This window comes from Gilliamella sp. G0441, from assembly GCF_050589305.1.
Classification (GTDB): domain Bacteria; phylum Pseudomonadota; class Gammaproteobacteria; order Enterobacterales; family Orbaceae; genus Gilliamella.
Genome location: NZ_JBNRJF010000001.1, coordinates 403,700 through 461,370 on the forward strand (window position 1 = coordinate 403,700; position 57,671 = coordinate 461,370).

At 34.1% G+C, this 57,671-nt stretch carries 58 protein-coding genes, 1 tRNA gene, 1 other RNA gene and 1 riboswitch; of the genes, 25 read left to right on the plus strand and 35 right to left on the minus strand.

Features of this window, described 5'->3' with window-relative positions:
- Positions 1-26: 26 nt before the first annotated feature.
- Positions 27-167, minus strand: a complete 141-nt coding sequence (locus ACKJXD_RS01730; protein WP_220215513.1) for a hypothetical protein — start codon at positions 165-167, stop codon at positions 27-29.
- Positions 168-810: 643 nt separating this feature from the next.
- Here ACKJXD_RS01730 and ACKJXD_RS01735 point away from each other — a divergent pair.
- Positions 811-1,086, plus strand: coding sequence for a hypothetical protein (locus ACKJXD_RS01735; RefSeq protein ID WP_220215514.1), 276 nt, complete (start codon positions 811-813; stop codon positions 1,084-1,086).
- A 96-nt stretch (positions 1,087-1,182) separates the two neighbouring features.
- Here the strand turns inward: ACKJXD_RS01735 and ACKJXD_RS01740 are convergent.
- From ACKJXD_RS01740 to ACKJXD_RS01765, 6 genes are all read right to left on the minus strand, one after another.
- Positions 1,183-1,270: transfer RNA gene (locus ACKJXD_RS01740), tRNA-Ser, on the minus strand.
- A 71-nt stretch (positions 1,271-1,341) separates the two neighbouring features.
- Positions 1,342-1,431 (minus strand): YnhF family membrane protein, encoded by a 90-nt coding sequence (locus tag ACKJXD_RS01745; protein WP_220215515.1) that lies wholly within the window; start codon positions 1,429-1,431, stop codon positions 1,342-1,344.
- A 37-nt stretch (positions 1,432-1,468) separates the two neighbouring features.
- Positions 1,469-3,541, minus strand: a complete 2,073-nt coding sequence (gene prc, locus ACKJXD_RS01750) for a carboxy terminal-processing peptidase (protein WP_220215516.1) — start codon at positions 3,539-3,541, stop codon at positions 1,469-1,471.
- 9 nt (positions 3,542-3,550) lie between these two features.
- Complete coding sequence (proQ, locus tag ACKJXD_RS01755; protein ID WP_430875345.1) at positions 3,551-4,522, minus strand: RNA chaperone ProQ; 972 nt, start codon at positions 4,520-4,522, stop codon at positions 3,551-3,553.
- Positions 4,523-4,538: 16 nt separating this feature from the next.
- The gene (locus tag ACKJXD_RS01760; protein WP_220215518.1) at positions 4,539-4,943 is read right to left on the minus strand and encodes a ProQ/FINO family protein; all 405 of its coding nucleotides are present in this window, start codon (positions 4,941-4,943) and stop codon (positions 4,539-4,541) included.
- A 70-nt stretch (positions 4,944-5,013) separates the two neighbouring features.
- Positions 5,014-5,373: a DNA-binding protein gene (locus tag ACKJXD_RS01765; RefSeq protein WP_220215519.1), complete on the minus strand. Its 360-nt coding sequence runs from the start codon at positions 5,371-5,373 to the stop codon at positions 5,014-5,016.
- 179 nt (positions 5,374-5,552) lie between these two features.
- Here ACKJXD_RS01765 and ACKJXD_RS01770 point away from each other — a divergent pair, with 179 nt between their 5' ends.
- The gene (locus tag ACKJXD_RS01770; protein ID WP_430875346.1) at positions 5,553-5,852 is read left to right on the plus strand and encodes a helix-turn-helix domain-containing protein; all 300 of its coding nucleotides are present in this window, start codon (positions 5,553-5,555) and stop codon (positions 5,850-5,852) included.
- 700 nt (positions 5,853-6,552) lie between these two features.
- An RNA gene (gene rnpB, locus ACKJXD_RS01775) (RNase P RNA component class A) lies at positions 6,553-6,941 on the plus strand.
- Here rnpB and ACKJXD_RS01780 read toward each other — a convergent pair.
- The 6 genes from ACKJXD_RS01780 to ACKJXD_RS01805 form a co-directional block, all read right to left on the minus strand.
- Entirely contained in the window at positions 6,936-7,640 is a 705-nt protein-coding gene (locus ACKJXD_RS01780; protein WP_220215521.1) for a DedA family protein, read from the minus strand. The two genes, rnpB and ACKJXD_RS01780, sit on opposite strands and share 6 nt — an antisense overlap.
- 29 nt (positions 7,641-7,669) lie before the next feature.
- On the minus strand, positions 7,670-9,127 hold the full coding sequence (gene tldD / locus ACKJXD_RS01785) for a metalloprotease TldD (protein ID WP_220215522.1): 1,458 nt from the start codon (positions 9,125-9,127) through the stop codon (positions 7,670-7,672).
- Positions 9,128-9,269: 142 nt separating this feature from the next.
- Positions 9,270-10,745 (minus strand): ribonuclease G, encoded by a 1,476-nt coding sequence (gene rng / locus ACKJXD_RS01790; RefSeq protein WP_220215523.1) that lies wholly within the window; start codon positions 10,743-10,745, stop codon positions 9,270-9,272.
- Positions 10,746-10,770: 25 nt separating this feature from the next.
- Positions 10,771-11,256 (minus strand): rod shape-determining protein MreD, encoded by a 486-nt coding sequence (mreD, locus tag ACKJXD_RS01795; RefSeq protein WP_220215524.1) that lies wholly within the window; start codon positions 11,254-11,256, stop codon positions 10,771-10,773.
- Positions 11,243-12,085 (minus strand): rod shape-determining protein MreC, encoded by an 843-nt coding sequence (gene mreC / locus ACKJXD_RS01800; protein WP_220215525.1) that lies wholly within the window; start codon positions 12,083-12,085, stop codon positions 11,243-11,245. Before mreC ends, mreD begins: the two co-directional genes overlap by 14 nt.
- A gap of 137 nt (positions 12,086-12,222) precedes the next feature.
- The gene (locus tag ACKJXD_RS01805; RefSeq protein WP_294828986.1) at positions 12,223-13,266 is read right to left on the minus strand and encodes a rod shape-determining protein; all 1,044 of its coding nucleotides are present in this window, start codon (positions 13,264-13,266) and stop codon (positions 12,223-12,225) included.
- 361 nt (positions 13,267-13,627) lie between these two features.
- Here ACKJXD_RS01805 and accB point away from each other — a divergent pair, with 361 nt between their 5' ends.
- Both accB and accC read left to right on the plus strand, forming a co-directional pair.
- Positions 13,628-14,092: an acetyl-CoA carboxylase biotin carboxyl carrier protein gene (gene accB / locus ACKJXD_RS01810; protein ID WP_220215526.1), complete on the plus strand. Its 465-nt coding sequence runs from the start codon at positions 13,628-13,630 to the stop codon at positions 14,090-14,092.
- 42 nt (positions 14,093-14,134) lie between these two features.
- Positions 14,135-15,481: an acetyl-CoA carboxylase biotin carboxylase subunit gene (gene accC, locus ACKJXD_RS01815; protein WP_220215527.1), complete on the plus strand. Its 1,347-nt coding sequence runs from the start codon at positions 14,135-14,137 to the stop codon at positions 15,479-15,481.
- A gap of 130 nt (positions 15,482-15,611) precedes the next feature.
- Here accC and ACKJXD_RS01820 read toward each other — a convergent pair whose 3' ends face one another.
- Positions 15,612-16,382: an ABC transporter permease gene (locus ACKJXD_RS01820; RefSeq protein ID WP_220215528.1), complete on the minus strand. Its 771-nt coding sequence runs from the start codon at positions 16,380-16,382 to the stop codon at positions 15,612-15,614.
- Positions 16,375-17,319 (minus strand): ABC transporter ATP-binding protein, encoded by a 945-nt coding sequence (locus ACKJXD_RS01825; protein ID WP_430875347.1) that lies wholly within the window; start codon positions 17,317-17,319, stop codon positions 16,375-16,377. The genes ACKJXD_RS01820 and ACKJXD_RS01825 overlap by 8 nt, the downstream gene beginning before the upstream one ends.
- A gap of 257 nt (positions 17,320-17,576) precedes the next feature.
- On the opposite strand from ACKJXD_RS01825, the gene mog reads away from it, so the two are divergent.
- From mog to ACKJXD_RS01845, 4 genes are all read left to right on the plus strand, one after another.
- Positions 17,577-18,149 carry a molybdopterin adenylyltransferase gene (gene mog, locus ACKJXD_RS01830; RefSeq protein ID WP_220215530.1) on the plus strand — a complete coding sequence of 191 codons (573 nt, stop codon included), beginning with the start codon at positions 17,577-17,579 and terminating at the stop codon, positions 18,147-18,149.
- A gap of 151 nt (positions 18,150-18,300) precedes the next feature.
- On the plus strand, positions 18,301-18,759 hold the full coding sequence (argR, locus tag ACKJXD_RS01835) for a transcriptional regulator ArgR (protein ID WP_220215531.1): 459 nt from the start codon (positions 18,301-18,303) through the stop codon (positions 18,757-18,759).
- Between the two features lie 110 nt (positions 18,760-18,869).
- Positions 18,870-19,043: riboswitch (Lysine riboswitch) on the plus strand.
- 77 nt (positions 19,044-19,120) lie between these two features.
- Positions 19,121-20,482 carry a lysine-sensitive aspartokinase 3 gene (gene lysC / locus ACKJXD_RS01840; protein WP_430875348.1) on the plus strand — a complete coding sequence of 454 codons (1,362 nt, stop codon included), beginning with the start codon at positions 19,121-19,123 and terminating at the stop codon, positions 20,480-20,482.
- 305 nt (positions 20,483-20,787) lie between these two features.
- A complete protein-coding gene (locus tag ACKJXD_RS01845; RefSeq protein WP_430875349.1) occupies positions 20,788-21,030 on the plus strand; it encodes a GlsB/YeaQ/YmgE family stress response membrane protein in 243 nt (80 codons plus the stop codon).
- Between the two features lie 50 nt (positions 21,031-21,080).
- Here ACKJXD_RS01845 and ACKJXD_RS01850 read toward each other — a convergent pair whose 3' ends face one another.
- On the minus strand, positions 21,081-21,413 hold the full coding sequence (locus tag ACKJXD_RS01850; protein WP_430875350.1) for a hypothetical protein: 333 nt from the start codon (positions 21,411-21,413) through the stop codon (positions 21,081-21,083).
- 112 nt (positions 21,414-21,525) lie between these two features.
- Between ACKJXD_RS01850 and cysS the strand changes: the two genes are divergently transcribed.
- Positions 21,526-22,917, plus strand: coding sequence for a cysteine--tRNA ligase (cysS, locus tag ACKJXD_RS01855; protein WP_220215534.1), 1,392 nt, complete (start codon positions 21,526-21,528; stop codon positions 22,915-22,917).
- 54 nt (positions 22,918-22,971) lie between these two features.
- Here the strand turns inward: cysS and trmJ are convergent, their stop codons facing one another.
- Positions 22,972-23,655: a tRNA (cytosine(32)/uridine(32)-2'-O)-methyltransferase TrmJ gene (gene trmJ / locus ACKJXD_RS01860; protein ID WP_370632175.1), complete on the minus strand. Its 684-nt coding sequence runs from the start codon at positions 23,653-23,655 to the stop codon at positions 22,972-22,974.
- A 320-nt stretch (positions 23,656-23,975) separates the two neighbouring features.
- Between trmJ and raiA the strand changes: the two genes are divergently transcribed.
- The 4 genes from raiA (at position 23,976) to ACKJXD_RS01880 (ending at position 27,720) form a co-directional block, all read left to right on the plus strand.
- Positions 23,976-24,308 carry a ribosome-associated translation inhibitor RaiA gene (gene raiA, locus ACKJXD_RS01865; protein ID WP_220215536.1) on the plus strand — a complete coding sequence of 111 codons (333 nt, stop codon included), beginning with the start codon at positions 23,976-23,978 and terminating at the stop codon, positions 24,306-24,308.
- A gap of 101 nt (positions 24,309-24,409) precedes the next feature.
- Positions 24,410-25,561 (plus strand): bifunctional chorismate mutase/prephenate dehydratase, encoded by a 1,152-nt coding sequence (gene pheA, locus ACKJXD_RS01870; protein ID WP_430875351.1) that lies wholly within the window; start codon positions 24,410-24,412, stop codon positions 25,559-25,561.
- 15 nt (positions 25,562-25,576) lie between these two features.
- Complete coding sequence (gene mutY, locus ACKJXD_RS01875) at positions 25,577-26,614, plus strand: A/G-specific adenine glycosylase (RefSeq protein ID WP_430875352.1); 1,038 nt, start codon at positions 25,577-25,579, stop codon at positions 26,612-26,614.
- A 65-nt stretch (positions 26,615-26,679) separates the two neighbouring features.
- Positions 26,680-27,720 carry an NADH:flavin oxidoreductase/NADH oxidase gene (locus tag ACKJXD_RS01880; protein WP_430875353.1) on the plus strand — a complete coding sequence of 347 codons (1,041 nt, stop codon included), beginning with the start codon at positions 26,680-26,682 and terminating at the stop codon, positions 27,718-27,720.
- 59 nt (positions 27,721-27,779) lie between these two features.
- Here ACKJXD_RS01880 and ACKJXD_RS01885 read toward each other — a convergent pair whose 3' ends face one another.
- Positions 27,780-28,964, minus strand: coding sequence for an FAD-dependent monooxygenase (locus ACKJXD_RS01885; protein WP_430875354.1), 1,185 nt, complete (start codon positions 28,962-28,964; stop codon positions 27,780-27,782).
- Between the two features lie 7 nt (positions 28,965-28,971).
- Complete coding sequence (gene tatA, locus ACKJXD_RS01890) at positions 28,972-29,145, minus strand: twin-arginine translocase TatA/TatE family subunit (RefSeq protein ID WP_363317424.1); 174 nt, start codon at positions 29,143-29,145, stop codon at positions 28,972-28,974.
- 651 nt (positions 29,146-29,796) lie between these two features.
- On the opposite strand from tatA, the gene ACKJXD_RS01895 reads away from it, so the two are divergent.
- Both ACKJXD_RS01895 and ACKJXD_RS01900 read left to right on the plus strand, forming a co-directional pair.
- Positions 29,797-30,480, plus strand: coding sequence for a LexA family transcriptional regulator (locus ACKJXD_RS01895; RefSeq protein ID WP_220215541.1), 684 nt, complete (start codon positions 29,797-29,799; stop codon positions 30,478-30,480).
- A gap of 255 nt (positions 30,481-30,735) precedes the next feature.
- Positions 30,736-32,571 carry an ABC transporter ATP-binding protein gene (locus tag ACKJXD_RS01900; protein ID WP_220215542.1) on the plus strand — a complete coding sequence of 612 codons (1,836 nt, stop codon included), beginning with the start codon at positions 30,736-30,738 and terminating at the stop codon, positions 32,569-32,571.
- A gap of 58 nt (positions 32,572-32,629) precedes the next feature.
- Here the strand turns inward: ACKJXD_RS01900 and dacB are convergent, their stop codons facing one another.
- Together dacB and cycA are read right to left on the minus strand one after the other, a co-directional pair.
- Positions 32,630-34,066 (minus strand): serine-type D-Ala-D-Ala carboxypeptidase, encoded by a 1,437-nt coding sequence (gene dacB / locus ACKJXD_RS01905; protein ID WP_430875355.1) that lies wholly within the window; start codon positions 34,064-34,066, stop codon positions 32,630-32,632.
- A 342-nt stretch (positions 34,067-34,408) separates the two neighbouring features.
- Positions 34,409-35,785 carry a D-serine/D-alanine/glycine transporter gene (gene cycA, locus ACKJXD_RS01910; protein ID WP_220215544.1) on the minus strand — a complete coding sequence of 459 codons (1,377 nt, stop codon included), beginning with the start codon at positions 35,783-35,785 and terminating at the stop codon, positions 34,409-34,411.
- Between the two features lie 191 nt (positions 35,786-35,976).
- Here cycA and mltA point away from each other — a divergent pair, with 191 nt between their 5' ends.
- From mltA to asmA, 3 genes are all read left to right on the plus strand, one after another.
- Positions 35,977-37,056, plus strand: a complete 1,080-nt coding sequence (mltA, locus tag ACKJXD_RS01915) for a murein transglycosylase A (RefSeq protein ID WP_294827263.1) — start codon at positions 35,977-35,979, stop codon at positions 37,054-37,056.
- Between the two features lie 70 nt (positions 37,057-37,126).
- Positions 37,127-37,708 carry a dCTP deaminase gene (gene dcd, locus ACKJXD_RS01920; RefSeq protein WP_220215546.1) on the plus strand — a complete coding sequence of 194 codons (582 nt, stop codon included), beginning with the start codon at positions 37,127-37,129 and terminating at the stop codon, positions 37,706-37,708.
- A gap of 33 nt (positions 37,709-37,741) precedes the next feature.
- The gene (gene asmA / locus ACKJXD_RS01925) at positions 37,742-39,706 is read left to right on the plus strand and encodes an outer membrane assembly protein AsmA (protein ID WP_294827268.1); all 1,965 of its coding nucleotides are present in this window, start codon (positions 37,742-37,744) and stop codon (positions 39,704-39,706) included.
- 101 nt (positions 39,707-39,807) lie between these two features.
- On the opposite strand, the gene hslU is transcribed toward asmA, so the two are convergent.
- The 11 genes from hslU to sucC all read right to left on the minus strand — a co-directional run bounded on the left by hslU (position 39,808) and on the right by sucC (position 49,632).
- The gene (hslU, locus tag ACKJXD_RS01930) at positions 39,808-41,136 is read right to left on the minus strand and encodes an HslU--HslV peptidase ATPase subunit (RefSeq protein WP_255556762.1); all 1,329 of its coding nucleotides are present in this window, start codon (positions 41,134-41,136) and stop codon (positions 39,808-39,810) included.
- A gap of 27 nt (positions 41,137-41,163) precedes the next feature.
- Positions 41,164-41,691: an ATP-dependent protease subunit HslV gene (gene hslV / locus ACKJXD_RS01935; RefSeq protein WP_065556332.1), complete on the minus strand. Its 528-nt coding sequence runs from the start codon at positions 41,689-41,691 to the stop codon at positions 41,164-41,166.
- Positions 41,692-41,843: 152 nt separating this feature from the next.
- Positions 41,844-42,905, minus strand: a complete 1,062-nt coding sequence (tolA, locus tag ACKJXD_RS01940; protein WP_430875356.1) for a cell envelope integrity protein TolA — start codon at positions 42,903-42,905, stop codon at positions 41,844-41,846.
- Positions 42,906-42,936: 31 nt separating this feature from the next.
- Positions 42,937-43,353, minus strand: coding sequence for a colicin uptake protein TolR (gene tolR / locus ACKJXD_RS01945; RefSeq protein WP_220215549.1), 417 nt, complete (start codon positions 43,351-43,353; stop codon positions 42,937-42,939).
- Between the two features lie 2 nt (positions 43,354-43,355).
- Positions 43,356-44,036 carry a protein TolQ gene (tolQ, locus tag ACKJXD_RS01950; RefSeq protein ID WP_220215550.1) on the minus strand — a complete coding sequence of 227 codons (681 nt, stop codon included), beginning with the start codon at positions 44,034-44,036 and terminating at the stop codon, positions 43,356-43,358.
- Entirely contained in the window at positions 44,037-44,444 is a 408-nt protein-coding gene (gene ybgC / locus ACKJXD_RS01955) for a tol-pal system-associated acyl-CoA thioesterase (RefSeq protein ID WP_220215551.1), read from the minus strand.
- 169 nt (positions 44,445-44,613) lie between these two features.
- A complete protein-coding gene (locus ACKJXD_RS01960) occupies positions 44,614-44,727 on the minus strand; it encodes a cytochrome bd oxidase small subunit, CydX/CbdX family (protein ID WP_220215552.1) in 114 nt (37 codons plus the stop codon).
- Between the two features lie 9 nt (positions 44,728-44,736).
- A complete protein-coding gene (cydB, locus tag ACKJXD_RS01965) occupies positions 44,737-45,873 on the minus strand; it encodes a cytochrome d ubiquinol oxidase subunit II (protein ID WP_220217300.1) in 1,137 nt (378 codons plus the stop codon).
- 22 nt (positions 45,874-45,895) lie between these two features.
- The gene (locus ACKJXD_RS01970) at positions 45,896-47,467 is read right to left on the minus strand and encodes a cytochrome ubiquinol oxidase subunit I (protein ID WP_220215553.1); all 1,572 of its coding nucleotides are present in this window, start codon (positions 47,465-47,467) and stop codon (positions 45,896-45,898) included.
- Between the two features lie 98 nt (positions 47,468-47,565).
- On the minus strand, positions 47,566-48,435 hold the full coding sequence (gene sucD, locus ACKJXD_RS01975; RefSeq protein ID WP_430875357.1) for a succinate--CoA ligase subunit alpha: 870 nt from the start codon (positions 48,433-48,435) through the stop codon (positions 47,566-47,568).
- A gap of 24 nt (positions 48,436-48,459) precedes the next feature.
- Positions 48,460-49,632, minus strand: a complete 1,173-nt coding sequence (sucC, locus tag ACKJXD_RS01980; RefSeq protein WP_294827286.1) for an ADP-forming succinate--CoA ligase subunit beta — start codon at positions 49,630-49,632, stop codon at positions 48,460-48,462.
- Between the two features lie 180 nt (positions 49,633-49,812).
- On the opposite strand from sucC, the gene fldA reads away from it, so the two are divergent.
- The 5 genes from fldA (at position 49,813) to cls (ending at position 53,431) form a co-directional block, all read left to right on the plus strand.
- Positions 49,813-50,325, plus strand: a complete 513-nt coding sequence (gene fldA / locus ACKJXD_RS01985; protein ID WP_220215556.1) for a flavodoxin FldA — start codon at positions 49,813-49,815, stop codon at positions 50,323-50,325.
- An 84-nt stretch (positions 50,326-50,409) separates the two neighbouring features.
- Positions 50,410-50,868 carry a ferric iron uptake transcriptional regulator gene (gene fur / locus ACKJXD_RS01990; protein WP_294827290.1) on the plus strand — a complete coding sequence of 153 codons (459 nt, stop codon included), beginning with the start codon at positions 50,410-50,412 and terminating at the stop codon, positions 50,866-50,868.
- A 66-nt stretch (positions 50,869-50,934) separates the two neighbouring features.
- Complete coding sequence (locus ACKJXD_RS01995; RefSeq protein WP_294827293.1) at positions 50,935-51,480, plus strand: septation protein A; 546 nt, start codon at positions 50,935-50,937, stop codon at positions 51,478-51,480.
- Positions 51,481-51,503: 23 nt separating this feature from the next.
- A complete protein-coding gene (gene yciA / locus ACKJXD_RS02000) occupies positions 51,504-51,962 on the plus strand; it encodes an acyl-CoA thioester hydrolase YciA (RefSeq protein ID WP_220215559.1) in 459 nt (152 codons plus the stop codon).
- Positions 51,963-51,967: 5 nt separating this feature from the next.
- Positions 51,968-53,431 (plus strand): cardiolipin synthase, encoded by a 1,464-nt coding sequence (cls, locus tag ACKJXD_RS02005; RefSeq protein WP_294827296.1) that lies wholly within the window; start codon positions 51,968-51,970, stop codon positions 53,429-53,431.
- A 38-nt stretch (positions 53,432-53,469) separates the two neighbouring features.
- Here the strand turns inward: cls and cpdA are convergent, their stop codons facing one another.
- Together cpdA and nudF are read right to left on the minus strand one after the other, a co-directional pair.
- Positions 53,470-54,297, minus strand: coding sequence for a 3',5'-cyclic-AMP phosphodiesterase (gene cpdA / locus ACKJXD_RS02010; RefSeq protein ID WP_430875358.1), 828 nt, complete (start codon positions 54,295-54,297; stop codon positions 53,470-53,472).
- A 176-nt stretch (positions 54,298-54,473) separates the two neighbouring features.
- Positions 54,474-55,103 (minus strand): ADP-ribose diphosphatase, encoded by a 630-nt coding sequence (nudF, locus tag ACKJXD_RS02015; RefSeq protein WP_430875359.1) that lies wholly within the window; start codon positions 55,101-55,103, stop codon positions 54,474-54,476.
- 139 nt (positions 55,104-55,242) lie between these two features.
- On the opposite strand from nudF, the gene tolC reads away from it, so the two are divergent.
- Positions 55,243-56,592, plus strand: a complete 1,350-nt coding sequence (gene tolC / locus ACKJXD_RS02020) for an outer membrane channel protein TolC (RefSeq protein ID WP_220215563.1) — start codon at positions 55,243-55,245, stop codon at positions 56,590-56,592.
- A gap of 93 nt (positions 56,593-56,685) precedes the next feature.
- Here tolC and ACKJXD_RS02025 read toward each other — a convergent pair whose 3' ends face one another.
- Positions 56,686-57,576 carry a LysR family transcriptional regulator gene (locus tag ACKJXD_RS02025; protein ID WP_430875360.1) on the minus strand — a complete coding sequence of 297 codons (891 nt, stop codon included), beginning with the start codon at positions 57,574-57,576 and terminating at the stop codon, positions 56,686-56,688.
- Positions 57,577-57,671 lie beyond the last annotated feature (95 nt).

A 57,671-nucleotide genomic window follows, 5' to 3' on the forward strand; every position in this document is an offset into this window, starting at 1 on the left:
CTTGTTCATTGAATGAAAAATTAAAATCAGCGCTTAAACTCTTCCTTTACTTTATTAAGTTCATATTGATTAATATGTCTTCGACGGTATTCATAAAGTTGTTCAATAAGTTTTTCTGCTTCTTTTATTTTTTCATCAATAGCATCTAATTGTTGTTGAGGCGTCATTTTTTTTCTTCCATTCTGATAATTTATGTTATTAATGTTATCAACAATAAACGGCAAAATCAATAACTATTGTTATTTAAATTTAACTTTAACAATATAATTTTATACAAAAACAGAGATAATTTATTTAAAATCAATTAAATGAAATAAAAATGTTTATTTGCATCTATTAAAATTCGATAACAAATCCTTTTTTGATAACTTTAGATATTGACACATTTAATAACTTATATTATCATAATCACCATCAAAACTAATTGAGTTACCAAAAAATTAGCAATACTTCGAGTTACTAGTGGGGTAATAAGATTCAAGTAGCTAGCAGGGGCATATGAACATTCTGCAGTTTTGATGAGATATTGAAAGAACAATTCATTTAATATGATTGTTATTAGATATCTGATAAGTGAAACAATGGTTACATTTCACACTCTTTTGCCCCGAAATCGGGGCTTTTTTAGAGGTTATTATGACTAATCGAGATTTTGTAAAAACAGAGAGAAGATTAAAAGATCGATTTCACAATGATTATCAATTAACACACAGTGAAATTCAATTTGCCCTTTTGTGTACTTTTATTCTAATTATCGGTAGTTTATTTGGATTTTTTTATTGGATTTTACAAATTGCAACGAGTTAAGTGATGAATAGATTATATCAGTTAGTTGAGAATGGCTATGAGCGAAATTATTGGAAAATGATGGAGCGCATTGAGGCTCAAGATGCGATAGAAGAATGGATTGATGAACGAGCGTCTACACTTATTAAAAACTTTAGTAATGAAAATGATTGTCAAATACTTGAACTGATAAAATCAAAGCTCGATAATCACGCTGTTAATGTTGATATTTACCATCAGTTCATTATTGATATTTGTTATTCGCAAGCTAAACAAGAATTAAATAATAAATTATATTAATTGATAAGTCACTTTATTCAAACTAACTAAATTTTCATAATGAGTTTATAAAACAATCAAATAGAATTCTGATAACTCATAAGTTTGAATAATATATGGCGGTGAGGAAGGGATTCGAACCCTTGATACGTTGCCGTATACACACTTTCCAGGCGTGCTCCTTCAACCACTCGGACACCTCACCGTTTTATAGAGCCTGCTTTATATTGGCAGGCTGCATACTATAATGATCGTAACAAAATTTTTCAAGTATTTTTAATTCATGCACACAATAATACCGAAAACAGCAATCACCCCCAACGAGGCGATTACAGTTAATAATGCATATTTTAAATCTGTATTCATACTTTATCTCCTATTTTTATTTATTCGCTTTTGTTGTCTATCTTACGGAAATATTGAATGAAGTTATTTCTTCATCACCTTGCCGTAACGCAACATTTGCGTAATTTGGAACAAAATCCAGTAATATTTCAATTGCCTCATCTAAATAAGCATCGGGTTTTTTATAATCCTTAGGTAGATCTTCCATTTTTTTAATTGGCGATAAGCCAGCACGATTTAAACGCTCATTCATTCGTCGTAAATCACGATCTTCATCATTTTTTTGTTCTGCTTCACGCTCTTTCTTATTTAACGAAACAATATATTGGCTATCTTTTTTATTGTTGAATCTTTTTATATCTTGTTCAAGATAAATAAACTCAGGATTATTTGCAATTCGCGATAAATGCTCTTTTTTAAGTTTCGATAACATTGGTTTAAGATTTGCAACTTTAGTATATTTTGCCGAAGGTATCTTATCCCATGGCAAAGCATTATCTAAGAATCGTTCACCTGTTTCATCAACATACTTAGTTCTACTCATTTCAATGTCTGGTTCAACACCTTTTAACTGCGTACTACCACCGTTAATGCGATAAAATTTTTGAACCGTATATTGAACGCCACCCAATTCTGGCCAATCAGGATGTAAACTTGCATCCACTGGATAAGCAATATTTCGAGATGTTTGAACTGTACCTTTACCATAAGTCGTTTCACCTACAATTACGGCACGTCCGTAATCTTGCATTGCTGCAGAAAATATTTCGGAAGCAGACGCACTATATCGATTAACCATAACAACAATTGGACCGGAATACTTGATGCCTTTATTTTTATCGTCATAAACTGTCACTTTTTGTAAGTTATCGCGTACTTGAACAACAGGGCCTTTATCAATAAATAATCCAGTTAATAGGATAACTTCACCGAGCGAACCTCCCCCATTGTCACGCAAATCAATAACAAGACCTTTTAAGTTTTCTTTATTAGCTTGCGTTAATAATGATTCCACTTTATCTGTTAATCCAATATAGAAACTTGGAATCTCAATAACCCCGACTTTTCCTCGTTCATTATCGATGATCTTCAATTTTGCTTCTCTATCTTCGAAATGAATTTTATCGCGAGTTAATTCTATAACTTTGGGTTTACTATTGTTACCTGCTGGTAAAATTTCTAATTTAACTACTGTCCCTTTCGGTCCACGGATTTTATCAACCACATCATCTAAACGCCAACCAATCACATCTTCTATCGCAGCGTTATTTTGACCTACACCGATAATTTTATCACCCACAGCAAGTTGCTTACTTTTCTCAGCTGGACCACCAGTTACAAATGACATAATTTCAGTATAATCATCTTTTTGACTTAGGGTTGCGCCTATACCTTCTAATGATAGACTCATTTCAGAATCAAAATCACGTTTTTTACGTGGTGCCAAATAACTTGTATGAGGATCAATTTCACGAGCAAAAGCATTCATGAAAACTTGAAAAGCATCTTCAGTGTTTGATTGAACTAAAGTTCTTAATACACGGTTATAACGTTTGCTTAGTATATCTCGTATCTCTTGTTCATTTTTACCGGATAAAGATAAGCTCAGTTCATCATATTTAACTCTTTTATTCCAATAAACATCAAGTTCTTTCTCTGAACTTGCCCACGAAATATCTTCCCTTTTGAAATCGATACTATCCTTAGATGAAAAATCCATTGGGCGAGCGAGTACTTTTAAAGCATATTGATAACGTTTATATCGTTTTTGAATAGCTAGATTATAAATATCGTAAGCTAGTTTTAAGTTACCATCTAATAATTCTTGACCTATTGATTCTTGCTTACTTCTAAAACGATTAATATCACTTTGCGTAAATATCGCTTTATTTCCGTCTAATAATTTGAAATAACGATCAAAAATTTTAGCTGAAAAGGCACCATTCAAATCAAAATTACGGTAATGTGCTTGAGTAAAATAATTCGTTACTCGATTCGCTACGATTTGATGGATTTCATCTTGTTTTAAAGTGGGTAGTTGTTCAGCTGTAGGTTGCTTAGCATGAGCACTGTGGCTAACTATAAACATCACTAAGCTTAATTTTAAAATACCTTTTAATAAGTTACTCATGGCAATTCTCTATTTAATTATGTGCTCAGGTTTAACGGTTAATTGCATACCAGAGCCAACTTTTACTTTGATATGATCTTTTTCAATATTGACGATTTGTACCTTTAATGTTTTATTACTTAAACTCACTTTGACAAAATCACCAATCTGTAGAGTTTTGGGCGCTTTCTGTAAGGAAGAATGAACTAAGTTAGGTTTCAAATCTGTTCGCTTTTTAAAATTCTCTTTAGCCTTACCTTTGCTTTCTTTTAATTGTTGCTGTGCATAATCCATTTGTTGTTGGGTAATTATTTCGCCTTCGTTACCATCTAAATCAACACGATGCACGCCCGTTTTAAGACAATATAAGTATCGCCAATTATTAGTATAAACCCGTAAAGCAATGCGAAGCTTTGTTTTGCTAAGTTCTTCTTTACCGTCTAGGCGAGAAAGAATATCTTGAAAGATACCTATTTTCAGAGGTTTGGCTTCACCTTCAAGACTAAAACATTTCGGAAACTGTTGAGCCAGATAAACAATAATTTCTTTACTGTTTGTCAATTGAAATTGCTTTTCCATTCTTTTCGCCGTCTCGACTAAACTATTAGAACGAGGTGAAGAGTGCACATTTGCTCCAGTTTTATCTTTATTCTGTTTTTTAGATCGTTGTTTAGCTTTTTCTTTACTAATCTTTAGCTGCTCCTGAGCAAGATCCATCTGTTCTTGTGTAATAACTTCATGATCATGTCCATTCAAGTCTATCCGATATTTACCTGTTTTAATACTATGCAAATAACGCCAACTTGTTGTATAAGAGCGTAATGCTAAACGTAGTTTAGATTTACTCAATTCTTGATTTGAATCTAATCGTGAAAGAATATCTTCAAATATATCTATTTTTAATGGTTTAGCTTCACCTTCAAGCGTAAAACAATTAGGAAATAGTTGAGCTAAATAAGCTATAATTTCTTTATTATTTGTCAATTGAAACTGTTTTTCCATTAGTTTTTCCGTAGCATTAAAATTTTAAATTATGAAAGGGAAATATTGGGTTTTTATTTTGTGCTAATAGTTTTGAGTATTTTTCAAATTTCTGATTACTAGCTTCTGGCTGTTGCTTAACATACCGTATTTTTTTCTGATTAACCTCATCTTTTCTGCTTTCAATCCTATTGGGCTTAAACCGTTTAAAAAGGATTATGAAACTTTTTAAATTCCACCTTTTTATAATATCGATATTTAAGATAATTCGTGATTTAACTTTACTCATTATTTCATAGACTTTCAAACGATAAACAATATCGCGTAAAATATCAATCTTTAACGGTTTTGTTATCGTTTGAAAAGTGAAACAAATAGGAAACTGCTGAACTAAATAAGCAATAATCTCTTGACTATCTGTTAGTTGAAATTGTTTTACCATTTGTTATTCCGTTGCAACAAGTTTCCTAATCTTAAGGCGCTAAAGTATATATCAGCTTATGCAATAACACCTAATCATCTTTTTTATTATGTTTTTTGATGAAAGACATAAAATCTTTGATACCATTTCGCATTAACCATGAGGCAACAATGGATTTTTCTTCTGCGGTTAACTGGTCAAAAGCTGTCATCCAAAGTTGAAAAGGTTCGATTGGAGGTATTACATAACTCGCACTCTCTTCTTCAATATATAATGCTTTTTTGACATCAAAAGGTAAACTGCCAATATGGTATTCAAGCGCTTTACCACGAACACCTGTACGTTTACGTGATGTCCATTTTTCGGCTCTTGCTTTACGATTTATACCTTGTATTGTCGAAGGCATCCCTGCAATGTTTGATAGCTCTTTTGATGAGAACCATTCTTTCATTTTAACCATCCTACTTTTAAATAACCAGAAAAAAATACAGAAATTTAAGAAACTTTGATACAATAATTAAGAAACTAATTATTAAAACTTTTAAGCCTTTCATAAGCAAATTACTAGTTTTAATAACTTAAAATCATAACATAGATAATCAAAGTTATAAACTAAGAGGGAATAAAAAAATGGAAATTAAATCCAGCGACTGGCATCAGGCCGATATTATAGCTGCATTAAAAAAGAGAGGGACAACGTTATCTGAACTATCTCGTCAATCGGGATTTAGTTCAACAACTCTTTGCAATGCTCTTGTCAGACCATGGACTAAAGGAGAAATTATTATCGCAACAGCCCTTGATTTAGAGCCTAAAGAGATATGGCCTAGCCGTTATATTGATTTCAAAACTAATCGCCCAATTAAACGAGTGGTAAGAAATATAAAAAGAAAATCAACATCACATAAAGTTGAAAAAAACAAGGAATAAATTCTTAAGAAATAATATGGAAATATAAAGAAATTTATAATCCTATATTTCCATATTATATGCATTTATTTTCTTAATATTCATTTTGTATTATTTTTATTGAAAACGATAAAACAATCATTGTTGGCTTAAATATTTTATTTGGCTTACTTATCAAATAGATAATTGATAAATAATTTACATATTAAATCAGCTTGAATTGTTTATTTTATTCCGTTCAATAAGAATTGTTATGCCTGTGCTTTAAAGGATTATATTGAGCAAGATATTTTTTAGAAATATAACATAGTTAACATGGTGAAAAAACTTTGTTCGAAAAGGAAATAATTAATTTATCAAAAACTCTTTTAGAAAAAGCATAAGTAATAATATAAAGTTATAGATACAAGAAAAACTTAACAGGTTATTCAATAATGGTAAAAAGCAGATTTTTAATAGTTGAAACAAATAACATTGACATTCCGTGCTCATCAATTCACTGAATTATTAAAGTATTTGAAAAATAAAAATGGACGTTAAATTCATTTAATTTTTTAATAATTTCGAGAATTTATGATGTAACGCACTAACATAACCTAATAATAATTCAATCTTCGTAACATGACGAATAATATAATCATTCCTTTTATAAATCACTCAACCGTTTTAAAACAAAGATTCTTTGCTAGACAAAAAGAAACATTCCGCTATACTTACTGCCGAAATTAACCAGACAATCGCTGCTTTGTTGTAGTCCTTGTAAAAGAGGAGACAAACAGAGGGGAGGAAAGTCCGGGCTCCATAGGGCAGAGTGCCAGGTAACGCCTGGGGAATTTTGGCGTGAGCTAAAATTTACGACTAGTGCAACAGAGAGTATACCGCCGATGGCTTATATTTAAGATCAGGTAAGGGTGAAAGGGTGCGGTAAGAGCGCACCGCGCAACTGGTAACAGTTGTGGCACGGTAAACTCCACTCGGAGCAAGGTCAAATAGGGATTCATTGGCGCGGCCCGCGTTGAATCCGGGTAGACTGCTTGAGCTAATGCGTGAGCATTAGCCTAGAGGAATGATTGTCCACGACAGAACCCGGCTTATCGGTTAATTTCAATTTTTCTCTTGAGGATTCCCGTTTTCAGCAACATTAGCTTGCTTCTTTTTAGTTAGCCAACGTTTTAAAGCTAGCCAGATTGAGAAGATCAATCCTAAAATCAATAAAAATGCAGGAATAAGCATTAAAAGTGACATGATCTGCTTCTCATAGGTTTTAAAAATTGGTGATAAACCAAATAGATAACCTAATGTAACAATCAAGAAAATCCATAATGTTGCACTAATCCAATTATAAATATGAAATTTTCTGCTATGTAACCCAGACAATCCCGCCATCATCGGTAATAATGTTCGTACAAAGGCGATAAAACGACCAATAAATAGGGCTTGTAATCCATATTTATGGAATAAAACTTCAGATTTATGATGATATTTTTCAGGTAAGTGTTCCATCCAACCTTTTACAAGTTTGGTATTACCTAACCAAAGGCCTTGTATATAACCTAGCCAAGTTCCTAAGGCAGCAGCAGCTATTAATATGACATTAATTAACCCGAAATGGAAAACATCAAGACTAATTAGCACTCCTGTTAAAAACAGTAAACTGTCACCTGGTAAAAAAGCCGCCGGCAATACACCATTTTCTAATAATATAATAACAAATAACATACCATATAATGTCCACAAGACATTAGGGTTTGAAAGTGTTGCAACATCCATATTTATAAAAGCTTGATAAAGAGTAATGATTGTTTCCATTTATTTTAAAATCCTATTCATCTAAGTTATTAGTGGTTAATAGTACCACCTACAGTTAAATTATTCACTTTCAATGTTGGTTGCCCAACACCTACCGGTACACTTTGTCCGGCTTTACCACAGACACCTACGCCAGAATCTAATGCAAGATCATTGCCTACCATAGATATTTGTTGCATCGTTTCAATGCCGGAACCAATAAGCGTTGCACCCTTTACCGGAGTAGTAATTTTGCCTTTTTCAATCAAATAGGCTTCTGAAGTAGAAAAAACAAATTTACCTGATGTTATATCCACTTGTCCACCTGCAAAATTAGGTGCATAGAGACCATAATCAACACTGCTGATAATCTCTTCAAAACTTGAATTACCTGGCAACATGTAAGTATTCGTCATGCGTGGCATTGGAAGACAAGCATAACTTTCTCGACGCCCATTACCTGTTGAGTGGGTATTCATTAACCGAGCATTAAGCTTATCGAACATGTAACCTTTAAGTAAACCATTCTCAATAAGTACAGTTTTTTGACTTGGTGTACCTTCATCGTCAATAGTCAACGAGCCACGGCGATTTTCTATCGTTCCATCATCTACGATGGTACAAAGTTCAGAAGTCACTTGTTCACCGATTTTATTTGAGAATACAGAACTATTTTTACGGTTAAAATCACCTTCTAACCCATGCCCTACTGCCTCATGCAATAATACTCCAGGCCAACCAGCCCCTAAAATTACAGGCATTGTCCCAGCAGGTGCCGCTTTTGCCGATAATAAAACTAAAGCTTGTCTTACTGCCTCGTGAGCAAAACTGTCAGCTACGGTTTCTGAGGTTTTCGGATTAATGGTTAAAAAATGCTCATAACCAAAACGACCACCTCCTCCACTTGATCCTCGCTCACGTTTACCATCTTGTTCAACTAACACTGAAATAGATAATCTTACCAACGGTCTAATATCCGCACACAACGTACCATCAGTTGCAGCAATTAAAACATCTTCATAGCTACCTGTTAAACTTACTGAAACTTCAGTTACTTTAGAATCTAAAGAACGAATCAATTTATCAAGATGTTTTAACAACGCAATTTTTTGTTCTTGGCTAAAACTGTTTATTGGATTTAAAGAATGATAAATCGGAACGGTATCAACGTTTTTAAGTGGTGTGACTAAAACAGGTGCTTGCACTTTAGTAATCGAATTCGCTGCCACTACACTTTGCTCTAAACGCATTAAAGATAGCTGATCCGTATAAGCAAATCCTGTTTTTTCACCAACAATAGCTCTAACTCCGACACCTTGATCACGATGAAAAGAGGCATTTTTAATAATGCCATCCTCAATAGACCAACTTTCATAAAAACCCGATAAAAAGTATAAATCGCCATAATCAATTTGTCTTGAACTCAACATATCTAATAAACGCAAAATATCCGTTTGACTTAGATTATTTGGTTGGAGTAATCGATCACTTACTTCAGTTACAATCATAAATTCCTTTATATTTTCTTCTAAATTAAATACAAGTTTAAAGTTGGTAATACCTATTTGATAGATTAATGTTTATCTCAAGAGTAAACGCTCTACAATGAAATATATTGTTCATTTTTGATATTTCAATACCTTATAGGATTTACATCAATACTACATCATATTGTTCTTGGATATAAAGTGGTTCAACTTTAACTTCAACACGTTTTCCAACAAACACTTTAACTTCAGCAAGTGCATGCGATTCATCATTGTTTAACGCATTAGCAACTGCCGCTGAGGCATACACCAATAGATATTCAGAACGATGTGCTTTATGAACTCGAACTATTTCACGTAATATTTCGTTACATACTGTTTCAACTGATTTAACAATACCTCGCCCCTTACAAGCAGGACATTCTTCACATAAAATATGTCCTAAACTTTCACGGGTACGTTTTCTTGTCATTTCAACCAAACCTAGACTTGAAAATGAATTAATCGTTGTTCTGGCTCTATCTTTTGATAGAAAGTCTTGCAGTGATTGGAGTACACGTTCTTGATGCAAACTTTGTTGCATATCAATGAAATCAATAATGATAATACCACCCAAATTTCGCAAACGTAACTGACGAGCAATAGCAATGGTTGCTTCAATATTGGTATTAAAAATTGTCTCTTCAAGATTTCGATGCCCGACAAATGCCCCAGTGTTAATATCAATCGTCGTCATGGCTTCTGTTTGGTCAATAATTAAATATCCCCCTGACTTCAATTTAACTTTACGATCAAGTGCACGTTGAATTTCATTTTCTGTATCGTAAAGATCGAATATTGGCGCACTTCCACGATAATGTGATAATTTGTCCGTGACTTCAGGCATAAATTCTTGGGTAAACTCAACTAGCAAATCATAGGTCAATTTTGAGTCAACTAAAATTCGCTCAATAGGGTCACCAACGAAATCACGTAACACGCGTTGAGATAATTGTAGTTCACCATATACCAAGTTTTTTGTGGTAGGTCGAGCCATACGCTCTTGAATCTTTGACCATAGCCGTTTTAGAAAATTAGCATCTTGTTCTAATTCATGGGCGCTTGCACCTTCCGCTGCGGTTCGAACGATAAAACCACCTTGTTCAGTGACATATTGCTCAACAATTTTTTTTAATCTTTCTCGTTCTTCTTCGCTATCAATACGTTGTGAAGTCGCCACATGGGCTGAATTAGGACCAGGCATTAAAACTAAATAGCGGGAAGGTAAGGTAATATCAGTAGTCAATCTTGCACCTTTAGTACCTAAGGGATCTTTGACGACTTGTACCATTATATCCTGCCCTTGACGGACAAGTTCTGAGATATCTTTAACTTGAAATTGCTCTTGTTCACTATCTGAAACACATTCAGTATGTGGCATAATGTCAGAAGCATGTAAAAAAGCTGCTTTTTCAAGACCTATATCGACAAATGCGGCCTGCATACCTGGTAATATTCGGATAATCTTTCCTTTATAAATATTACCAACAATACCTCGTCGTGATTCACGATCGACATGAATCTCTTGTAAAACACCATCTTCAATATAAGCGACACGCGTTTCTGAAGGAGTGACATTCATTAATAGCTCTACAGACATAAAAATTTCCTTGATTGAAAGTCAATTAATTGATCGCATAACGTCGTCTTACAAGTCGCAAAAATAGGTAAATTACTATCCATAATAAACTGTCAATCAAACTTGATAGTAAAATAAGTGGGGACATAGTTATAATGTGATAAATAGCTATCTGAAATAATATTAATAATAAATTATAACATATTGAGATACCAAATATGATGAAGGATTGCTGCCATAATGCTAAATTACGCACCAATTGATATCTAAAAATTAATAGATAAGCAATTATCGAAAAAATGAACGCATGGATACCCAATATCGTACCAGAAAATAGATCCATGACAAGCCCAAAAATAAAAGCAGTACCTATTCCAACACGATGTGGTAAAGCAATAAACCAGTAAGCCAATATTAACATCAACCAATGAGGTTTAAAAATATTGTAAGATGACGACCAAGGTATAATTTGCAAACACAACCCAAAAAATAGGGTAATCCAAATAATTAATATTCCTCTATGGCTCCTCATGTTTTACTCCTTGGTCACCCCATAGTAACAATAGATAACGCAGACGTTTTAAATCGGCTGTTGGTGTTGCTGAAATAAGTGGGGATGAATCGCTAATATCAATCTTCACTGATGTCACTATCGCTACAGGGTATCCTTCAGGAAATCGCCCATCTAGTCCAGAAGTGACTAAAACATCCCCTACTTTAATGTCAACATTATTCGGTAAAAAATCAAGGGTGAGATCATTGTTACATCCATTACCGACAGCAACCATTGATATATCATTTCTTTGTATTTGAACGGGTATTGCATGTTGATAATCACAAACTAAAATAGCTCTGCTAGTGTTCTGTGCGATTTCGTAAATTTGCCCAACGATACCCTTTTCATCAATGATAGGTTGCCCTATATATACACCATCATTTTTTCCTTTATTGATTACTACCTGATAAGCATATGGGTTAGTATCAGCCAATAAAACTTGTGCAGCCATTTTATGCTCTTCATGCCATAAAGGTGCTTTTAATAACTCTCTCAACCGATTGTTTTCATGTCTCAAATGTTCAAGCAACAAAAGATCTGCTTTTTTATTCATTAACTCTTCATTTAATTTTTCATTTTCAGAGGCTAACTCTTCTCGTGTTTTTGCCATTTCATGAAGTGAATCAAACGAAGCCCTAGGTGAATTTGAAACATGATAAAGTGGTGAAACAATACTATCTAAGTAATAACGAACTTCGTTAAAAGGACGATAATTTATATCAAGTATTATTAAGATCAAAGCGAGCAATATTGAGGTCAATAATTGCACACTAAGAGGAGAACGATTAGAAAAAAGTAATTTCATTGTTCAGTACTTACCTATAAAATACTCAAGTTAAATTTGAATAAAGATATGTTTCCGCCGAGAATATCGACGGAAAAAAGTAAGATATTTAGCTACCATTTTATTGGATTACAATTAAATGATAGCTGAGGCAATAGTTATTCTTCACTAAACAGATCACCGCCATGCATGTCAACCATATCAAGCGCTTTACCGCCTCCTCTAGCAACACATGTTAGTGGATCTTCCGCTACAACTACATGAATACCTGTTTCTGCTGATAACAATTTATCAATATTACGTAATAACGCACCACCACCAGTTAAGACCATTCCATGTTCAGAAATATCTGAAGCAAGCTCAGGTGGACATTGCTCCAGAGCAACTTTAACAGCACTAACAATACCACTTAATGGTTCTTGAAGGGCTTCTAAAATTTCATTTGAATTTAAAGTAAAGCTACGTGGCACACCTTCAGCTAGATTACGCCCACGAACTTCAATTTCAAGCACTTCATCACCAGGGTATGCACTACCAATAAAATGTTTGATTTTTTCTGCAGTTGCCTCACCAATAAGTGCGCCATAATTACGACGAACATAATTGATAATGGCTTCATCAAATCGGTCACCACCAATACGTGCGGAAGCAGAATAAACAACGCCATTAAGCGAAATCACGGCAACTTCAGTTGTTCCACCGCCGATATCAACCACCATCGAGCCCGTAGGTGAAGATACTGGTAAATCTGCACCGATAGCAGCTGCCATTGGTTCTTCAATTAAATAGACTTCACGAGCGCCAGCTCCTAATGCAGATTCTCGAATTGCTCGACGTTCAACTTGTGTAGCCCCAACAGGTACACAAACAAGAACGCGTGGGCTAGGCCTTAAAAAGCTATGGCTGTGCACTTGGCGAATAAAATACTGTAACATTTTTTCCGTCACAGAAAAGTCAGCAATAACACCATCTTTCATTGGTCTAATTGCTGCAATATTACCCGGAGTACGCCCTAACATCTGTTTCGCAGCCTGTCCGACAGCAGCAACACTTTTCGGTGTTCCAGAACGGTCTTGTCGAATGGCCACAACGGAAGGCTCGTTCAACACGATCCCCTGCCCTTTTACATAGATAAGTGTATTGGCTGTACCTAAATCGATCGATAAATCATTTGAAAACAGGCCGCGAACTTTTTTGAACATAATAAAAACTCTTCCTAGAATTAATCTTGTTTAAGTATATTTTAGAGTTTGAAGCAAGCTAATTATAAAACAATTTTCTTTTAAAATTGTACAAATAATATCTTATTTAATCTTGTAATTCCATAGCTAGCCCCAATAATAATTGAGTCTTATTATTGTAGCGCAATTCTAAAATAATACCTAGAAAATAGTATAGAAATAGAATGTAAAGGAGATATATAATGACAAATAGTATTTTACAGTGTATCCTTCGGCGTTAATGTTGAGTTACAGCCTTATTATCACCTTAAAAGATTACTTTTAAGATATTAAGGATGCATTAAATAATCGTTACTTATATCAAATAAACACGGTGTAATTCATGGATATACGCAAAATTAAAAAATTAATCGAGTTAGTTGAAGAATCAGGTATTTCAGAACTTGAAATATCTGAGGGTGAAGAATCAGTACGCATTAGTCGCACTGTAGCAACAACAAACTATTCTGCGCCTGTACAAAATATTCAAATACCTCAACCAGCTCCTGTTGTTGTAACTTCAGCTTCTTCAGCAGAAGAAGTCATCAACGATGTAGCATCAGTTGATGTTTCTGGTTCAACAATAAAATCTCCAATGGTAGGAACCTTCTATCGTACTCCAAGTCCTGAGTCAAAAGCTTTTGTTGAAGTTGGACAAACTGTCAATGTTGGCGATGTACTTTGCATTGTCGAAGCGATGAAAATGATGAATCAAATTGAATCAGAAAAAGCAGGGACTATTAAAGCTATTTTAGTTGAAAATGGTCAACCCGTTGAATTTGATCAACCATTATTCATTATTGAATAATCAGAATTTATTTAATTAATTTATACGATTAAGAGATTGAATATGCTTGATAAAATTCTTATTGCTAATCGTGGAGAAATTGCTCTACGCATTTTACGTGCATGTAAAGAACTTGGAATTAAAACTGTTGCTGTTCATTCTTCGGCAGATAAAGATCTGAAACATGTGCTTCTTGCAGATGAAACCGTTTGTATCGGTCCTGCAGCATCTGCCAAAAGTTACCTTAATATTCCAGCATTAATCTCTGCAGCCGAAGTAACAGGTGCAGCAGCTATTCATCCAGGATATGGTTTCTTATCAGAAAATGCTGATTTTGCTGAACAAGTTGAACGTTCTGGTTTTATTTTTGTCGGTCCAAAACCTGATACAATCCGTTTAATGGGTGATAAAGTATCAGCCATTGAAGCGATGAAAAAAGCGGGTGTGCCTTGCGTACCTGGTTCAGATGGCCCGTTGAGCAATAATATTGAAACAAACAAAGAAATTGCTAAAAAAATCGGTTACCCTGTTATTATCAAAGCATCTGGTGGTGGCGGTGGTCGTGGTATGCGTATTGTTCGTGAAGAAAAAGATCTTGAACAATCCATTAAAATGACCAAATTAGAAGCCAAAACCGCATTTAATAATGATATGGTTTATATGGAAAAATTCCTTGAAAATCCACGTCATATTGAAATACAAGTGCTTTCAGATGGTCAAGGTAATGCAGTTTATTTAGGTGAGCGTGATTGCTCAATGCAAAGACGTCACCAAAAAGTAGTAGAAGAAGCACCAGCCGTCGGTATTACGCCTAAAATGCGTAAATTTATCGGAGAGCGTTGCGTTAATGCTTGTATTGAAATTGGTTATCGTGGCGCAGGTACATTTGAGTTTTTATTTGAAGATGGCGAGTTTTACTTTATTGAAATGAACACGCGTATTCAAGTAGAACATCCTGTTACAGAAATGATTACTGGTGTTGATTTAATTCGAGAACAAATCTTAATTGCAGCAGGAAAACCGCTTTCAATTAAACAGAGTGATATTCATATTAAAGGTCATGCGATTGAATGCAGAATTAACGCAGAAGATCCAAAAACATTTATGCCATCACCGGGTAAAATTACCCGTTTTCATGCGCCGGGTGGGTTTGGTATTCGTTGGGAATCTCATATCTATGCCGGTTATACTGTACCGCCATATTATGATTCGATGATTGGTAAATTGATTGCATATGGAGAAACTCGTGAAGTAGCAATCGCTCGCATGAAAAATGCGTTAGCAGAACTCGTTATCGATGGTATCAAAACTAATATTGATCTTCATATCGAAATTATGAATGATAAAAACTTCCAAAAAGGTGGAACAAATATCCATTACTTAGAGAAAAAATTAGGCATTTACGAGTAGTCTGCTAATGTCTAATCTCGACAATAATATTGATATATTAGTATGTTGATTATTTGATTTATCAGATTATTAACAAAACTTAATGATTCCACTTATCCGCCGACTTATGTCGGCGGTATTTTTTTACCGTTTAGCTTCTTAATCCTTTACCGCTCTCAATTAATCGCCATACAGCAATATACAGAATCACCACAAACAAGATAAGCATAGAAAAAGTGATCCATAGCGAAACATCGGTGGTGCCAAGAAAACCATAACGGAAGCCATTAATCATATAAACAATAGGATTCAATTTAGATACCCATTGCCAAAATGTCGGTAGCAACGTAATTGAATAAAATACACCACCTAGATAAGTCAGCGGCGTTAATACAAATGTAGGAATAATACTAATATCATCAAATGTCTTTGCATAAACTGCATTCAATAATCCAGCTAGCGAAAATAGAATTGAAGTGAGTAGTAATGTGAAAACGACAAATACCCAAGAGTGAACTTCATATGTCACAAAAAAGAGCGATACAATTGTCACTAAAGTGCCTGTTAAAATACCTCGAATAACGCCACCCCCAACAAATCCCCAAATTAAGATATGTGTTGGTACCGGTGCAACTAAAAGCTCTTCAATATTACGTTGAAATTTAGCACTAAAAAATGATGAACAAACATTCGTATAAGAGTTGGTAATTACCGACATCATAATTAATCCCGGTACTATAAATGCCATATAACTATGACCACCCATATTGCCAACTCGTGACCCAATTAAATTGCCAAAAATTATAAAATAAAGTGACATAGTAATAACGGGTGGTATCAAGGTTTGGATCCAAATTCTTAAAAAACGTATGACCTCTTTGCGCCAGATACTTTTTAAGGCTATCCAGTATAAATTATTCATTATCGGCTCCTTTTGTTTGAGTATCATTACGCACCAAATCAACAAATAACTCTTCAAGTCGATTGGTTTTATTGCGCATGCTGATTACGTTGATTTTTTGTTGATTAAGTTGCTCAAACAATTGATTTAATCCATGCTGTTTATCGACTTTAACTTCTAATATACCTGGCTCAACGTTAGTAAAGGTATACCCGGTTAGCTCCAAGGGGTGAGAGGTTGGCAAATAATCAATAATAATCGTTTCAGATTGACTATTCGCCAGTAAATCACGCATAGAGGAATTAGCAATGAGTTCACCATGTTGAATAATACCAATATGCCGACATAACATCTCTGCTTCTTCTAAATAATGTGTAGTCAGAATAATAGTAATACCCTGACGATTAATTTCTCTTAAAAAATCCCACATGGAACGTCGTAATTCAATATCAACCCCTGCCGTTGGTTCATCGAGAATTAATAATTTAGGCTCATGAACTAATGCTCTTGCTATCATGAGTCGTCTTTTCATGCCACCTGATAACATACCTGCCCGGCTATTACGCTTATCCCAAAGATCTAAAATACGTAAATATTTTTCAGCACGTTCAAGTGCTAATTTACGGGGTAATCCGTAATATCCACCTTGGTTTGCAACAATTTGGAGTACTTCTTCAAACTGATTGAAATTAAATTCTTGTGGCACTAGCCCTAACTGCCTTTTGGCATTGACGATATTTTTATCTAAATCAAATCCAAAAATTTTAACTTGACCCGATGTTTTGGTAACTAGCGAACTAATAATACCAATTGTAGTCGATTTCCCGGCACCGTTTGGTCCAAGCAAAGCATAAAAATCACCTGCCTGAACAGTTAAATTAATACCTTTTAATGCTTCTACACCATTTTTGTAAATTTTTTTGAGTTCAATTAACTCAAGAGCAGGAATAGATGACATGTATGTATCCTAAATGAGTAATTTATGATTAAAATGATATAAGATCCTATTTGATGAGATTTAATATTGACAATATAATCAATCATTGTAAAGCGCTTTTTAGCATTATTTGAATTGATATTAAGATAAAATTATTACTAAATTTAAAAAATTATAAATTTGCTTAATTTAATATTTATTAATTTCGTAAAGCTCTAATACGCTATAATTCTTAAAGAACTAGTTTTGATATATATTATTGTTGAGGTAGGAATACTATGCTAAAAATCGGACTCGTTTCTGTATCAGATAGAGCTTCAAAAGGAATTTATGAAGATGAAGGTATTCCTTCACTGCAATCTTGGCTTACAATGGCGTTGAAAACACCATTTAAAATTGAAAAACGAATTATTGCCGATGAAAAACCACTTATTGAACAAACATTATGCGAACTCGTTGATAATTTACATTGTGATTTAATTTTAACTACTGGCGGAACCGGTCCAGCAATAAGAGATGTAACGCCTGATGCAACCTTGGCAATAAGTGATCGTGTTATGCCAGGTTTTGGTGAGCAGATGCGTCAAATTAGTCTCCATTTTGTACCTACGGCTATATTGTCCAGACAAGTGGGTGTGATACGAAAAAAATGCTTAATTTTGAATCTTCCTGGTAGACCTAAATCGATCAAAGAAACACTCGAAGGAGTAAAAGACACTCAAGGTAATGTAATAGTAAATGGAATTTTTGCTAGCGTTCCTTATTGTATCGACTTATTAGAAGGACCTTATATTGAAACGAATGAAAATATTATTAAATCGTTTCGCCCCAAAAATGCGATAAAGACCTAACTTTAGTTTTATGCAAATTTCATGCATAATTATGACGATAATATAGTAGATTTAATTGTTAAAAATGAAAAACGTTAAATCAATAACTATTACAAGTCGTTAAAACGAATCAATTTCAAAACTGTTATAAATAAAATCCCAAAGGTACATTATGAAACAAGATGATCTCACTAAAGTTTTTAAAGAGATGCTTAGCCAAGAAAAGTTTAGTTCGCAAGTAGAAATAGTACAAGCGCTTCAAGAACAAGGATTTGATAATATCAACCAATCTAAAGTATCAAGAATGTTAACTAAATTTGGCGCGGTGAGAACTCGTAATGCAAAATCTGAAATGGTCTATTGCTTACCAGCTGAAATTAGTGTGCCAACGACAAGTAGCCCTTTAAAAAATTTAGTGCTGGATATCGATTATAATAGTTCCATGGTCGTGATTCGTACTAGTCCTGGTGCAGCACAGCTTATCGCAAGATTACTAGATTCAATTGGTAAATCTGAAGGCATATTAGGCTCAATTGCTGGTGATGACACAATTTTTAGTACACCAACGAAAGGATGTACAGTCAAAAAATTATACCAGACCATACTGGCTCTATTTGAACAAGAACTGTAAAGTCATCAAAATTATATTTTATTAATATTCACTGATTTTTAGTGATAACCTATTGACACAATTATCAGAATCGTTAATTCTATATGACACTGATTTTGTAACCTATGTTACAAGAACGAAGAGGCGCATTACTCAGGTAAATCATTTTAAGGACTGGAACTGTTGACAAATGATTGAGGGGATGTAGTGCCGAGATTTGATAACTGTCCAGGAAGTTATTAAATCGACTGCAAGGGCTGAATCCCTTGGGTTGTCACCTTAACAGGTGGAGCGCTTCGCGGTGTGTACTTGTTTAACGGTAAATAGAACATACCCCGCTCTATCTCTGTTAAAAATAAAAAATTTTTAATATGAGGAATCCATGGAAACATCATTTGTAATTGCTAAATTTGGTGGTACCAGTGTTGCCGATTACCAATCTATGGTAAACAGTGCAAATATCGTTATCGCCAATCCGAATGTCAAAGTTGTGGTATTATCTGCATCTGCAGGTATTACAAATTTGTTAGTAGCCTTAGCTGAAGGACGAGATGCTGAAGTAAGAGCACAACACATCGCGAAAATTCAATCCATTCAATATAGTATTTTAGAACAACTTCCTGAAAACCCTACATTGCGTGCTGAGATAGATCAGATAATTGCTAATATTGCCTCTTTATCAGAAGCTGCTAGTCTAGCTACATCATCTGCCCTAACCGATGAACTTGTCAGTCATGGCGAAATCATGTCATCTAAACTTTTTGTAGAAATATTGAAAGAAAGACAAAAAAATGTGTTATGGTTTGATGTGCGTAAAGTAATGCGTACGGATAACAAATTTGGCAAAGCCACACCAATAATTGAAGATATTAAACAGCTCTGCTGTGCGCATCTAAAATCATTGTTTTCCAATAATATCATTGTTACACAAGGGTTTATTGGTTCAGAAAGCACCGGTAAAACCACTACATTAGGACGTGGTGGTAGCGATTATACTGCCGCTTTACTTGGTGAAGCATTAAATGCAACACAGATCGATATTTGGACAGATGTTGCCGGTATCTATACTACCGATCCTAGAATTGCGCCATCCGCTAAACGGATTGACGAAATTTCCTTTGCTGAAGCAGCAGAAATGGCGACATTCGGCGCCAAAGTATTACATCCCGCAACACTAGTGCCAGCTATTCGAAGCAATATCCCAGTATTTGTCGGTTCTAGCAAAGCCCCACAAGCAGGCGGAACTATTGTTTATAATACTAACAGTATCAAATCAGACTTGCCATCCTTTAGAGCATTGGCGTTGCGTCGCAAACAAACATTACTCACCTTAACTAGTTTAAATATGTTACATGCGCAAGGCTTTTTAGCAAATGTGTTTACTATACTCGCTAAACATAATATTTCTGTTGATTTGGTTACAACTTCAGAAGTCAGCATTGCATTAACTATCGATACTATGGGAACTAATACTAATGGGACTAGTTTATTAACCAAAGCACTATTTGATGAGCTATCAACTCTTTGCCATGTTGAGGTTGAAGAAGATTTAGCATTAATTGCTATCATTGGCAACAAACTCACATCAACCAAAGGTATAGCTAAAAACGTATTTGGTGTTTTAGATGATTTCGTCATTAGACTATGTTGTTACGGTGCTAGCACACATAACCTCTGTTTATTATCAAGAAGTAATGATGCTGAAGAAATTATTAAAATACTCCATAAAACAATATTTGAATAAAGATATCTATGAGGAAGATAAAATCTCTTCCTCTTTTATTATTTAGTAAAGCAACAAATCCAATCCAAAAAATAAATTGTAAAGCCAAATAAAATATCTAAACATTTAATAAAAAAAATTATAGAATATAGACAATCTACTTTATGTAGTGCGTTCATAAAACTATTCTTTATATTTCAATATAGTCATCAATCTTCATATTGTTTGTTATTAGTGATTTATACGTTTAAAAATGTATTGCTTTTAGTTCAATTTACTACATCAGTAAGCTAACATTAAACACAACAAAATAAGGGTAAATTATCATGGGTATTATAAGTTGGATTATTCTAGGATTAATTGCTGGTTGGATCGCTAAATTTTTTATGCCATTAGGCAGTGTAGGAGTGGTTAAAACCATTCTACTTGGTATAGCGGGTGCCTTGGTTGGAGGCTATATAAGTACATTATTTGGCTGGGGTAGCGTAACTGGATTTAATTTTCCAAGCTTGTTTATCTCAGTATTAGGGGCGATTTTATTGATATATCTTTATCGTCTTTTTAGATAAAAATTGAAGTTTGTTTAAACCTGGCGGAATAATTCCGCCAATTAATCTCTTTATACAAATAAAGAACATATTTTAATCAATAATTTAAATAATCCTTTTATTATTCCAAAACAAATATAACCAACAACTAAGCAAAAAAAGAGTGTCGCACATAAGATACCATATGCTATTAACGCTAAAATAAAACAACCAAACAGTACAGGTATAACATAAATAATGTCGATGGATATTATCCTATTAATAAAAACATAAAAAGCGATTGTTGTCGCTATTAAAATAGTCCAATAACATATTTTGAAAACTTTCTTTTTAGGTTTAGAGTCAACAGCAATTCCTATCGCTTCCAAACATCCACCTATGGCATCACCAAAATCTAATGGCATAATTTATATTCCTTTATTTTTCGTTGTAAAGATGTTAATAAGTAATTTCGCCCTATGTAGATTTTTGTTATATTAATCACCAAAATCACTTATATATAAATAGTAAACTATAATGCTAAAAATATTCAATACATTATCTCGAGAAAAAGAAGTTTTTCAATCTATTACTCCCAATAAAGTCGGACTTTATGTCTGTGGGGTGACGATTTACGATCTTTGTCATATTGGTCATGGGCGTACTTTTGTCGCATTTGATGTTGTTTCCCGTTATCTGCGCTTTTTAGGCTATGAGTTAACTTATGTCCGTAACATTACCGATATTGATGATAAAATCATTAAAAGAGCCCTTGAAAATGGCGAAACCTGTGAGCAATTGACCGAACGTATGTTACAAGAGATGTATGCTGATTTTGATGCATTGAATATCAAACGTCCTGACGTTGAACCTCGTGCAACTCAACATATGCAACAGATTATTGAATTGGTAGAAGAGTTAATAAAAAAAGACCATGCTTATATTGCTGATAATGGCGATGTGATGTTTTCCGTCGATAGTGACCCTAACTATGGTATTTTATCTCGTCAAAATTTAGAACAACTACAAGCGGGGGCCCGTGTTGATGTTGTTGATGTGAAACGCAATCCAATGGACTTTGTGTTATGGAAAATGTCTAAACCAAACGAACCAAGTTGGGATTCGCCATGGGGTAAAGGTCGCCCTGGTTGGCATATAGAATGTTCAGCAATGAATAGCTACCAATTGGGTAATCATTTTGATATTCATGGTGGTGGGTCTGATTTGATGTTCCCACACCACGAAAATGAAATTGCTCAATCAACTTGTGCCCATGATGGACAATATGTGAATTATTGGATGCATTCGGGTATGGTAATGATTGACCAAGAAAAAATGTCAAAATCACTAAATAACTTTTTCACGATTCGTGATGTATTAAAGCATTATGATGCAGAAACAGTTCGCTATTTCTTATTATCAGGTCACTATCGCAGTCAACTTAATTATAGTGAAGAGAATCTAAAACAAGCTCGAGTGGCACTAGAGCGTTTATATACAGCTTTACGGGATACCGATTCTAATCATCCTCATACCACACCAGACAGTGATTATTACCGTCAATTCTGTCAAGCAATGAATGATGACTTCAATACACCTGAAGCTTATTCCACACTATTTGATCTTGCGCGTGAAATTAATAAAGCAAAAGCGGAAAATGATATGGCGCATGCCAATGAATTGGCAGCCGAATTACGCTATTTATCCTCTGTTCTAGGTTTATTAGAACAAGATCCAGTCAAATTTTTACAAGGCGAATCACAAGACGATGTTGATAGCACCTTAATTGATGCTTTGATTCAACAACGTAATGAAGCCCGTGCCAGTAAAAATTGGGCGTTAGCCGATGAAGCTCGAGATAAATTAAATGCTATGAATATCGTGCTTGAAGATGGTGCGAATGGTACCACTTGGCGTAAAAAAAGTTAGGAATATCGATAAAAGGTAAAACACCCATTTAAAAGTGGGTGTTTACGCCACCTGTTACAATTTTTTATCCACTGACGTTAAAATACCCCGTAAAATATTTAACTCTTGTTGTTCAATTCGTGCTCGAGTAAATAACCGACGTAAGCGCCCCATAATTTGACCGGGGTGATTTGCATTAATAAATTCTGTCTTCAATAAAGTTTGTTCTAAATGCTGATAGAAACGTTCGATATCTTCATCTTTTGGAAACTCAATACTGTCTATATCAGCCTCTGGTTCAGTTAAAACAGAACCCAAGTTTAACATCGACATACGAATTTCATAACAAAGCACTTGTACTGACATTGCCAAATTCAATGAGCTATACGCTGGATTTGCAGGAATCCCAACATGATAATGGCACTTTTGCAACTCCTCATTAGTTAACCCCACTCGTTCACGACCAAAGACCAAAGCAACTTTTGCGTCACTATTCGATGCCTCTTGAATAATTTTATCGCCACACTCTTTAGGTGTGAGATTCGGCCATTGTAAGCTGCGAGGACGAGCACTAGTCCCAATCACTAGCCGACAATCTCCAATCGCCTCTTCCAAAGATGAAAAAATTTGGGCTTGCTTAATAATGTCACTCGCACCAGCTGCTAAAGAAATGGATTGAGAATCTGGTTTTATCACCGGATTAACTAAACAAAGATGCGTTAATCCCATTGTTTTCATTGCTCTAGCGGCTGACCCCATATTACCAGTATGCGAAGTTTCAACTAAAACAATCTTCACGTTATCTAAATAATTCACATCATCCCCATTAAAATGTATCAAGTTCCTATTAGGAGTAAATAATTAACAGTATATAGGAAAAAGATGGCAAAATGCAGATTTGAAATTTTAGTGATAAAAATCGTCATATTTCATTTTTAAATGTTAATCACAAAATTTACAGAAAAAACAAATAACTGATTGACGAAATTAAAATAATTTGCCAATGTAGAGACAGAACCCTTGTTTGGGTTAGCTCAATTGGTCAGCAAACTTTTTAGCAAACATAGTGGAGGTCAGTCATGACGTTAAGTATTACCAGTAAACAAATGGATATTACTCCTGCAATTCGTCGTTATCTTGAAGATAAGTTTTCTAAATTAGATAAATGGAGAGCACTGTTAATCAACCCTCACTTTATATTATCGAAGGAACCCGATGGATTTATTGTTGACGCAACCATTGCAACCAAAGGGACACCTTTAGTTGCTTCAGCTAAACACATTGATATGTATGCGGCTATAAATGATCTTATTGGAAAACTCGAAAAACAACTCAATAAGATTCAGCATAAAGGGGAATCACGCCGTGCCTTTGATAGCATCAAAGGTGTCGTACCTGAAGAGCAAGTTTAAACAATAGCTGATCACAAATGAATTAAAAGGCACTTTGATAGTGCCTTTATTTTTTAGCTTGTTATAATATTGCACATCTATTTTTTATTTACTTAAGCCAAATGACTGTTAATCCTTTACTACCCTTGCGAGATAAAATTAATGAACTTGATGCGAAGTTATTAGAACTTGTTGCTAAACGTCGCCAAATTTCAACACAAGTCATTCAAACAAAAATTGAAGCCAACATTCCTGTACGTGATTTGAAACGTGAACGCTCATTAATCAACTCACTTATTCATCAAGGAAAAGCCTATCATCTTGATGATATTTTAATAAAACGGTTATATCAGGTCATTATTGAAGATTCCGTATTATTACAACAGAAGATCTTACAAGAAAAACTCAATCACAACACCATAGCGACAGCAAAAGTTGCTTTTTTAGGGCCAAAAGGTTCTTATTCCCATTCTGCTGCGCGACGTTATGCGAGTGCTCACTTTGAAGAAATGACGGAATCCAGTTGTTCAACTTTTAAAGATGTTTTTGAGCAAGTCGAAAAAGGAATAGTTGATTTTGGTATTTTACCTATTGAAAACTCAAGTTCTGGTTCGATTAATGAAGTTTATGATCTTTTACAAAAAACCAATTTACATATCATTGGTGAACTTTCATTACCTATTGATCACTGTGTACTTGCTATCGCTAATGCCAAACTGGAGCAAATTGACACTATTTATAGTCATCCACAACCATTTCAACAATGCAGTAACTTTTTAGAAAAATCACCTCATTGGAAAATTGTCTATTGCGACAGTACCTCATCAGCCATGGAGATGGTAGCAAGCCTCAATAAGCCAAATGTTGCAGCAATGGGTAACAAAGACGGGGGTGAATTATATGGACTACAAGTACTTGAACATGATTTTGCTAATCAAAAAGAAAATATCACCCGCTTTATTGTGTTAGCTCGACAACCTGTTGACGTTTCAAATCAGATACCTGCTAAAACAACTATCCTAATGAAAACAGGTCAACAAGCTGGGGCCTTAGTTGATGCATTACTAGTATTGCGCAATCACAACATTGTCATGACGAAGCTGGAGTCTCGACCAATCCACGGTACGCCATGGGAAGAGATGTTTTATATCGATTTGCAAGGTAATCTTAATTCTCATGAAATGCAAACCGCACTCAAGGAACTCTCAGCTATTACCTTATACACCAAAGTGCTTGGCTGCTATCCAAGTGATTCAATTTCATCTCTCATGTAATATATTATTAACACTATGCAAAAATTTTCCAATGCCGTGCTCAAGTGGTATGAACAGTACGGCAGAAAAACGTTACCTTGGCAAATTGAAAAAAGTTCTTACCATGTTTGGTTGTCTGAAGTGATGCTACAACAAACTCAAGTTGCTACAGTCATCCCCTACTTCAATCGTTTTATTGAGCATTTTCCTAAGATAACCGATTTAGCGCACGCCCCGATTGATGATGTATTACATTTGTGGACTGGACTGGGTTACTATGCTCGAGCCCGTAATTTACATAAAGCGGCGAAAATGGTTACTGACAAGTTTAAAGGTCACTTCCCTACTCTATTTGATGATGTCGTTGCTTTACCCGGTGTTGGGCGTTCAACTGCTGGCGCAATTTTGTCGCTATCCCAAAACCAACATTACTCTATTTTAGATGGTAATGTAAAACGGGTTTTAACACGCTTTTTTGCTGTTGAAGGTTGGCCTGGCAATAAAAACATTGAAAATAGACTTTGGCAATTGAGTGAACAGGTCACACCAAAACACGAGGTAGCAAAATTCAATCAAGCGATGATGGATATTGGCGCAATGGTTTGCACCCGCACCAAACCTAAATGTAACTTATGTCCACTACAAAGTGATTGCATCGCTAATCAAACAGACAGTTGGCAACAATATCCTACCAAAAAACCGAAAACAGCTATTCCTGAAAAATCGGCTTATTTTTTGATGCTTGAATACAATCAATGTATATGGCTTGAAAAACGACCGCCATCGGGTATATGGGGAGGTTTATATTGCCCACCACAATTTGCTACAAAGCAAGCATTAATCAATTGGCTAAACGATTGTGGAATTCAAACAACCCCACCAAAACAAATGATTTCTTTTCGCCATACTTTTAGCCATTTTCATTTAGATATCATACCGATTCATTGCATCTTGGTTAACAACACGAAATGTTTAGATGAAAGTAATAGCTACTGGTATAACTTAACAGCAGAGAATGCAAAAATTGGTTTAGCAACACCCATTTACAATTTATTGCAGCAATTGAATGCATGATTTAAATAATCTTCAAACAAAAAGTTGGTAATTAATTGTTCACCAGTAATTTAAAGGAATTCCATATGGCTAAAATATCTTATTTGAACACGCCCTTTACGATCAAAAAATTATCTTTAAAAAATCGTATTGTTATGCCTCCAATGTGTCAATATCAGGCTAAAGATGGTCTACCAAATGATTGGCATTTTGTTCATTATGTTTCAAGAGCTGTTGGGGGCGTTGGATTAATTATTGTTGAAATGACTAACGTTGCACCAAATGGACGAATCTCGCCAAATTGTCTAGGTTTATGGAATGATGAGCAACGAGATCAGTTCAAGCGTATTGTTGATGCCGTTCACGCCCAAAATGGCAAAATAGCCATTCAAATTGCCCATGCAGGGCGTAAAGCTTTGGGAGCTGATGATGTAGTATCTTGCTCTCCTCTTCTTTATGACGGCACTAACGAAGCTAATAAACAGTGGCAATATCAAATGCCAAGAGAATTATCAAAAAATGAAATCGCTGACATTATTCAAAAATTTAAAGAATCAACCCAACGGGCAGTTGAAGCAGGTTTCGATGCAATTGAAATTCATGGTGCACATGGTTACTTAATACATCAATTCAGTTCACCTAAAACCAATTTACGAACCGATGAATATGGTCAAGATAAGTTGCTATTTGGCGAACAAGTCATTAAAGCAGCTAAATCCGTTATGCCAAATGACATGCCACTTATTATTCGCTTTTCAGCCCAAGAATATGGTAAAGATGGATATGGTATTGATTATGGATGCAAGATTGCTAAACGTTTTGCTGATGCAGGTGCAGACGTTTTAGATGTCAGCGGTGGTGGTGACGGACAACTCGATCCCGCTCACACCCCTGATTTTCATGCCGGTTATCAGGTTTACTTGGCTAGCGCGATAAGACAATCGATAGATTTGCCAATAATAGCTGTTGGTATGCTTGAAGATCATTACTTAGCCGATTATGTTTTAAGCCGAGGCGATGCAGATTTAATAGCTGTTGGTCGAGGCTTATTAAATGATCCATATTGGCCTTTACGTATTCCTTCATCGCCATTTATACCGACATCATATCAAATAGCATTCAAATAATTTAATCAAAAAAGTTATATCCTGTAGCACGTGTTACAGGATAATTAACATCAGCTAAATTATATCTTCATGGCATATTTGATTAACTGTTTTTTTAATGGTGAACAGTGATCGATAGTATTCATGCCTACCGTTCTTAGTGCCTTTTTAAGCAAATTATCCCCATTAAACATATCTTGAATAGTTTGCATTGCCGCTAACATTACCACCGTATCTTTACGACGCGTAAACTGAAATGATTTTAGATTACTGACTAAACCAATATCCTGATTCGCATCGATTAATTTTTTTATTGTCGATACTAACAAGGCCGAATCTTGAAAACCTAAGTTGACTCCTTGCCCGGCTAAAGGATGAATTGTGTGCGCTGCATCGCCAACTAAAACTAAACGATGTTTAATAAACTGCTTGGCAAACCGTGCTTTCAAGGGAAATATCATTCTCGGATTAACCAACTGACAAAAACCTACTTTATCACCGGTTAATTGAAATAATTGATATGAAAACTCCGTTTCGGTTAATGAAGCTAAATTAGCTGCATTGTCAGGTTTAGTTGACCATACTAAACAACTTCTATTAGGATGATAAAGCGGAAGAAAAGCAACAATACCATTGGGATAAAAAATTTGCTTTGCACAAGCATGATGTGGATATTCAGTTTCAACAGTTGTAATTAGGGCATGATGAATATAATCGCGTTCAAAAACAGCAATGTTTTCATGATTACGTATCCAAGAATTTGCACCATCTGCACCAATAATAAGTTTAGCTTGTAAAGCAACCTGATCTGACAATGTCAAAAATGCACAATTATCATCAAACTCACTATTAATCACTTCTTGACTAAAAAGCGTAATATTGTTGCTAGCCAAAGCATAGTGATAGAGATAATGAGATATAACATGATTTTCAATGATATAACCTAAATTTGGATAACCATAATCTGTAGCATGTGCAGATAAATGAGCCTGCCCATTCTTTTCCCACACATCTATTTCTGCAAATTCTTGTACTCGACCACTTGAACAAAGCGCATCCCAAATACCAATTTGAGTAAAATAGCGCTGGCTAGCACCATTTAGCGCTGAAGCTCTAACCCCAATCTTGTCCGTTTGTAAACATTCATATTGATGAATATTTTTATCAATAATGGCAATTTTCAAATCATAATGACTTAAAGCACAAGCCGTTGCCAAACCTACTAAGCCACCACCAACAATGGCTACATCAAATTGAATACTCATATTTTAATTATTTATTATCTAATTTAGGATCATTATTGGATTCAATATCTTCACTCATTTCCTTTTTAAATCCTTTCAATGCCGAACCTAAATCAGCCCCTAAGTTTCGTAGCTTTTTAGTGCCAAATAACAACACGACGACGGCAAGAAAGACTAAAAGATGTGGGATACTAAATGACATAATAAAATCCTCTTAATTAAATTTTATTAATTCGTCTAACAATAGAATTGTAAACAAATGGTATATATTTTTATGTATTATACCTTTTTAAAAAGAGATTTCATAAGAAGTTTAAACAAAAAAAAAGACCTGCATATAAATATGCAGGCCAACATGAAATATAAGGAATATAAGGAAAGAAAACAATGAAAAATCCTTACACTGCTTATTATCCATTTTTTTTCGTTTTAGTCAACGTTTTTATTTGTTTTTTTATTTATTTTAAAAATAAACTAAATTTCAAAATAATTCTTTTAAAATCAATACAAAACATACTTAAAAATAGCAACGCATTAAAATTGGCGTATTTGATATATATCAAATATGAACAAAAAAGCATTTAAAAAGCAAATGAAAAAAATTTTTTTCGCAGAAAATAAATAATTTTCAGCAGAAAAACAAAAATATTTATTTTTTAAAAAAAACCATATCAATCATTTTTTTGTACGAAAAGCAATCTAAAAACTTGACTATAAAACGAACATTTCAACTCAGAATTATATAAAAAAACTTTTTATATCAGCTTTTCAGTTGTTGTGCTATGTAAAACTTATAAAATATACACTATAATTAAAAAACGGAAGTAATAGGAGAAACAAATTAGAAATGAATATGATTAAAAATAAAAATGTAAAAACATTTAAAGATAGATTACATAGCTCAATGCAAGGTTTATCTGTTTCTGCCTTCGCTAAAAAATGTGACATGTCTGAAACCGTAATTAGAGACTATTTATCTGGTAAAACTTATCCATCACTTACACGCTTAGAAGTGATTGCCGAAAAATGTAATGTTTCATTCAATTGGCTAGCTACGGGTTATAAATTAGAAGTGTTAGATCCAAAAAATGACGATGATGTTTACAATGAAAATATCTATCGCATTCCTGTTTACAAAAAACAATTACCCACTAAAGAAGAAGCACAATTACAACGCTATGTCCGTGAAACTCCACCAGTTATGAATTACCCAATTGTCGAAGGTTGGGCATCTCATCGAGGATTGGACATAAAAAAACTAATTATTTATTGGGCTAAAGGCGATTTGATGTCACCGGAAATCAACAACAACAATGGACTTATTATTAATACAGACGTCGGCGAAATAATTGACGGTGCAATTTATTTAGTTGAATATGAAGATATCACTTTTTTACGAAAAGTTCGCTTAACGCTCAATGGTTGGATACTGATTTGCAATAATAATCAATACCCTACAATTGAAGTATCTAAAACAGATTTCAATAAATATCATTTTGTAGGTCGTGTTGTACAAATTATCAAAGATATTTTTTAGTTAATTAATAGTCAGAAATTTTTATTCAAGATATAATTGTAAAATAAGGGAGAGCAATAAAATTTTTCTCCCTTACTACTTCTTTTTAGTACATTTCTTTAGTAAGAATAGGTGAAATATCAAATGTTTTTTATTCAATTATCAATACCGCTTTAAATACAAAAATATTCTATTCTAAAGTGATCAACTTCAATTCTCATATTTAATATTATTGACTAAATTCAATGCGCAATTTTAAGAACAATTAGGTCTACTATGTATCGATTTTTTGAAAAATTGGTGTCACCTTATCCTAAAAGTGAACCACAGCCAGCAGCAAAAGGTTTTTTAAATTTTATATGGCAGTCCACAAAAGGCACTCGATTATTTATGTTATTACTGGTGATATTTAGTGCACTAAGTGGAGCGTTTGAAGCTTTTTTATTTGCAGCACTTGGTAAAGTTGTTGATTGGCTAGCTGTTGTTGAACCTAATCAGCTATGGCAGAAAGAAAAAACAACTTTATTATTATTAACTCTTATTATTTTATCGAGTACTTTGATTATTGCTTTGCAAACAATTATAAAACATCAATGTTTAGCCGGTAACTTTCCTATGAGAATGCGCTGGAATTTTCACCGTTTAGTCCTTAATCAAAGCATGCGTTTTTTTCAAGATGAATTTGCAGGAAGAATATCAGCTAAAGTTATGCAAACAGCGCTTGCTGTTAGAGATACCTGTTTTTTAGTTGCCGATATTTTAATCTTTGTTCTTATTTCGTTTATTACGATGGCGGCAATAATTGGACAGTTAGATCCATGGTTACTTCTCCCTTTTATTGGCTGGTGCATCATTTATGCTTTAGCTATGTATTATTTTATTCCTCGTTTAAGTAAAGTTGCCAGTATGCAAGCTGATGCACGCTCGACGATGACCGGACGAGTGACAGATGCGTACACAAATATTATGACAGTTAAACTGTTTTCGCATGCAGGCAATGAAGCCAAATATGCACAAGAATCAATGGATGAGTTTTTAACGACAGTCAACAAACAAATGCGTTTGGTAAGTAGTTTTGAGATTGTAAATCATCTATTATCAATTTTATTAATATTATCAACAACCGGCATTGCATTATGGTTGTGGTCAAATCAATTAGTGGGAATTGGCGCAATTGCAACCACCACGGCAGTAGCACTTCGATTAAATGGTCTATCCCATTGGATTATGTGGGAAATGGCAGCTTTATTCGAAAACATTGGTGTTGTAAAAGATGGTATCAATACCTTCTCAACCGCAAAAACAAATGTGGATAAACCAAATGCAAAAGATCTTGTGATAACGCAAGGAAAAATTGAATTCCAAAATATACATTTCACCTATGATGAAAAAATCGGCAATACAATTATTGAGGATTTAAATTTAACAATCAAATCCGGTGAAAAAATAGGACTTGTTGGGCGTTCTGGTGCGGGTAAATCAACACTGATTAACTTATTGTTACGATTCTACGATTTGCAAAATGGAAAAATAATTATTGATGGGCAAGATATTACAGAAATTAGTCAAGAGAGTCTGCGAGCTCAAATTGGAATGGTGACACAAGATACCTCATTGTTACACAGGACAGTTCGTGAAAATTTACTCTATGGTAATAATCAAGCTACTGAAGAAGAAATGATTAATGCAGCTAAAAAAGCTCATGCAGATAAGTTTATTCAAACTTTAATTGATGCAAGCGGTAGAACTGGTTACGATGCCTTTGTTGGTGAACGGGGTATAAAATTATCTGGTGGACAAAGACAACGAATAGCAATAGCTAGGGTTATTTTAAAAAATGCACCGATATTATTATTGGATGAAGCAACAAGTGCATTAGACTCTGAAATTGAGCAAGCCATTCAAGAAAGTCTTTATACATTGATGGAAGGTAAAACTGTTATTGCTATTGCACATCGATTATCAACAATTGCAGCGATGGACAGATTAATCGTACTTGATCAAGGAAAAATAATAGAGCAAGGCACACATCAAGAATTATTAGATAAAAATGGGTTATATGCTCAACTTTGGAAACATCAAAGTGGTGGTTTTTTACCTGATAATTTATAATATTTATTGAATAAAATTGTGTACATGCTTTTAAACTAAAGCATGTACAAACAATTCATTACTGAATAAAATTTTTATAAAATTCAGATTCAAATCGCATTATTGCACTATTTTTGGGTTCATCTCTTCTTTCTGGATGATATCCCGAAAGTAATTGAACAAAAGCAATATAACCACCATCTGATTTTTCAATAAAGCCGGCTAAATTATAACTCCCTTGAATATACCCTGTTTTAGCTCGTATTGCTTCTTTGAATGGTGGTTGATTAAAACTTTTTCGATTCTGCAATGTACCATCAGTTCCTGAAATTGGTAGTTTTTCAATAATTTCAAGTTCGGTATCATGGGCCGATATATATTGTAAAATTTCCATTATTTTATCAGCACTCACTAAATTTAATCGCGATAATCCCGAACCATCAGCAATAACAACATTCTCTAAATTTATTCCAGCTTTAGTTCGTAAAATTTGTCTAACCGCATCACGACTATTTCGCCATGTACCTTGGATATTAAAATGATGAGCGCCCAGCGTTCTAAAAATTGTATCCGCATATAAATTATTTGATTTTTTGAGCATAATAGTTAACAGTTCCGAAAGTGGAGCTGACTTACTCGAAGTTAATAATGTTAATTTAGCCGCTGTTTTTTGATTGCGCTCTGTAATCGTACCTGTGTAAGAAATATTCTGTTGTTTAAGCTCCCGTTTTAAAATAGCAGAAAAATAATCAACACCATTTAAAACCGCAAATTTTAATGAGGCTTTATCAGAACTGGCAGGAATACAACCTGATAAATAGTAGCGATTTTTTTCAGAATAACTTGCGTCAAGTTCACAATATTTGTCACTTAAATCTTTACTATTTTTGGCAATGGTACGTACATTACCCGTCACTGTGACAGGAATATTAGTTGGTCCAGATACAGATGCTTTATTACCGATTTTTCCAGGCGTAATAGTCGCATAAAAACAATTATCATCAATAATTGCAGCTGAAGGTGGAGCATTGTAACAAGCTGTTAGATTATTCCAAGACCAACCTTCTGCCTTATCATGGCCCGTGAAAATAGAAGTATCTAAAATCACTTTGCCCGAAATTTTTTCAATACCTTTTTGATGTAAAGTTGCTAACATACTTTTCAAACGTTCACGAGTAAAGCTAGGATCGCCACTCAATTGAACAATCAAATCCCCATTAAGCTGCTTGTTCTTGATTGAACCATTAGTTAGCATTCGAGTTTCAAATTGAAAATCGCTGCCTAATTCTAGTTGTGCAGCAAGTGCAGTAATTACTTTTTGCACACTTGCAGGCTGTTTAAACTGATCACTCTTATATTTAGCTAATGTCTTGGGTTTTTTGCCTACGGATTGAACTAAAATTGACAAGTCACTGCCCTTTGGTAATGAAGACACGTAAGGTTCAACAGATTGGGCTTGTAATAAACTTGAAAAAAAAGCAATAAAAAACAGACTAATAGATCTGAAATTTTTCATCAAAATTGACTCAAAAAGATTTAAATTAAATAGATAAAATAGGGTTATAAATATATCGTTTTTTAGTAAAGCTATCAATCTTTAAACTATCACTTTTTGTACTAAAATAGTTTAAAAGCAAACAAACTTTAATATGTAAGAGAATTAATCAACTCAATAAACAAGTTACAATAAAATAATCACCTTAATGGCTTTCCTTTTTTCAATACAAACACTATTGATTTGTAGAAAAAGCTCATTATTTTAATCGAATATATTTAATATATATAAACGATATCGACCTTAAGATCTAACTGACTACAAAAAGTTAGCAGGGATTGCCCCTGCCTTAATTAGTAGAGTTTATTCAGTTCTTTTTCGTGAACGAATAAAATAGCTTATACCTAAAATAATAAACCAAATAGGTGTTGCAATTAATGCATGACGTGTATCATCTTGGAATGTCAGTAGCACAAGGACAAATATGAAAAAGGCTAGACTAACATAACACATCAAAATTCCGCCTGGCATTTTAAATTGAGATTGCTGATGTAGATTAGCTTTTTTATGACGATAAGCAATATATGAAATCAGAATCATAGACCATATAAACATAAATAAAATAGCCGATATGGTTGTAACTATAGTAAAAGCTTCAATCACATTTGGTACAGTATAGATCAGAACGACACCACCAAATAAGCAACTGCATGAAAATAATAGACCATTAGCCGGAACGGAACGTTTCGATAATTTACCAAACGGTTCAGGTGCATCTTGTTTTTTAGCCAACCCAAATAGCATACGACTGGTTGAATAGACGCCACTGTTAGCTGATGAAGCAGCCGAAGTCAGTACCACAAAGTTGATAATACTAGCGGCAGCAGGTAATCCAATCATAGTAAACAATTCTACAAAAGGACTTTTATCAGGAGAAATCAAAGTCCAAGGTGTTACACTCATGATAATAATTAATGCAAATACATAGAAAAAGATAATACGGGCAGGAACAGAATTAATTGCATTGGGTAAATTTTTATTAGGATTGACCGTTTCGGCAGCGGTGGTACCCACAAGCTCAATACCTACAAAAGCAAAAATTGCAATCTGAAAACCAGCAAAAAACCCCATGGTGCCATTTGGAAAAAAGCCACCATATTCCCATAGGTTAGAAAATCCAGCGGTACTATTTGTCAAATCTGAATGAAAAGAAGTAAAAATCAATACAAGTCCAATTATAATTAACGCAACAATTGCAGCAATTTTAATCATTGACATCCAAAACTCTGTCTCACCAAACATTTTTACTGTCAATAAATTTAATACCGAAAGTAAAACAACAGTTAATAACATCGGTATCCAAGCGGGTAAATCAGGAAACCAATGTTGTGCATAACTGGCAATTGCAACAACGTCTGCAATTCCTGTTATCACCCAACAAAACCAATATGTCCAACCTGTAAAAAAACCTGCCCAAGGCCCTAATAAATCATTGGAAAAATCACTAAAGGACTTGTACTCCAAATTTGACAACAGAATTTCTCCCATTGCTCGCATTACAAAAAATAACATAAATCCAATAATCATATATACTAAAATAATTGAAGGACCAGCAAGACTAATGGTTTTACCTGACCCCATAAATAACCCAGTTCCAATTGCACCACTAATTGCAATCAATTGAATATGACGATTAGAGAGATTTCTTTTTAGATCATTGTTTGAGGATGTAATGCTCATCGCTATTCTTACCTTTTATGTCGTAGCTTTTAATTTTATCAGGAATATAGGACTATAAAGTCTATATCATTAAATCTCAAGTTGAAATATAATTAAAACTTTTTATGGCAAGTTACAAATTATCAGTAGTTTCTTATAATAGAATTGTGTAGCATAACAATCACTGTTTTAAAATCATTATAATTAATAAGATGAAAGAAATTATCAAACATTATCGGATTTACTTGTTATTTGTTTTTTTTATTTCAACTTTAATCTCAGGTTGCCAAAATAACTCAACCAAACAAGGTCAACAATATAAGGACGGGAAATTTAAACAACCATTAAATATTAGTTATCCTGATTTAGATACACCCGTAAATATTACGGATTATATTGTACAAGTAGATAAAATTAGAACTGCATCACCAGTTTTATATAGCCAAAATGAACATATCTATAAAGCTATCGATGATTGGATAAATCGCTTATTAGGATCCAATGAATTTGATAAAGTTGGCTTAAACAGTTACGAAATGGCAGGACAAGATGGATATGGTAATGTCCATTTAACTGGATATTATACCCCTGTAATCAAAGCTAGGCACAAGCCTGACGCCAAATTTAAGTACCCTATTTATAAAATGCCGACACATGTAAAACGAAAGTTGCCTAACCGGGAACAAATATACAAAGGTGCTTTATCAGGAAAAGGGCTTGAAATCGCTTATAGTAATTCCTTGATGGACAATTTTATTATGGAAGTACAAGGAAGTGCATATATCGATTTTGAAGATGGAACCCCTTTAGTATTCTTCGGTTATGGCGGTAAAAATGGTCATGGTTATTCAAGTATCGGTCGGATTTTAGTTGAACAAGGTGAAATTGAAAAAGAAAAAATATCAATACAAGCCATTAAAGATTGGGCCAAAAATAAAAATGAAAAACAACTGAAAGAATTGCTCATACAAAACCGTTCATTTGTGTTTTTTAACCCAAAACATAATGCTGAAGTCAAGGGTGCTGCCGCTGTACCATTGATTGCTAATGCAGCTATTGCTTCAGATAAATCTCTTGTTCCGCTAGGTTCCGTGGTTTTAGTGGATGTTCCGCTTCTGGATAATGATGGTCAATACCGTGGTAGGAGAGAAACTCGCCTAATGGTAGCCCTTGATGTGGGGGGAGCAATAAAAGGCCAACATTTCGACCTTTACCTTGGTATTGGTGAAGCATCAGGTCAATTAGCTGGTTTCTACAACCATTTTGGTCGTGCTTGGGTAATTAAACCCTAGATCTATAGCATCGACGTGATTAAAAGAAACTGTTAAAATAAGGATAGAGCGGCTCAATTAAGGATAACTCATGAGATTATGCGATCGAGATATTGAAGCATATTTACAAAATGGTAAATTAAAAATTACACCTCAACCGGCATCGAATTGTATTAATGGTGCGACTGTTGATGTTAGATTAGGTAATCAATTTCGGACTTTCCGAGAACATACAACCCCTTTTATTGATCTAAGTGGTCCCAAAGAAGAAGTTTCTGCAACATTAGAACGAGTAATGAGTGAAGAAATGGTACTACCTGAAGGTGATGTGTTTTATCTTCATCCCGGAGAACTTGCTTTAGCGGTCACATTAGAATCAGTCACCATTCCTGATGATTTAGTGGGCTGGCTAGATGGACGTTCTTCCCTAGCCAGACTTGGGCTAATGGTCCATGTCACTGCACACCGTATCGATCCAGGCTGGCAAGGTCAAATTGTATTAGAATTTTATAATTCAGGTAAAATCCCGTTAGCGTTAAAACCAGGTATGACTATTGGTGCCTTAAGTTTTGAAACTTTAACAGGACCTGCAGCAAGACCTTATAATCGTCGACAAGATGCAAAATATAAAGACCAACATGGCGCAGTTGCCAGCCGTATCGATAAAGACTAAATCAGTTTACAACTATAATATAGGAACACTAATATGATAAAAAAAATATTGGTTACTTTTTTAATTTTAATTTTTATAATTGCTATAGGGATCGTCTCACTTATTGTTTTTGTTGATCCTAACAATTTCCGTGGATTTATCTCTGATAAAGTGAGAGATAAAACAGGATATGAATTATCTATTGAAGGTGATTTACGTTGGCACATCTGGCCACAAGTCAGTATATTAACTGATTCAGTTAAATTAACCGATACAGGTGCTCAAAAACCAATTTTGACCGCTGATAATATGCGACTTGATGTAGAGCTATTTCCATTATTTTCTAAAAAAATAGTTGTCAAAAATGTATTTGTTAAATCAGCCGTTATCAATGTTACTGATGACAGTAAAGGTCAAGTAGCAAAAAGTAAAGAAAGTAATAGCACCGCAAAACAACCAGTACCAAATACTGAAGATAAATCGCAACAAAATGAAGAAAAAGAAAAATCTAGCTGGAAATTCACATTAAACAAATTTGAAGTTGCAGATAGTACTTTGGTTTTTCAGAACAAAGATACATTAATTAACTTCAGAAATCTTAACCTAATAGTTCAACAAAATAGCGAAAAATATCTTTCAGTTGATATTAAAGGCAATATTGACCGAAATCAGCAGGATTTATATTATTCCGCCATTGCTGACATTGATTTAACTCAATTTCCAAATATTGCAAAAATTGATTTAAAAAAATTTGACTACACACTCAAAGGAATCGGCATTCCTAATGATGAGTTAGTGGGTAATTTGAAAGGAATTATTAATTATCAAAAAAATCCACAAAGCATAAACACACAAAATTTAATTTTTTCAATTAATGATAATATTTTTACAGGTAATGTAAATGTAAACCTAAATACTAAACCTTCTTTAGAATTAAATCTTAATTCTGACAAGTTAAACGTTAATACATTTATTTCAAATAAAGAAAAATCTAAAGAAAATACGAACATTAACCCACAACAAACAACACCTGTTGTATCAAGCGTTAACAAATCAACAAACGAACTTACCTTTCTTAATGCTTTTGATGCCAATCTTAAATTAAATATTAAGCAATTAATCGCTAACAAAATGGTATTAAATAATGTTTATGCTGATTTACAAAACAATGATGGTGTTGCAACAATTAAGGCTATCAATTTTGACTTTGCTGATGGCACGGTAACCACCAATGGGGTCGCTAATGGCAAACAAAAAAATACTCTAATCAAGCTCAACACTAAAATTAACAATGTTGATTTAAATAACTTTTTTAATCAGATTGATACAGCTAAAGATTTAGTTGGACGCTTTAATGCTTCAGGCCAATTAGAGATCAATACAATTAAAGCCAATAAGTTATTAGAAAACTTACATGGAAATCTTGCTATCAATATAGCTAATGCAAAACTTGATAATATTAATATCCAAAACATTATTAATGCTGCCGCAGCTAAATATTCTAAGGATGTTTTAACGCCGGAAAATCAAAATAAATATACTGAATTCCATACAATTGAAGCTAAAGCTAACTTAAATAATGGTAATTTAGAACTTACCACCTTAACTGCTGATTCTGAAACAATTGATATTATTAACGGTTCAGGAAGAGTTGGTATGTTACAAAAAGATATTGATGTGAATCTAAATATTAAAATGTTAGATGGTTGGAATGGCAAAAGTGATACCATTGCTAAATTGCAACAAATGACTATTCCACTACGTATTTATGGTCAATTTACTAAACTTCATTATCAGATAGATCTTAATCAAGTATTTAAAGATGTACTAAATGACAAATTACAGCATGGACTTGAAAAACTTCGAGAAAAAATTGAAAAACGAAATTCAAAAGATAACGACAAAGACAAAGACAAAGACAAAGACAAAGACAAAGACAAAGACAAAGATGATAATAACTTTAAGTCTAAATCACGGCAAAAAGCGGCTAATATATTAAGCGAATTGTTAAAGAAATAACCAACAATATCGCTAAAATATGATTAGTTTTAAAATTAGATAATAGCAAAAATGAAAAAAGGTGAGGATACCTCACCTTTTTTTATATTTAATATAAATAATTATAAAATAAACTTGCTAAGATCTTCATCAGCAACAAGTTTATCAAGATGATCACCTACATACTTAGCATCAATAGTAATCGTTTGACCACCAAGTTCACTCGCTTCAAATGATACTTCTTCCATTAAGCGTTCTAATACGGTATGTAAACGACGAGCACCAATATTTTCATTTTGTTCATTAACTTGCCAAGCAGATTCCGCAATTTTACGAATACCATCTGCCGTAAAATCAATGTTAACTCCTTCTGTTGCCATAAGAGCCTTATATTGTACAGTTAGTGAAGCATTCGGTTCAGTTAATATGCGCTCAAAATCTTCACTTGTTAGTGCTTGCAGTTCAACTCTTATTGGTAACCGACCTTGAAGTTCAGGAATTAAATCAGATGGATTAGCTGTTTGGAAAGCACCCGAAGCAATAAATAAAATATGGTCGGTTTTCACTGCGCCATGTTTAGTTGAAACAGTACATCCTTCAACAAGTGGTAATAAATCACGCTGTACACCTTCACGTGAAACATCTGGACCCGATGAATTACCTCGTTTACAGACTTTATCAATTTCATCAATAAACACTATACCATTTTGTTCAACAGCTTCAATGGCTTCATGTTTAAGATCTTCAGGGTTAACTAATTTAGCCGCTTCCTCTTCAATCAACTGTTTGAATGCATCTTTGATTTTCATCTTGCGTGGTTTCGTTTTTTGTCCACCTAAGTTTTGAAACATAGATTGCAGTTGGCTTGTCATTTCTTCCATACCTGGAGGAGCCATGATCTCAACACCAATGTTTACTCCTGCAATTTCGATTTCGATTTCTTTATCATCAAGAGCACCTTCACGCAGTTTTTTTCTAAATGCTTGTCTTGCTGTCGAATCAGTATTATTTTCAACTTGGCCCCAACCATCTTTTGAAGGCGGCACTAGAACATCTAAAATACGTTCCTCTGCTAATTCTTCAGCACGGTTACGATTTCTTTCCATCGCTTCTTGACGAATCATCTTAACCGCAGAATCTGTCAAATCTCTGATAATTGAATCAACTTCTTTACCAACATATCCTACTTCAGTAAATTTTGTTGCTTCAACTTTAATAAATGGAGCACGAGCAAGTTTTGCTAATCGTCTTGCTATTTCAGTTTTACCAACACCAGTTGGGCCTATCATCAAAATATTTTTAGGGGTAACCTCATGTCGTAATGCTTCATCTAGTTGCATTCGGCGCCAACGGTTACGTAATGCAATTGCAACAGACCGTTTTGCTTTATCTTGCCCTATGATATGTTGGTTTAATTCGCTTACAATTTCGCGAGGGGTCATTTCAGACATAATAAAATTCTCTTAAATCAGTTTAAATTAATAATTGAGTTCTTCGATTGTTTGGAAATTATTGGTATAAACACAAATATCACCAGCAATCGATAAAGATTTTTGCACAATATCATGCGCCGATAGTGAAGTATTATCAAGTAAGGCTCGTGCAGCCGCTTGTGCATAAGGTCCTCCTGATCCTATAGCAATCAAATCATCTTCTGGTTGAATAACATCCCCTGTACCAGTGATAATCAGTGAAGCACTTTCATCAGCAACAGCAAGCAAAGCTTCTAATTTGCGTAGCATTCTATCTGTTCGCCAATCTTTTGCTAGCTCAACAGCAGATTTGGTTAAATGACCTTGATGCATTTCTAATTTACGCTCAAATAACTCAAACAGTGTAAAAGCATCAGCAGTACCACCGGCAAAACCTGCAATCACTTTATTGTTATATAAACGACGAACTTTACGTGCATTCCCTTTCATGATAATACGTTCGCCTAGTGTGACTTGACCATCTCCACCGATTACAACTTGACCTTCTCGACGGACACTGACAATTGTTGTCATATTCTGCTCCTTCTCTTACATAAATAACTATATTCGGAATGAATAGAATATATATTGGGATGATTAATCCATTTTCAACATCTTAATTTAAAGATGTTGAGGATTTATTTATATGACAATAACACTATGTTATTAAGAAAGTTTTACTAGCATTAGTTAGGAGTGTAATTAATTTTCATTAATTTTACTTCATTATAAAGTTCTTGGGAAGGAATCGGCATATGTGCTAGCTTGGCTGCTGCAACTGCCTCACGACATAATGGTTCATCACCACCTAATACTTTTAGACTCAATATCAAACCATCTGGAGCGATTAATATTTCCAGGTTACAATATTTTCCCGCATAAAGTTTGTTTGGATTAATAAACTTATTACTTATAGCTGTTCTTACCGAATTTATATATTTATTTTTTGCATCATTCGAATTACCTTTACTTGATGCAGGACTATTAGATGAACTTGGTTTACCTGAAGTGAGTCCGCCAAGAAGGTCATTGACTGCTTTTTCATTCTTGGCAGCCTCAGCTCTCTGCTTAGCTAATTGCTTCTCTTTTTTCGCCTTTTCTTGTGCTGCTTTTTTTTCAGCTTCTAATCGTTCTGCCTCTTTTTTACGTTCGGCTTCTAGCTGTTCTTGCTTCTTTCTTTCCGCCTCGATACGCTCTGCTTCTTTTTTGCGTTCCGCTTCTAGCTGTTCCTGTTTTTTTCTTTCCGCCTCAATACGTTCTGCTTCTTTTTTACGATCAGCTTCTAGTTGTTCTTGCTTCTTTCTTTCAGCCTCAATACGTTCGGCTTCTTTTTTACGATCGGCTTCTAGCTGTTCCTGTTTCTTCCTTTCCGCTTCTAATCGTTCTGCTTCAAGTTGATCTTGTTTCATTTTTTCATCAAGCTTCAAACGCTCCATTTCCAATTTTTTTAGAAGCTGTTGTTGTTCAAGCTGCTTTTGTTGTAATGCTTCAGTTTGTTTGTTTATCTGATCGTCAATTTGTTCTCTTAATCGCTGTTGATTGATTTGGCTTTGTGATTGCCTTTGTCTTTGCTCAACCATAATAGAAGGATCAACCATAATTGCATTCAGAGATTGACCATTGATGTCACCGTAACTATTACTATCATCTTGCATAACTTTATAGCATAAAATTATGATTAAAATCACATGCAAGACAATAGACACAATTATGGCCAGACTTAATTTTGAATTTGATTTTTTAAACATTGCTGACATTTTTCATTTAGATTTTTAAATATTAAATTGGTTGAGTCATCAATCCAACCGATTTAACTCCGGCAGATTGCAATAAATTCAACGCCTTTATAATTTCATCGTAGGGAACTTCCTTAGATCCACCAACCAAAAATACAGCTTTTTCATTCAAAGCCAATTGCTGTTTGGCTTCTGCAATAATTTGTTCTTGAGTAATATTTTCTTGTCGGACATCATCTACCCTAAGTGCATAAACGCCAATCCCGATAACCTCTAAAATTATTGGTTTATCAGAAGATGGAACTGTTTTCGATTCTGCTGCTTCAGGTAAATCTACTTCCACACTCTGATTCACAATTGGTGCGGTTGCCATGAAAATAAGCACTAATACTAGCAAGACATCCAGCAAAGGTACAATATTGATTTCAGATTTAGTTGAATAACGTGAACGTCTTCGCATAATTATTTCCTAACAGCAACAACTTGACGTTGTAAAATAGCAGAAAATTCATCAATAAAGTTAAGATAACTTTGTTCAATTCGACTGACTTTTAATGATAAGCGGTTATAAGCCATAACAGCAGGAATCGCTGCAAACAAACCGATGGCAGTGGCAATCAAAGCTTCAGCAATACCTGGAGCGACCAATTTTAACGTCGCTTGTTTAGCGTCACTTAAAGAAATAAATGCATGCATGATTCCCCATACAGTACCGAATAAACCGATGTATGGGCTAATTGAACCAACTGTACCTAAAAAAGGAATATGCATCTCTAAATTATCAAGTTCCCGATTCATAGCTAACCGCATGGAACGTGATGCGCCATCTAAAGCAGCTTCTGGCATGTTAGGATTGATTTGGTATAAGCGAGTGAACTCTTTAAAACCTGAATAAAAAATATGTTCTGTACCAGCAAGTTGTTCTTTACTTAATTTTGCTTTTTCAAAAAGAACATTTAACTCATCAGCAGCCCAAAAACTATTATCAAATTCTTGAATTTGTTTTTTTGCTTGACCTAAAACTCTACTTCGCTGAAATATGATTGCCCAAGATATGATTGAAAATACTAATAAAAGCAACATAACACCTTGAACGAGTAGGCCCGCATTTAAAAACAATTTAATAATATTCAGATTATCCACTTATATAAACTCCAAAACTAATGACTTAGGAAGCCCACATGGCTTCATTTTACTTATATCAACACATGCAATAATAACATTAGCTGAACTAACTACTTGCTTATCTTGATTAATAATAGTTTGCTTAAAAAAAATCGATGCTTTGCGAATTTGATCTACTTTACATGTAACCGTTAACAAATCATCTAAACGAGCTGGAAGGTGATAGTTAATATCCATCTTTTTGACAACAAAAGCAATATTTTCTTGCAATAACTTATGTTGGCTAATTCCAAGATCTCTTAACATTTCAGTTCTAGCACGTTCATAAAATGCAAGATATCTAGCATGATAAACTACCCCACCGGCATCGGTGTCTTCATAATAAACTCGGGCATTCCAATTAAATTCTTTCATACTGTCATTCATATATATAAACTCTATGAGAGTCATTATAACGAATTATCAATTATGCTGCACTATGATATAGAATTCGCCAAATGAAAACAATTATCATTTGTAACAAAATCTATTTTTAAATTGCTTAAATACGAAAAAGGTGACTAACAGTCACCTTTAGTTAATTATTCATGCTTTTTTATTGATTATTGTCGGACTCTTTATCTCCACTATGATTTTCAACCCAAAGTCCTGTAACAGCTGAAAGCATAACCGCTGCAATAATCCCGATAAACCATAAAAAGTAATACATAATAATCCCTTAATAAAGTGAATGTTTATTATTTTCAATATGATTTTTATCAAGTCGCCCAAACATTTTGATATACGACCATGTAGTATAGAACAAAATGATAGGTAAAAATATGAGCACAACAAAGAACATAATGTTAAGTGTTAATTGACTTGATGTTGAATCCCATATAGTTAAACTTGCATTAGGCATAATGCTTGAAGGAATAATGAACGGGAATGTTGCAATTCCATAAGTTAATAAAACACAAGCAATGGTTAACGTTGATAAAATAAACGATAATGCATTTTTATTCATACCTGAACAAATAATGTTAAGTAAAGGTAGTAAAATCCCCAATACAGGCACAATCCATAAAATTGGACAATTCATATAATTGCTTAGCCATGATGCATCCGTAGAAACTGTTTTATTTAATGGCTGTGATGTTGCAGAATGATCTAAAGAAGTTACAACTTCATAACCATGCATACCAAACATAACCCATACCCCAGCGAATAAAAAAGCAACCACTAAAACTACACACGATATTTGTGTTGCTTTTCTTGCTCTTAAATAAAGCTCACCTGAAGTTTTAAGCTGTAACCAAGCACCACCATGCGCAACAAATAGCATTAAGCTAACAATACCGACTAATATCGCAAAAGGATTTAATAAACCAAAAAAGTTACCATCATAGAAGACACGGTAAGATCCATCAAATCTAAATGGCACACCTTCTAATAAATTACCAAATGCCACACCAAATACCAATGCGGGAACAAAACTACCAATAAAAATTCCAGCATCCCACAAATTTCGCCATTTCGAATTTTCAAGTTTACTACGATAATCGAAACCAATTGGTCTAAAAAATAGCGCACAAAGCACTAGAATCATCGCAATATAAAAACCAGAAAACGAAACAGCATAAGCAAATGGCCATGCTGCAAAGATACCCGCTCCTGCAGTAATTAACCACACTTGGTTACCGTCCCAATGTGGCGCAATCGCATTTATCATAATACGACGTTCTGTATCTGTTTTGCCAATAATCGGAAGTAGAATCCCTACTCCCATATCAAAGCCATCAGTGACAACGAAACCAATCAATATCACGCTTATTAGCAACCACCAGATAGCACGTAGAATTTCATAATCAATCATCATTGTGTATACTCCCTTAGTCCTATTCTGTTATTGGTTGTGTCTTTTCATAATGATATTTGCCTGTACCTAAGGAACTAGGACCTAAACGAGCAAATTTAAACATTAAAAACATTTCAGCAACTAAGAACAAAGTATAAAGCCCACAAATCAATATCATCGTGAATAATACTTCACCAGGAGTTAGAGATGAATTTGCAACACCTGTAGGAAGAATATCTTGAATTGCCCATGGTTGACGACCATATTCTGCGACAAACCAACCACATTCACATGCTAGCCATGGGAATGGTAAAAATAAAACTAACATACGATGTAACCAACGTTTTTCACCAATTTTATTTTTATATGTTACCCAAACCGATAAAGCTGTTCCTAGAATCATTAACAAACCAAGACCGACCATGCCTCTAAATGACCAAAACAGAGGCCAAACAGCTGGAATAGAATCTTCAGTCGCCGCTTTAATATGCTCTTCTGTCGCTTCAGAAATGGTGAGATTATCTCTATCTGTAAATCGTTTAACTAAGTAACCGTAGCCTAAATCTGCTTTATTATCTTCAAATGCTTTAACAACAGCAGGATCCTGATTACCTTGCTGAATTTTCACCAGATTAGTATAAGCTAAAATACCTTTGCGGATTCTTGCTTCATTACTTGTCAGAATATCTTTTAACCCTATTACTTGAGTATCTAATGAACGTGTTGTCATGATGCCCATCGCATATGGTATTTCAATCGCAAATAAATTTTCTTTATTTTTTTGAGAAGGAAAAGCAATAACATTAAATGATGCTGGAGCAGGTTGAGTTTCCCATTCCGCTTCGATAGCAGCAAGTTTAGCCGGTTGAACGGTTGTCATTTCATGGCCAGCTTCATCACCCATAATTGCAACAATGATAGAAGCTATAAATCCAAACATGGCCGCAACAGCAAAAGAGCGTTTTGCAAACTGAACATCACGTTTTTTAAGTAAATAGTAAGAACTGATACTTAATACAAATATTGCACCTGTTAAATAACCTGCGGCAACAGTATGTACAAATTTATATTGTGCAACCGAATTAGTAATTAACTCATAAAAGTTTGCCATTTCCATACGTGAGTTAATAGGATTGAAATCAGAACCTATTGGGAACTGCATCCAACCATTAGCCACAAGAATCCATAAAGCAGAAAAATTAGAACCAAATGCTACACACCATGTCACTAACAGGTGTTTTCCTCGACTCAGTCTATCCCAACCAAAAAAGAATAAACCAACCATTGTTGATTCTAGGAAGAATGCCATCAAACCTTCAATTGCTAATGGCGCGCCAAAAATATCACCGACGTAATGTGAATAATAAGACCAGTTAGTGCCAAATTGAAACTCCATTGTTAAACCAGTTGCTACACCAACTGCAAAGTTGATTGCAAATAGCTTACCCCAAAATTTGGTCATATCCTTCCAGACTTGCTTACCACTAACAACATATACAGTTTCCATTATCGCTAGCATAAAGGCTAGTCCTAGCGTCAATGGGACAAAAATAAAATGATACATTGCCGTGAGTGCAAATTGGAGGCGTGATAGTTCTACTATATCTAACATGATTGCTCCCTTTCCTCTAATGCCCACAAAAATATTACGTTTCTAAATATTGTACACCAATATTTTGATAATAAAAATTGATGAATGTCAAAAAAACGTCACTTAAACTGTTTTTTTACTGCATCACCAATTTCAGTAAGACTATTCACAACAGTGATACCAGCAGCTTTTAATACTTTCACTTTTTCTTCCGCTGTTCCTTTGTTACCCGATATTATTGCACCCGCATGCCCCATACGTTTACCTACAGGAGCTGATACGCCTGCGATATAGGCAATCACTGGCTTACTGACAAATTTTTTAATATATTCAGCTGCTTCTTCTTCTGCACTGCCACCTATTTCTCCAATCATGACAATTGCTTTTGTTTTCGGATCTTGTTCTAAAAGCGCTAAAATAGAAATAAAATCACTACCAGGGATAGAATCCCCTCCGATACCAATACAAACAGATTGACCAAGTCCAATATCTGTTGTTTGTTTAACCGCTTCATAAGTTAGTGTACCAGATCGAGACACGATACCAACATGACCTGCTAAATGAATATGAGCAGGCATAATACCAATCTTACATTCATCAGGAACAATAATACCGGGACAATTTGGTCCTATCATTATTACATCGGTCTCTTTTAATTTTTCTTTAATAACCAACATATCTAAAGTTGGAATGCCTTCAGTAATACAGACAATTAATTTAATGCCTGCTTCTATAGCCTCAAGTATAGAATCTTTACCAAATGCTGCCGGTACATAAATCACACTTGCCGTTGCTCCTGTTGCATCAACGGCTTCTTTAACAGTATTAAAAACGGGCAATCCTAAATGGACAGTTCCTCCTTTACCAGGAGTAACTCCCCCGACTAGCTTAGTACCATATTCAATAGCTTGTTGCGAATGAAAGGTCCCTTGACTACCTGTAAAACCTTGACAGATAACCTTAGTATTTTTGTTAATCAAAATAGACATAATAACGTTTCTCCACCTTTCTTATTATTTTGCAACAGTAACGATTTTTTGTGCTGCGTCAGTTAAACTTTCAGCTGTCATCACATTCAATTTACTTTCAGTTAAAATCTTTCTCGCCAATTGTGCATTATTACCTTCTAGTCTGACGACCACAGGAACGGTTAAACCAATTTCTTTTATTGCAATAATAATCCCTTCAGCAATTAAATCACAACGGACTATCCCACCAAAAATATTAACTAAAATAGCGCTGACGTTTTTATCTGATAATATGAGTTTAAAGGCTTCTGTAACACGTTCTTTAGTCGTTCCCCCCCCAACATCTAAGAAGTTAGCTGGTTGGCCACCATAAAGCTTGATAATATCCATCGTCGCCATCGCAAGACCTGCGCCATTGACCAAACAACCAATATTACCATCTAGCGAAACATAACTAATTCCATGCTTAGCCGCGATTGATTCACGTACATCTTCTTGCGTTGTATCTCTTAAAATATTTAAATTAGGGTGTTTAAATAGTGCATTATCATCCAAGACTATTTTAGCATCTAAACAAATTAAATCTTCCGAATCGGTAATAACTAAAGGATTAACTTCCGCTAAAGACATATCATTTTCTAAAAATAAGGTAGCAAAGTTAACAAACAGTTTAGCGAATTGATTAATAAGTTTTCCAGATAATCCTAATTTAAAAGCTAACTCTCTTCCTTGAAACGCACAAGGCCCAGTTAATGGATCAAGCGCAACTTTATGAATCAAATGAGGGGATTTTTCAGCAACACTTTCGATATCAACCCCACCTTCAGTTGAAGCCATAATAACGACACGTTTAATACTGCGATCAATCACAGCACCTAAGTAGAGTTCTTTTTGAATATTGGAAGCTTTTTCAATTAAAATTTGATTGACTGGTTGACCTTCAGATGTGGTTTGATAAGTCACAAGATGCTGACCTAACCATTTTTCAGCAAAAAGTTTTATTTGATTAAAATCATTGGTGCATATTACGCCACCAGCCTTACCTCGACCACCTGCATGAACCTGACATTTTGCTACCCATGCACCTAACTCGGATTTTGATGCTAATTCAGCTAGCGTGTCTTGAACTTCATCAATTGAGTTACAAACAAAACCTTCAGGCACGGGTAAATTATATTGCTTAAAAAGAGATTTGGATTGATATTCATGCAGGTTCATAAAGAAATTCCATGACTTAAGTTAATATTAAAAAATAGTCACAATTCTAATGCAAGATAAATAAATTGTGTAGTAAATAATATCTTATATTTATTGTATTTGAGAATTATTGCTGATAATAAGTGACAATGATATACTCAAAAGCTAATTTAATATCGTAATAATTGTAAAGGTAAAAATATGAAACAAGTTGGGATTTTTTTTGGTAGTGACACAGGTAATACAGAAAAAGTTGCTGAACAAATCCAACTCATTTTAGGGAGTGATAAAGCAGATCTTTTTGATATTCGAAACGCTACAAAAGAGCATATAGAAAAATATGACTACCTTTTTTTCGGCATTTCAACTTGGTATTATGGTGATCCACAAGCTGATTGGGAAGACTTTTTTCCTAACCTTGAACAAATCGATTTTAATGGAAAAACTGTTGCTATCTTTGGTTGTGGTGACCAAGAAGATTACGCTGAATTTTTCTGCAGTGCAATGGGCATGTTACGTGATATTATTGAACCTAATGGCGCCAAAATAGTTGGGCATTGGCCAATTGAAGGCTACAATTTTGAGGAATCTAAAGGTTTAGTAGATGATGACCATTTTATTGGTTTAGCTATAGATGAAGATCGTCAACCAGAATTAACCACAGAACGTATTCAAACTTGGGTTAAACAAGTTAAAGCAGAAATGAATATTTAATCTATTGAAATGATTTCTTTTATTTTCCGTTCATCATTTTTATAATAAACAATTTATAGCAACTAAACTATATTGGGATGTAATATGACAAATCATGATAGAGATAATAATGCAGCGCTGAAAAGTGCGGGTTTAAAGGTTACATTGCCTCGTTTAAAAATACTAGAATTGCTGCGTGACCCTTCGTGCCAGCATATTACCGTAGAAGATCTTTATAAAAAGTTACTTGATATGGGAGAGGAAATCGGTCTTGCTACCGTTTATCGCGTGCTGAATCAATTTGATGATGCAGGGATTGTCACTCGCCATAACTTTGAAGGTGGGAAAGCAGTTTTTGAACTTGCAACACAACAACATCATGACCATTTAATTTGTTTAGATTGTGGTGAAGTCTTTGAATTCCGTGATGAAGTGATCAATGCGAGGCAAAAGGAAATCGCTGAACAATATGGTGTGAAATTAACTTTTCATAGCCTTTATCTTTATGGTCATTGTGATTCCGGTAACTGCAAAAAACACCCTGAACTTCATGCTAAAAAATAAGCCTATTTTATAGGCTTTTTTTACTTTTCAAATTATCGTAATTCTTCTGTTAGGTTAGTAATTAAAATGAAACAGCTTTTAAACTTTATCCCACTTGTTGTCTTTTTTGTCTTTTTGACAATGTATGATATTTTTGTTGGTGTTCAAGCATTAATGATTGCATCATGTGTATCACTTGTTATTGGAATGATTTTATACAAAAAAATTGATAAAGTAGAATTAATTTCCTTTTTGATGGTGATGATTTTTGGTGGTATTACGCTCGCCACAAAAGAAGCGATATTCATAAAATGGAAAGTAACAATTATTAATTTTTTATTTGCATCTGTTCTATTAATCAGTCAATCTATATTTAAGAAAAACTTAATTCAAAAAATGTTAGGCAAAGAGTTACAATTAGATGACATTATTTGGAATAAACTGAATTTAATATGGATAGTCTTTTTTATACTTTGTGGAACGTTCAGTTTGATTGCAACTTATTATATGTCTGATAACTTTTTTTGGAAATTTAAAGTATTTATTTTACCCATTTTATCATTGTTATTATCTTTGATTTCAGGAATTTATATTTTCAAAAATATTGATAAAAAAGATCTAGAAAGTAAATAGCATATGCAGGAGTATCTTTAAATATGAGACAAAATATTGAAAGTCCTAAAGGACAATTAGTACTAAGAACACTTGCTATGCCTTCGGATACCAATCCTCATGGACATATTTTTGGTGGTTGGATTATGTCTCAGATGGATCTCGCTGGGGGAATTTTATCGAAAGAAATAGCTAAAAACCGAGTTGTAACTGTTAATGCTAGCAGTATTACTTTTCATAAACCAGCAATGGTGGGAGATGTCGTGTGTTGTTATGCGCATTGCCTAAAAACAGGTAGAACATCAATGACTATCGCTATTGAAGTTTGGATTAAAAAATTAATCGACACAGAAGATACAACTCAACGTTTTCGTATCACGGATGCTGTTTTTACCTATGTTTCAGTTGATAAGCATAATAATCCCAAGCCATTGCCTGAAATATTTCAATATTTTGATTGTAACAAAGATCCAATTAGTAAACTAAATCTTAATAATAGTTAATAAATATGCAATTATACTCATTTCATACATTAGTTAGTACGTTGATATTTCTGATATATTGGTTGCTGATTGTTGCAACCACATTACGTATTGTCTTCAAACGAAGACCAACAACTTATGTGATTGCATGGATGTTAATTATCTATATTTTACCTATTGTTGGAATCATACTCTATTTCGCAATCGGTGAGGCACATTTAGGACAACAACGAGTAAAACGAGCTCAGCAAATGCGTCCTACTATTGCTAAATTTATTCAAAGACTTGAAGATTTTCCTGATATTTTTACAACAAAAGTTAGTCAAGTCAGCAAACCTATATTTCAATTATGTAAACATCAGACTGGACTTGATGGTATAAATGGCAACCATATTGAGCTACTGAGCGAAACTGATGAGATATTTGATCGCTTAATTAATGACATTAATCAAGCAACCTCGAATATTGAAATGGTATTTTACATTTGGAATGAAGGTGGTAGAGCCAATGAAGTTGAAAATGCACTAATCGCAGCAACAAAGCGTGGAGTAATTTGTCGTTTAATGGTGGATTCAGCTGGTAGCCGACACTTTATTAAAACCAATGCAAGTAAACGTATGCGTGATGCGGGAATCATAATTGTTGAAGCTCTTAAAGTAAATTTACTTCGTTTTATGTTTAGACGACTTGATTTACGTCAACATCGCAAAGTAGCTATCATTGATAACTATATATCTTATACTGGTAGTATGAATATTGTCGATCCACGTTTTTTTAAACAAAATAAACACATTGGTAAATGGGTCGATATCATGGTACGAATGAATGGCCCCGTTACAACATTGATGGGTGCAATATATGCCAGTGATTGGGAGTTAGAAACAGGTAAATATTTAGCCCTACCACAAATTACAGATTTTGCAGAACCGCCTGAAGACAAAAAACATATTATGCAACTCATTGCTTCAGGGCCAGGATATACTGAAAATATGATTCATCAAGTACTATTGACAGCAATCTATTCTGCACAAGAACAAATTATTTTTACTACCCCTTACTTAGTTCCTAGTGATGACATACTCCATGCTGTTGTTACCGCGGCTCAGCGAGGAGTAGAAGTTATCATTATAGTACCAAAAAAGAATGACTCTCTAATGGTTAAATGGGCCAGTCGAGCTTTCTTTTCCGAACTATTGGATGGGGGGGTCAAACTTTATCAATTTAATGATAACTTGTTACATACTAAAAGTGTACTAATCGATAATCAGCTTAGTCTTGTCGGTACGGTAAATTTAGATATGCGAAGTTTATGGCTTAATTTTGAAATTACAACGGTTATTGATGATGCTGAATTTGCAAACTCATTATCTATCCTATTGCAAAAATATTTATCACAATCAGATCCTGTCAATGTATCCGAATGGAAAAAACGCCCAATTTGGCAACATATTATTGAACGGCTATTTTACTTTTTTGCTCCGTTATTATAATAAAATTTAAATCATTTGGTATTCAAAACGGATAATTATTAGTAGCCGTTTTGAGACAGATCGGGTTGAAACTGGTTGCTATTTATTCGAAAAACATCGGTTTGTATTTCTCCATCTTTACCAAGTTTAATTTCTCGCCAACCGGGTGCCTCTACAGATAAATTAAACTCATAGGATGCCTGTTTAAATTGCACGCAAGTTGAAGGTGTCGAAAATGCTTTGCAACCATACCAAGAATGCATTTGATTTTGATGTATATGCCCCCACCCTACTCCACTTATTTTAGGATAGTTTTGGATGATATTTTTCAATTGATCACTATTTTTCAATATATGTTGATCTAGCCAATGACATCCTGACTCGATAGCGTGATGATGTAAAAAAACAAGAGCATATCTATCATTATAGTTTTCAAGCGTTTTTCGTAAAAACGCTAGCTCTAAATCAGATAAGTAACCATATGCTTGTCCTACTACTTGACTATTTAACAAAATTAAAAGCCAATTATCACCCAATAAAACAACTTTATTTTCAGCTAGTTGGTAATCTTTAAAAATAATCTGCATGTAAGCATAGTTATCATGATTTCCGGCTAGCCAGACACAAGGCGTATTTAATTTTTGGATTTGCTTTGCAAATAACGAGTAAGCTTCTTTAGAGCCATCTTGTACAAAATCACCTGTTGCTACAATCAAATCATATTGTTTTTTTAGAGATTTTATCTCATCAATAACAGAGAGAAAACTTGCATTTGAATCAACACCTAATAACTGATTATTATCATTAGCAAATAAATGCGTATCAGTAATATGCAATATATTACCGAAATCGCTATTTTTTATTGGAAGGTGTAAAAATGACTGCAAAATTTACCTCAGCATCTGTTTTTATTTACAATTTTTATTATCAACTTAGTCATTAAATAGGACATTATGATTGGCTTTGATATTTATTTTTTTATTATAAATTCAAGTACGCTTACAAAGTGTAAAATGGATCACATTTTTATGAAAGAAAAAATTAAATGTGATCACTTAAAATTTTATTTCCATTCTTTCTGTAACAACGCATAATTGAGCTGTAACCATTGAATTGCAATAATTGATGCAGCATTATTGATAACTCCTTCTTGAACCCATCGATAAGCTTGCTCTCGACTGATTACGTGCACTTTAATATCTTCGTTTTCTTCGGCTAATCCATGAATTCCTTTAGCTGTTGAGGAATCAACTTCACCAACTAATATGTGCAGTTTTTCAGTTAATCCACCTGGCGATGCTAAATAACTAATAACAGGTTTGCAACGCCCTATCGTTATTCCCGCTTCTTCTATGGCTTCTCGTCTTGCAACATCTTCACATGACTCATTATCATGATCCATCATGCCAGCAATAAGTTCTAATAACCATGGACTATTTTGGGTTTCGATAGCCGCTATACGGATTTGCTCAATCATCACGATTTGATCGCGTTTACTATCATAAGCTAATAATACTACAGCATGACCGCGTTCTAAAATCTCTCGAGAAACTAATTCGCTTTTAGTTCCATCGAATTTACGATATTGAAAACGATACTCAAGCAAAGAAAAAAAACCTTTATATAAAACACGTTTAGTTAAATTAAACACATCTTTTTTGTCAAAAAGGATCGGATTATTATTAATTTTCATATAAATTCTCAATTTTAGACTAAATTTTAATAAAAAGTGCGGATAGCAAGCAAACTATGCTTACTATATCTTATTTATCTGTTAAAATTATACAATTAAAAATACTACAATATTTGAATGTTTTTTAAAGAGAAAATTGATGAAAAAAACTTTAACTTTTCTAATCGGCTTAGCGTTAAGCCACTCTGTCTTTGCAGAGAATTTGGTTCAGGTTTATGAACAAGCAAAGATAACTAATCCGGATTTGCGCAGTTCATTAGCTGAAAAAGACAAAGCCTATTCAGCCATCTCTGGATCTCGTGCCAGTTTATTACCACAAATAGGTTTAAGTGCCTCTTATGGTGTCACACATGGTCGTCGAGACTATAGCGGTATCAAATCGAAAAGTGGTAATTTATATCAATTAACTTTATCGCAAAGTCTTTTTGATTATTCTAACTGGAAAGCTTTAGATATCACTAAAAAGCAAGCCACGATTGCAGATATCGCTTACCAGTATCAAGGACAAACCTTAATATTAAATACTTCCGTTGCTTATTTTAATGTTTTAAAAGCGCTTGATGCATTAAGTTTTATTGATGCTCAGAAAAAAGCGATTGGACGTCAATTAGAACAAACACGTCAACAGCACCAAGTTGGATTAGTGGCAATCACCGACGTGCAAAATGCTCAAGCTAATTACGATCTTACTCTTGCACAACAAGTTAATGCATTAAATGACTTAAATAATGCAATTGAAGATTTACGCCAAGTTAGTGGTCGTTTTTATTCTAAACTAGCAACCATTAATACGAATACGTTTAAAACTGAAGCACCAACTGCAATTAGTGCATTGTTAAAACAATCAGAAACGTCTAATCTTAATTTGTTAACAATGAAACTTAACCAAGATATTGCTCGTGAACAAATCAAGCTTTCTCAATCAGGACATTTGCCAACTGCAAGTTTAGATGCTTCAACAAATTTAAATAAAACTGATAGATATGGTCGCAATACAGGGCCAAATGGTGGCAATGGTAAAACTTATTCTGGCAATAATTATGTAGGTCTAAGTGTAAATTTACCTATCTTCTCAGGCGGAGCAACGACTTCGAAAGTTGAGCAAGCACAGCATAACTACATTAGCTTTAGTGAAAAACTTGAGAGTACAAATCGTGCTGTAATCAACCAAGTTCGTTCTTCTTATAATAATATCTCTTCATCAATCAGCGCCATCAAGGCTTATCAACAAGCAGTGGTTTCAGCTGAAAGTTCATTAGAAGCGACAAACTCGGGCTACCAAGTTGGAACACGAACAATAGTTGATGTACTTAATGCAACGACACAACTTTATAGCTCAAAAAGAAACTTGTCTGATGCAAAATATAATTATCTAACCAGTTTATTACAGTTAAAATATGCTGTAGGTACGTTAACTGCTAATGACTTAGTTTATTTAAACAGTATGTTAGGTAAAGACGTAACGACATTAGTTACCATCAATAATTAATTTATTGTGGTTATTTTAATAAAAAGGCGATTAACTCGCCTTTTTTTATACCTAATCATTAATGATAAATGTTTTTTAACTAAACCTGAAACTCTAAGACATAGCATTAGTCACAAATTCAGTAAACATTTTCATTTTTGGTAATGGTTGTCTATCGGCGGTATAAAGCATGTGCACTTCTCTGGCAGGCGGTAAAAAATTTTGCAATATAGGCAGTAACTTATTTTGCTTAATGGGCTCAATTAGCATAGATTCAGGTAACATTGTTATACCCAACCCTTCGATAGCAGCAATAGCTAAAGCAGAAGTATCATTGGTTTGTAATAAGCCAGATATAGGAAGATTACATGATTTGCCATTAACGGTAAAAGGCCATACATAATCATTTTTATTCCGATTTACATATTGATAAATTAAACATTGATGGTGTTTTAAATCCTCCGGTACAGCAGGTATGCCATTTTGAGCCAAATAACTGGGTGATGCAGCAAAAATAAGTTGAAAAGGTTTGAGCTTTCTTCCAATTAAACCCGAATCATTTAATTGCCCAATTCGAAATAAAATATCAAAATCGTCTTTTACAATATCGACATAACGATCACTCAATTGAATATCTATATTGAGTTTAGGATAGCATTTCATAAAGCGACTAATAACTGGAATGAGATTATAATGCCCATAACTAACTGGCGCACTAATCCTTAGTCTACCTTTAGGTTCATCAATAAATTGTTGTGCTAATACTTTAGATTCTGCTATTTCACCAAGAATTAATTTAGAACGCTGATAATACTGTTTACCAAATTCAGTAAGATTTTGTGAGCGTGTCGTTCGATTAAGTAGTTTTAAACCTAAATATTTTTCTAAAAAAGCGATATATTTAGTCACCATTTGCGGCGATGTATTTAAAGAAACTGATGTAGCGACAAAAGATCCCGTTTCTACAGTTAATACAAACGCCTCCATACACTTTAAAAGATCCATATTATCAACCTCCAGTTGTTAATAAATTAATTAATATCATATTTATTCTCTACCATTTTATAATGATAATACAACAAAATAATTAATGATATGGA

What these genes read in the sequence shown, in the direction of transcription:
- pheA (WP_430875351.1), top strand. Translation starts at nt 24,410, where the DNA reads ATGACTGTTAATCCTTTACTACCCTTGCGAGATAAAATTAATGAACTT.
- hslU (WP_255556762.1), bottom strand. Translation starts at nt 41,136, where the DNA reads ATGTCTGAAATGACCCCTCGCGAAATTGTAAGCGAATTAAACCAACAT.
- cycA (WP_220215544.1), bottom strand. Translation starts at nt 35,785, where the DNA reads ATGAGCATTACATCCTCAAACAATGATCTAAAAAGAAATCTCTCTAAT.
- nudF (WP_430875359.1), bottom strand. Translation starts at nt 55,103, where the DNA reads ATGAAAATTAATAATAATCCGATCCTTTTTGACAAAAAAGATGTGTTT.
- ACKJXD_RS01895 (WP_220215541.1), top strand. Translation starts at nt 29,797, where the DNA reads ATGATTAAAAATAAAAATGTAAAAACATTTAAAGATAGATTACATAGC.
- raiA (WP_220215536.1), top strand. Translation starts at nt 23,976, where the DNA reads ATGACGTTAAGTATTACCAGTAAACAAATGGATATTACTCCTGCAATT.
- rng (WP_220215523.1), bottom strand. Translation starts at nt 10,745, where the DNA reads ATGTCTGTAGAGCTATTAATGAATGTCACTCCTTCAGAAACGCGTGTC.
- ACKJXD_RS01885 (WP_430875354.1), bottom strand. Translation starts at nt 28,964, where the DNA reads ATGAGTATTCAATTTGATGTAGCCATTGTTGGTGGTGGCTTAGTAGGT.
- accC (WP_220215527.1), top strand. Translation starts at nt 14,135, where the DNA reads ATGCTTGATAAAATTCTTATTGCTAATCGTGGAGAAATTGCTCTACGC.
- ACKJXD_RS01760 (WP_220215518.1), bottom strand. Translation starts at nt 4,943, where the DNA reads ATGGTAAAACAATTTCAACTAACAGATAGTCAAGAGATTATTGCTTAT.
- hslV (WP_065556332.1), bottom strand. Translation starts at nt 41,691, where the DNA reads ATGACAACAATTGTCAGTGTCCGTCGAGAAGGTCAAGTTGTAATCGGT.
- ACKJXD_RS01780 (WP_220215521.1), bottom strand. Translation starts at nt 7,640, where the DNA reads ATGGAAACAATCATTACTCTTTATCAAGCTTTTATAAATATGGATGTT.
- mog (WP_220215530.1), top strand. Translation starts at nt 17,577, where the DNA reads ATGCTAAAAATCGGACTCGTTTCTGTATCAGATAGAGCTTCAAAAGGA.
- dacB (WP_430875355.1), bottom strand. Translation starts at nt 34,066, where the DNA reads ATGAAAAATTTCAGATCTATTAGTCTGTTTTTTATTGCTTTTTTTTCA.
- ACKJXD_RS01745 (WP_220215515.1), bottom strand. Translation starts at nt 1,431, where the DNA reads ATGAATACAGATTTAAAATATGCATTATTAACTGTAATCGCCTCGTTG.
- mreC (WP_220215525.1), bottom strand. Translation starts at nt 12,085, where the DNA reads ATGAAATTACTTTTTTCTAATCGTTCTCCTCTTAGTGTGCAATTATTG.
- ACKJXD_RS01850 (WP_430875350.1), bottom strand. Translation starts at nt 21,413, where the DNA reads ATGCCATTAGATTTTGGTGATGCCATAGGTGGATGTTTGGAAGCGATA.
- tolA (WP_430875356.1), bottom strand. Translation starts at nt 42,905, where the DNA reads ATGTTTAAAAAATCAAATTCAAAATTAAGTCTGGCCATAATTGTGTCT.
- fldA (WP_220215556.1), top strand. Translation starts at nt 49,813, where the DNA reads ATGAAACAAGTTGGGATTTTTTTTGGTAGTGACACAGGTAATACAGAA.
- tldD (WP_220215522.1), bottom strand. Translation starts at nt 9,127, where the DNA reads ATGATTGTAACTGAAGTAAGTGATCGATTACTCCAACCAAATAATCTA.
- asmA (WP_294827268.1), top strand. Translation starts at nt 37,742, where the DNA reads ATGATAAAAAAAATATTGGTTACTTTTTTAATTTTAATTTTTATAATT.
- cysS (WP_220215534.1), top strand. Translation starts at nt 21,526, where the DNA reads ATGCTAAAAATATTCAATACATTATCTCGAGAAAAAGAAGTTTTTCAA.
- proQ (WP_430875345.1), bottom strand. Translation starts at nt 4,522, where the DNA reads ATGGAAAAACAGTTTCAATTGACAAATAATAAAGAAATTATAGCTTAT.
- cls (WP_294827296.1), top strand. Translation starts at nt 51,968, where the DNA reads ATGCAATTATACTCATTTCATACATTAGTTAGTACGTTGATATTTCTG.
- ACKJXD_RS01735 (WP_220215514.1), top strand. Translation starts at nt 811, where the DNA reads ATGAATAGATTATATCAGTTAGTTGAGAATGGCTATGAGCGAAATTAT.
- argR (WP_220215531.1), top strand. Translation starts at nt 18,301, where the DNA reads ATGAAACAAGATGATCTCACTAAAGTTTTTAAAGAGATGCTTAGCCAA.
- ACKJXD_RS02025 (WP_430875360.1), bottom strand. Translation starts at nt 57,576, where the DNA reads ATGGATCTTTTAAAGTGTATGGAGGCGTTTGTATTAACTGTAGAAACG.
- mreD (WP_220215524.1), bottom strand. Translation starts at nt 11,256, where the DNA reads ATGAGGAGCCATAGAGGAATATTAATTATTTGGATTACCCTATTTTTT.
- accB (WP_220215526.1), top strand. Translation starts at nt 13,628, where the DNA reads ATGGATATACGCAAAATTAAAAAATTAATCGAGTTAGTTGAAGAATCA.
- ACKJXD_RS01960 (WP_220215552.1), bottom strand. Translation starts at nt 44,727, where the DNA reads ATGTATTACTTTTTATGGTTTATCGGGATTATTGCAGCGGTTATGCTT.
- cydB (WP_220217300.1), bottom strand. Translation starts at nt 45,873, where the DNA reads ATGATTGATTATGAAATTCTACGTGCTATCTGGTGGTTGCTAATAAGC.
- sucD (WP_430875357.1), bottom strand. Translation starts at nt 48,435, where the DNA reads ATGTCTATTTTGATTAACAAAAATACTAAGGTTATCTGTCAAGGTTTT.
- tatA (WP_363317424.1), bottom strand. Translation starts at nt 29,145, where the DNA reads ATGTCATTTAGTATCCCACATCTTTTAGTCTTTCTTGCCGTCGTCGTG.
- ybgC (WP_220215551.1), bottom strand. Translation starts at nt 44,444, where the DNA reads ATGAATGACAGTATGAAAGAATTTAATTGGAATGCCCGAGTTTATTAT.
- ACKJXD_RS01900 (WP_220215542.1), top strand. Translation starts at nt 30,736, where the DNA reads ATGTATCGATTTTTTGAAAAATTGGTGTCACCTTATCCTAAAAGTGAA.
- lysC (WP_430875348.1), top strand. Translation starts at nt 19,121, where the DNA reads ATGGAAACATCATTTGTAATTGCTAAATTTGGTGGTACCAGTGTTGCC.
- tolC (WP_220215563.1), top strand. Translation starts at nt 55,243, where the DNA reads ATGAAAAAAACTTTAACTTTTCTAATCGGCTTAGCGTTAAGCCACTCT.
- trmJ (WP_370632175.1), bottom strand. Translation starts at nt 23,655, where the DNA reads ATGGGGTCAGCCGCTAGAGCAATGAAAACAATGGGATTAACGCATCTT.
- dcd (WP_220215546.1), top strand. Translation starts at nt 37,127, where the DNA reads ATGAGATTATGCGATCGAGATATTGAAGCATATTTACAAAATGGTAAA.
- ACKJXD_RS01765 (WP_220215519.1), bottom strand. Translation starts at nt 5,373, where the DNA reads ATGAAAGAATGGTTCTCATCAAAAGAGCTATCAAACATTGCAGGGATG.
- sucC (WP_294827286.1), bottom strand. Translation starts at nt 49,632, where the DNA reads ATGAACCTGCATGAATATCAATCCAAATCTCTTTTTAAGCAATATAAT.
- ACKJXD_RS01825 (WP_430875347.1), bottom strand. Translation starts at nt 17,319, where the DNA reads ATGTCATCTATTCCTGCTCTTGAGTTAATTGAACTCAAAAAAATTTAC.
- ACKJXD_RS01845 (WP_430875349.1), top strand. Translation starts at nt 20,788, where the DNA reads ATGGGTATTATAAGTTGGATTATTCTAGGATTAATTGCTGGTTGGATC.
- ACKJXD_RS01770 (WP_430875346.1), top strand. Translation starts at nt 5,553, where the DNA reads ATGGAAATTAAATCCAGCGACTGGCATCAGGCCGATATTATAGCTGCA.
- ACKJXD_RS01970 (WP_220215553.1), bottom strand. Translation starts at nt 47,467, where the DNA reads ATGTTAGATATAGTAGAACTATCACGCCTCCAATTTGCACTCACGGCA.
- yciA (WP_220215559.1), top strand. Translation starts at nt 51,504, where the DNA reads ATGAGACAAAATATTGAAAGTCCTAAAGGACAATTAGTACTAAGAACA.
- mltA (WP_294827263.1), top strand. Translation starts at nt 35,977, where the DNA reads ATGAAAGAAATTATCAAACATTATCGGATTTACTTGTTATTTGTTTTT.
- mutY (WP_430875352.1), top strand. Translation starts at nt 25,577, where the DNA reads ATGCAAAAATTTTCCAATGCCGTGCTCAAGTGGTATGAACAGTACGGC.
- tolR (WP_220215549.1), bottom strand. Translation starts at nt 43,353, where the DNA reads ATGCGAAGACGTTCACGTTATTCAACTAAATCTGAAATCAATATTGTA.
- ACKJXD_RS01805 (WP_294828986.1), bottom strand. Translation starts at nt 13,266, where the DNA reads ATGTTCAAAAAAGTTCGCGGCCTGTTTTCAAATGATTTATCGATCGAT.
- fur (WP_294827290.1), top strand. Translation starts at nt 50,410, where the DNA reads ATGACAAATCATGATAGAGATAATAATGCAGCGCTGAAAAGTGCGGGT.
- ACKJXD_RS01995 (WP_294827293.1), top strand. Translation starts at nt 50,935, where the DNA reads ATGAAACAGCTTTTAAACTTTATCCCACTTGTTGTCTTTTTTGTCTTT.
- ACKJXD_RS01880 (WP_430875353.1), top strand. Translation starts at nt 26,680, where the DNA reads ATGGCTAAAATATCTTATTTGAACACGCCCTTTACGATCAAAAAATTA.
- ACKJXD_RS01820 (WP_220215528.1), bottom strand. Translation starts at nt 16,382, where the DNA reads ATGAATAATTTATACTGGATAGCCTTAAAAAGTATCTGGCGCAAAGAG.
- ACKJXD_RS01730 (WP_220215513.1), bottom strand. Translation starts at nt 167, where the DNA reads ATGACGCCTCAACAACAATTAGATGCTATTGATGAAAAAATAAAAGAA.
- prc (WP_220215516.1), bottom strand. Translation starts at nt 3,541, where the DNA reads ATGAGTAACTTATTAAAAGGTATTTTAAAATTAAGCTTAGTGATGTTT.